The organism is Saccharothrix sp. ALI-22-I, from assembly GCF_001984175.1.
Classification (GTDB): domain Bacteria; phylum Actinomycetota; class Actinomycetes; order Mycobacteriales; family Pseudonocardiaceae; genus Actinosynnema.
Genome location: NZ_MTQP01000044.1, coordinates 57,104 through 103,766 on the forward strand (window position 1 = coordinate 57,104; position 46,663 = coordinate 103,766).

General features: G+C 70.4%; 32 protein-coding genes and 4 pseudogenes (1 of these 36 only partly in view). 21 read left to right on the plus strand and 15 right to left on the minus strand.

All coding sequences use genetic code 11. The features are described 5' to 3' along the window. On the plus strand, positions 1-464 hold the 3' portion of the coding sequence (locus ALI22I_RS07115) for a DUF2231 domain-containing protein (RefSeq protein ID WP_077004694.1). The gene continues 94 nt to the left of window position 1, outside the view; the window shows 464 of its 558 coding nt (coding positions 95-558); the start codon falls outside the window, past its left edge; its stop codon occupies positions 462-464. Here the strand turns inward: ALI22I_RS07115 and ALI22I_RS07120 are convergent. Continuing rightward, on the minus strand, positions 461-3,694 hold the full coding sequence (locus ALI22I_RS07120) for a GH92 family glycosyl hydrolase (RefSeq protein WP_077004695.1): 3,234 nt from the start codon (positions 3,692-3,694) through the stop codon (positions 461-463). The genes ALI22I_RS07115 and ALI22I_RS07120 overlap by 4 nt on opposite strands. 682 nt (positions 3,695-4,376) lie before the next feature. After that, positions 4,377-4,712, minus strand: coding sequence for a hypothetical protein (locus ALI22I_RS07125; RefSeq protein WP_338013471.1), 336 nt, complete (start codon positions 4,710-4,712; stop codon positions 4,377-4,379). Between the two features lie 423 nt (positions 4,713-5,135). On the opposite strand from ALI22I_RS07125, the gene ALI22I_RS07130 reads away from it, so the two are divergent. The 6 genes from ALI22I_RS07130 (at position 5,136) to ALI22I_RS07155 (ending at position 16,133) form a co-directional block, all read left to right on the plus strand. Continuing rightward, on the plus strand, positions 5,136-7,106 hold the full coding sequence (locus tag ALI22I_RS07130; RefSeq protein WP_077004696.1) for an ATP-dependent Clp protease ATP-binding subunit: 1,971 nt from the start codon (positions 5,136-5,138) through the stop codon (positions 7,104-7,106). A 379-nt stretch (positions 7,107-7,485) separates the two neighbouring features. Further along, positions 7,486-11,088, plus strand: a complete 3,603-nt coding sequence (locus ALI22I_RS07135) for a LamG-like jellyroll fold domain-containing protein (protein ID WP_202970829.1) — start codon at positions 7,486-7,488, stop codon at positions 11,086-11,088. A 261-nt stretch (positions 11,089-11,349) separates the two neighbouring features. Continuing rightward, complete coding sequence (locus ALI22I_RS07140; RefSeq protein WP_143532026.1) at positions 11,350-12,579, plus strand: sugar ABC transporter substrate-binding protein; 1,230 nt, start codon at positions 11,350-11,352, stop codon at positions 12,577-12,579. Between the two features lie 2 nt (positions 12,580-12,581). Continuing rightward, positions 12,582-13,544, plus strand: coding sequence for a carbohydrate ABC transporter permease (locus ALI22I_RS07145; protein WP_083751504.1), 963 nt, complete (start codon positions 12,582-12,584; stop codon positions 13,542-13,544). Continuing rightward, a complete protein-coding gene (locus ALI22I_RS07150; RefSeq protein WP_077004699.1) occupies positions 13,541-14,347 on the plus strand; it encodes a carbohydrate ABC transporter permease in 807 nt (268 codons plus the stop codon). The genes ALI22I_RS07145 and ALI22I_RS07150 overlap by 4 nt, the downstream gene beginning before the upstream one ends. Positions 14,348-14,414: 67 nt before the next feature. After that, on the plus strand, positions 14,415-16,133 hold the full coding sequence (locus ALI22I_RS07155; RefSeq protein ID WP_083751505.1) for an amylo-alpha-1,6-glucosidase: 1,719 nt from the start codon (positions 14,415-14,417) through the stop codon (positions 16,131-16,133). Between the two features lie 5 nt (positions 16,134-16,138). Here the strand turns inward: ALI22I_RS07155 and ALI22I_RS07160 are convergent, their stop codons facing one another. Next, entirely contained in the window at positions 16,139-17,149 is a 1,011-nt protein-coding gene (locus ALI22I_RS07160; protein ID WP_077004700.1) for a LacI family DNA-binding transcriptional regulator, read from the minus strand. A gap of 288 nt (positions 17,150-17,437) precedes the next feature. On the opposite strand from ALI22I_RS07160, the pseudogene ALI22I_RS55450 reads away from it, so the two are divergent. From ALI22I_RS55450 to ALI22I_RS07170, 3 genes and pseudogenes are all read left to right on the plus strand, one after another. Further along, a pseudogene (locus tag ALI22I_RS55450) lies at positions 17,438-17,635 on the plus strand (nSTAND1 domain-containing NTPase); the annotation flags it as partial. 13 nt (positions 17,636-17,648) lie between these two features. Then, positions 17,649-17,948: pseudogene (locus ALI22I_RS55455) on the plus strand (effector-associated constant component EACC1); the annotation flags it as partial. A gap of 307 nt (positions 17,949-18,255) precedes the next feature. After that, positions 18,256-19,083, plus strand: coding sequence for an alpha/beta fold hydrolase (locus ALI22I_RS07170; protein WP_077004702.1), 828 nt, complete (start codon positions 18,256-18,258; stop codon positions 19,081-19,083). 116 nt (positions 19,084-19,199) lie between these two features. On the opposite strand, the gene ALI22I_RS07175 is transcribed toward ALI22I_RS07170, so the two are convergent. Continuing rightward, positions 19,200-19,796, minus strand: a complete 597-nt coding sequence (locus ALI22I_RS07175; RefSeq protein WP_077004703.1) for a helix-turn-helix domain-containing protein — start codon at positions 19,794-19,796, stop codon at positions 19,200-19,202. A gap of 97 nt (positions 19,797-19,893) precedes the next feature. On the opposite strand from ALI22I_RS07175, the gene ALI22I_RS07180 reads away from it, so the two are divergent. Together ALI22I_RS07180 and ALI22I_RS07185 are read left to right on the plus strand one after the other, a co-directional pair. Continuing rightward, a complete protein-coding gene (locus ALI22I_RS07180; protein ID WP_238598172.1) occupies positions 19,894-20,571 on the plus strand; it encodes a class I SAM-dependent methyltransferase in 678 nt (225 codons plus the stop codon). A gap of 77 nt (positions 20,572-20,648) precedes the next feature. After that, positions 20,649-22,241, plus strand: a complete 1,593-nt coding sequence (locus tag ALI22I_RS07185; protein WP_077004705.1) for an MFS transporter — start codon at positions 20,649-20,651, stop codon at positions 22,239-22,241. Between the two features lie 277 nt (positions 22,242-22,518). Here the strand turns inward: ALI22I_RS07185 and ALI22I_RS07190 are convergent, their stop codons facing one another. Together ALI22I_RS07190 and ALI22I_RS07195 are read right to left on the minus strand one after the other, a co-directional pair. Beyond that, positions 22,519-23,214, minus strand: a complete 696-nt coding sequence (locus ALI22I_RS07190) for a TetR/AcrR family transcriptional regulator (protein ID WP_077004730.1) — start codon at positions 23,212-23,214, stop codon at positions 22,519-22,521. 112 nt (positions 23,215-23,326) lie between these two features. Continuing rightward, entirely contained in the window at positions 23,327-25,372 is a 2,046-nt protein-coding gene (locus ALI22I_RS07195) for a hypothetical protein (protein ID WP_083751506.1), read from the minus strand. A gap of 154 nt (positions 25,373-25,526) precedes the next feature. On the opposite strand from ALI22I_RS07195, the gene ALI22I_RS07200 reads away from it, so the two are divergent. The 7 genes from ALI22I_RS07200 to ALI22I_RS07230 all read left to right on the plus strand — a co-directional run bounded on the left by ALI22I_RS07200 (position 25,527) and on the right by ALI22I_RS07230 (position 38,160). Further along, complete coding sequence (locus tag ALI22I_RS07200; protein WP_077004706.1) at positions 25,527-26,642, plus strand: ROK family transcriptional regulator; 1,116 nt, start codon at positions 25,527-25,529, stop codon at positions 26,640-26,642. 155 nt (positions 26,643-26,797) lie between these two features. Next, the gene (locus ALI22I_RS07205) at positions 26,798-27,751 is read left to right on the plus strand and encodes a carbohydrate ABC transporter permease (RefSeq protein ID WP_083751510.1); all 954 of its coding nucleotides are present in this window, start codon (positions 26,798-26,800) and stop codon (positions 27,749-27,751) included. A gap of 13 nt (positions 27,752-27,764) precedes the next feature. Next, positions 27,765-28,616: a carbohydrate ABC transporter permease gene (locus tag ALI22I_RS07210; RefSeq protein ID WP_077004707.1), complete on the plus strand. Its 852-nt coding sequence runs from the start codon at positions 27,765-27,767 to the stop codon at positions 28,614-28,616. A gap of 32 nt (positions 28,617-28,648) precedes the next feature. Further along, a complete protein-coding gene (locus ALI22I_RS07215; RefSeq protein WP_077004708.1) occupies positions 28,649-29,959 on the plus strand; it encodes an ABC transporter substrate-binding protein in 1,311 nt (436 codons plus the stop codon). A gap of 3 nt (positions 29,960-29,962) precedes the next feature. Next, a complete protein-coding gene (locus ALI22I_RS07220) occupies positions 29,963-34,123 on the plus strand; it encodes a glycoside hydrolase family 38 C-terminal domain-containing protein (RefSeq protein ID WP_077004709.1) in 4,161 nt (1,386 codons plus the stop codon). Between the two features lie 319 nt (positions 34,124-34,442). Beyond that, positions 34,443-36,509: a HEAT repeat domain-containing protein gene (locus ALI22I_RS07225; protein WP_077004710.1), complete on the plus strand. Its 2,067-nt coding sequence runs from the start codon at positions 34,443-34,445 to the stop codon at positions 36,507-36,509. Positions 36,510-36,633: 124 nt separating this feature from the next. Further along, on the plus strand, positions 36,634-38,160 hold the full coding sequence (locus tag ALI22I_RS07230) for an outer membrane protein assembly factor BamB family protein (protein ID WP_077004711.1): 1,527 nt from the start codon (positions 36,634-36,636) through the stop codon (positions 38,158-38,160). A gap of 174 nt (positions 38,161-38,334) precedes the next feature. On the opposite strand, the gene ALI22I_RS52200 is transcribed toward ALI22I_RS07230, so the two are convergent. Then, positions 38,335-38,616 (minus strand): hypothetical protein, encoded by a 282-nt coding sequence (locus ALI22I_RS52200; RefSeq protein WP_077004712.1) that lies wholly within the window; start codon positions 38,614-38,616, stop codon positions 38,335-38,337. Positions 38,617-38,822: 206 nt separating this feature from the next. Between ALI22I_RS52200 and ALI22I_RS07240 the strand changes: the two genes are divergently transcribed. Beyond that, positions 38,823-40,247, plus strand: a complete 1,425-nt coding sequence (locus ALI22I_RS07240; RefSeq protein WP_202970834.1) for an alpha/beta hydrolase — start codon at positions 38,823-38,825, stop codon at positions 40,245-40,247. 551 nt (positions 40,248-40,798) lie between these two features. Here ALI22I_RS07240 and ALI22I_RS07250 read toward each other — a convergent pair. Both ALI22I_RS07250 and ALI22I_RS52205 read right to left on the minus strand, forming a co-directional pair. Further along, positions 40,799-41,659, minus strand: a complete 861-nt coding sequence (locus tag ALI22I_RS07250) for an oxygenase MpaB family protein (RefSeq protein ID WP_238598173.1) — start codon at positions 41,657-41,659, stop codon at positions 40,799-40,801. Positions 41,660-42,080: 421 nt separating this feature from the next. After that, positions 42,081-42,448: pseudogene (locus tag ALI22I_RS52205) on the minus strand (MmyB family transcriptional regulator). A gap of 417 nt (positions 42,449-42,865) precedes the next feature. On the opposite strand from ALI22I_RS52205, the gene ALI22I_RS07265 reads away from it, so the two are divergent. Further along, positions 42,866-43,672, plus strand: a complete 807-nt coding sequence (locus ALI22I_RS07265) for an aminoglycoside N(3)-acetyltransferase (RefSeq protein ID WP_077004716.1) — start codon at positions 42,866-42,868, stop codon at positions 43,670-43,672. 243 nt (positions 43,673-43,915) lie between these two features. On the opposite strand, the pseudogene ALI22I_RS55460 reads toward ALI22I_RS07265, so the two are convergent. The 6 genes and pseudogenes from ALI22I_RS55460 to ALI22I_RS55465 form a co-directional block, all read right to left on the minus strand. Continuing rightward, positions 43,916-44,113, minus strand: a pseudogene (locus ALI22I_RS55460) (winged helix-turn-helix domain-containing protein); the annotation flags it as partial. A 79-nt stretch (positions 44,114-44,192) separates the two neighbouring features. Next, complete coding sequence (locus ALI22I_RS07275; protein WP_077004717.1) at positions 44,193-44,513, minus strand: YbaY family lipoprotein; 321 nt, start codon at positions 44,511-44,513, stop codon at positions 44,193-44,195. Between the two features lie 4 nt (positions 44,514-44,517). Next, entirely contained in the window at positions 44,518-44,775 is a 258-nt protein-coding gene (locus tag ALI22I_RS07280; protein ID WP_077004718.1) for a hypothetical protein, read from the minus strand. Between the two features lie 14 nt (positions 44,776-44,789). Then, positions 44,790-44,978, minus strand: coding sequence for a hypothetical protein (locus tag ALI22I_RS07285; RefSeq protein ID WP_077004719.1), 189 nt, complete (start codon positions 44,976-44,978; stop codon positions 44,790-44,792). A gap of 12 nt (positions 44,979-44,990) precedes the next feature. Further along, complete coding sequence (locus ALI22I_RS50505; protein ID WP_179118135.1) at positions 44,991-45,953, minus strand: M12 family metallopeptidase; 963 nt, start codon at positions 45,951-45,953, stop codon at positions 44,991-44,993. 590 nt (positions 45,954-46,543) lie between these two features. Then, the gene (locus ALI22I_RS55465; protein WP_443216875.1) at positions 46,544-46,636 is read right to left on the minus strand and encodes a hypothetical protein; all 93 of its coding nucleotides are present in this window, start codon (positions 46,634-46,636) and stop codon (positions 46,544-46,546) included. Between the last annotated feature and the right edge of the window lie 27 nt (positions 46,637-46,663).

The window sequence follows — 46,663 nt, forward strand, 5'->3', positions numbered from 1 at the left end:
GCCGGGGCAAGGCGGACCGGTTGCTGCGCGGCGCGTGGCTCGGCCATCCCGTGCACCCGCTGCTGGTGACCGTGCCGATCGGCGCCTGGGTGTGCTCCGCCGTGCTCGACCTGGGGTTCGGCCAGCGCGCCGCCGCACGGCGGTTGGTGGCGATCGGGCTGGCCGCGACACCGCCGACCGTGCTGGTCGGCCTGGCGGACTTCTCTCACCTGGATGTCACACAACGGCGAGTGGGCATCCTGCACGCCGTCACCAACACCCTCGCGGCGAGCTGCTTCCTCGCGTCGACCCGGTGCCGCAGCGACCGATCCGCCCGGGCGTGGGGACTGGTCGGGCTGGTGGTGCTGAGCACGGGCGGCGCGCTCGGTGGTCACCTGTCCTACGCGCAAGGAGCCGGTGTCCACCGGTGGCCGGAAGACACGCCCGCCCCGACGGTGGACCCGGCCCCGGTGGAGCCCGTCTAGGCCAGGGTGATCGCGTACACCTCCACTCGCGGGTCGTCGGGCAGGGTCGCCGAGTGGACGGCCTTGGTCGGGTCGAGGGGGAGGGACAGGCCGAACAGCCGGACCGGCGGCCCGTCCACGCCCTGTCCCGCCTTGATGCGGTGTGGCATTTCCAGTACCACGGTGCCTCCGGAGCCCGCCCAATCGCCGACCGTCATCGGCACCTCGGCGGTACTGCCGTCGGCGTACCGGACGGTCACCGCCGTGTTCACGGGGCCGTTGTGCGATGCCGCCACGAGCCGCAGGGCACCGTACTTCCCGGCGGGCAGCAGCATCGCCTGGCCACGTGCCTCCACGAAGTTCGCGGCCGTCCCGGTTGCGTCCGGGGCCTGGTAGGTCACGCCAACCCACGTCACCGGGCCCGCGGCGGGGAGCAACGCGGCGTCGTAGCTCCAACCCTGACCGTCGAAGTTGCCTTGACCCGACGCCGCGACGGTCGCCGTGCCGTCGTGGTCGAGTTCCCGGGACAGGTCCACCGCGCACTGCGCTCCCGCCACCGCGCACGTCGCCGCCTGCCGGACCTCCACGACGGCCTCCCGCACGACCGTGTTCGGCCCGTTCACGGTGGCCTGAACCGGATAGCGGCCGATCGGCGTGCCGGCGGGCACCGTCACCACGACCTGGACCGACCGCTGGGCCGGCAGTCTGCCCGACTTGATCACCAGCGACCGCGGCGTCGTGACCGACCAGCCGGCCGGCGCGCTCGCCGACACCTCGACCGGCACCGTGCCCGGTGCCTGGGCGAGCACGTCCAGGGTCAGCGACACGGTCTGCGGTGCGTCCGCCGTCGGCACGACCGTCGAGGACGGCCGCAGTGACGCGTCGACGTGCCGCCGCCCGTCGGCCTGCGCGCGGTTGACCGACGGCGGCTCGGCGCCGGGATCGGTGCCCCACGACGACGGCTCGGTGCCGAGTCGGTGCGCCAACGTGCCGCCGCGGACGAGGGTGTCCCAGTCCAGCCACGTCTTGCGGACGTCACGGCCGTTGAACGACACCCGCTGGACGTACCGGTTGGTGTCACTGGCGCCCGGCGCGGTGATGGTCAGCGTGCTCTGTCCGGTTCGGACGGTCGCGGCCGGGAACTGGGGGCTGGACAGGGCCAGGAAGTCGCCCCCGCTCATCGTCGGGTACAGGCCGAGCGACGAGAACACGTACCAGGCCGACATCGTGCCCAGGTCGTCGTTGCCGGTCATGCCGTCCGGGCCGGTGGTGAACAGCGTCATCGCCGCCCGCACCACGGTCGCGGTCTTCGCGGGCGTGCCCGTCGACAGGTAGAAGTACGGCGCGAGGAGGTCGGGTTCGTTGTTCGGGTTGTAGGTGGGCTTGCCGTAGTAGTCGTAGGGCTGCGTGATCCAGTCCTCGCGCACGGTCCCGGCCGGGTCGGCGAGCAGCTTGTCGTAGGCGAAGAACGCGTCGAGCCGCTGCTCGGTCGCCCGCCGTCCGCCCATCAGCCCGACGAGCCCGTTCGGGTCCTGCGGCACCAGCCACTGGTACTGGAACGCGCCGCCCTCGTGGAACTGGTGGCCCGCGTCGACGGGGTTGTACGGCGTCACCCACGTGCCGTCGGCCGTGCGGGGGCGGAAGTGGCCGGTCGAGGCGTCCCACAGGTTGCGGTACCACTGCCCGCGGTCGGCGAACACGCGCGCGTCGTCGTGCTTGCCCAGGCCACGAGCCATCACCGCGAGTGCGGCGTCCGCCGCCGCGTACTCCAACGTCGCCGACGCGGGGTGCACGCAGTCGTTGTCACCGCCCTTGTGCGCGCAGTCCGTGCCGAGCTCCAGGCCGGACGGGATGTAACCGCGGTCGCGGTAGAACTCCACGCCGGAACGGCCGTTGTAGGGGGAGTCGGCGGGTGGAACCGTGGTGGCGTTGCGCTTGAGCAGCTCGTACGCTTCCTGCTCGTACCCGGCGAGCAGGCCCTTCGACCAGGCCTCGACCAGGAACGGCGTCACCGGGTCACCGGTCATGATGTTGGTCTCGCTGTTGGCCAGCGCCCAGCGCGGCAGCCACCCACCGTCCCGGCCGCTCGCCACGACCGACAGCGCGACGTCCCGGGCGACCTTCGGTTCCAGCAACTCCAACAGCTGGTTCTGCGGCCGGTAGGTGTCCCACAGCGACAGGTTCTGGTACGGCGTGAAGCCTTGCGCGGTGTGGGGTTGCCCGTCGAAACCCATGTACCGGCCGTCCACGTCGCCGGCCAGGTTCGGGTGCAGCAACGAGTGGTAGAGCGCGGTGTAGAACGCGGTCCGCCGCTCCGGTGCGCCGCCGTCGATCCGGATGGAGCCCAGCCGTTCCACCCATGCCCGGTGCGCTTCGGCTTTCGTGGCGTCGAAGTCGTAGGAGTCGCCGGTCTCCGCGGCGAGGTTCTTCCGGGCGCCTTCGACCCCGGTGTACGACAGGCCGACCTTGAGCACCACGTCCCGGTCGGCCGTCGCGTCGAAGCTCACCCACGCGCCGTTGCCGCCCTGGCCCGCCGCGTCCGGCACACCCGGCGCGCGGGTCGTGCCGCGCCACGTGCCGAAACTCGCGAACGGCCGGTCGAACGTGGCCGTGAAGTACACGGTGTGCTCGTCGCGGCCGGCGCAGAACCGCCCCGCCCGGACCCGTCCCTCGACGGTCCGGTCGCCCACGACGTGCACTTCGGAGTCGAGCACCTGCTGGTTCGCCTTGCCGGTGTTGAACAGGACGTTCGCCTGGGTGCCCGCCGGGAAGGTGTGCCGCTGCCAGCCGGTTCTGGGCGTGGCGGTCAGCTCCGCGTTCACGCCGTACCGGGACAGCCCGACGCGGTAGTAGCCGGGCCGGGCCTCCTCGTCGGCGTGCGAGTACTTCGACCGGTAACCGGTGATGTCGACGCTGTCCACGGGCCCGGTCGTCGGCATGACGGGCAACTCGCCCGCGACGCCGCAGCCCACGCCGGACAAGTGCGTCTGGCTGAAACCGTGGATCTCCTGCTGCTGGTAGTCGTAGCCGCCCTGGCCGCCGGTGTCCGGGCTGACCTGCACCATGCCGAACGGCATGCTGACGCCGGGGAACGTGTTGCCGAAGTTCTGCGTGCCGACGAACGGGTTCACCAGGGTGGTCGGGTCCACGGCGTCCAAGGCGTCGGGAGCGGCGGTCGCGTCGGTCGCCGGTGTTCCGACGAAGAGCAGTGCGGCGGCCAGCAGGAGTGTGTTGCCTCGTCGGAGCGGCATCGGCAGGCCCTCTCTGGGTGACAACGTTGTCAGGTGATCCACGTATCGATCACCGCACCGACTGTCGCGCACCACGACCCCGGTCGTCCAGTCCTGATCGGGATCCCGATTCGGTCGCAATCGGTGACGTGCACCGAAAACCGGACAACATCGGACATTGGACTAGGCCTTTCACGGCCCGGTGATACCTGCTAAGGCCGGGGGTGACAGCGCTTCCCGGCGAGTATTGACCTTGCCGAATTGAGTTCAATGCTGTTCGATCTTGATTGGTCGTCGTCGCCTGTCGTCGGAGTGAGTGGGTCAACCATGTCCCTGCACCGCCGTCACCCCGTCCCCCTGCTGCTGGCGGCCGTGGTTGCCGCCCTGGCTCCGGCCCTGCCCGCGAAATGGCGCGACGGTCAGGCCGGCGTTCGCCGTCGCCGGGTCGCGGCCACGTCCGGCCCGCAGCGGCTGCTATTCGATCGTCTCGGCGGTGACCCGGCCTGTTTCGAGACGGTCGAGTCGGTCCATGCCCGACTCGACCGTGCCGAGCCGCCGATGGCTTGGCTGTCGGCGAGTTCGAGGTTCGTGAAGGTTCGGCGGGGTAGGCGCAAGTCACTCGAACGGGCAGCCGGGATTCGGCGCGTCCACCGCCAGCGCACTGCCCACCGGATTCACGTACAGCACCTCCAGGACCAGTGGCTCAGGTCCCAGGTACCGTCCGATGTGGACATAGCCCGGCCCGCTCTCCTCGGAGATCAGCTGACCCGTCCCGGTACACCCCGTCCACCGAGCAGTCGGCGCGGTGGTGGGTCAACGTCCCCTTCTTGACGAGCCCGAACACCGAGCCGGGGTGGTAGTGCCATCCCGTCGCCCCGCCAGGCGCCGTGGTGATCTCCCGGACGACGTACTCCGTGTCACCGACGACACGCTGGAACAGCGTGACCCCGCTGACCCCGGTCCCCGGCGTAGCCCAAGCCGCCGGCGCCAAACCGACACCCAACACCACCGCCAAGCAGATCCGCACCACGTTGCGCATGTCCCCAGAATCGTCTCCGCAGCCGGGGGCCCTCACCGGATACCACCCATACGGACGAGCAGTCACGCCCACAAGGTCCAGGCGATGGCTCAGATCGAGGTGGCGGTGACGGCCGGGCGGACCGCGAACCAGATGAACGGCGACGCCGTCTGCGCGTCCGCACCGGCCGCCCGGACCAGCGTGACGAACCCCGCACCCGAACACGGCCCGGAACTTCGGCGCGATGCCCGACAGCCTGGCCGACCGGCTGCGGCAGTGGGAGGGACCGGACACCCACGGTCACCAAGCTGTCCCGGTACGAGGCGGGTTTCGTGCGCGGCGCCGTTCGCTGATCCGGCCGGCCACCCGGTACGGGTTGCGCGGGCGATCCAGGCGAGGAGCATGGGGAAGTACCGCGCTGTCACCGAGCGGAGGCGGCTTGCGATGGCGGACGATTTCTTCGGCTTCGGGTCCAACCCCTTCGAGGACCTCGTCGGCAGGCTGTTCGGCGGGCTCGGGCTGCCCGGCTCGGAGACCCGCCGGGCCGATCGCTTCGGGCGGGACCTGACCGCCGCGGCGCGCGCGGGGACGCTCGACCCCGTGGTCGGACGCGACGACGTGATCGACGAGATCGTCGAGGTGTTGTCGCGGCGCACCAAGAACAACCCGGTCCTGATCGGCGATCCGGGGGTCGGCAAGACGGCGATCGTCGAGGGCATCGCCGCGCGGATCGCCGGCGGGGACGTGCCGCCCACGTTGAGCGGCAGGCGGCTGATCTCCGTGGACCTCGCGGCCATGGTGGCCGGGTCGAAGTACCGCGGCGAGTTCGAGGAGCGGCTGCAGGGCGTCATCGACGAGGTCGCGGCGACCAACCGGATGGTGGTGCTGTTCATCGACGAGCTGCACACCGTGGTGGGCGCGGGCCGGGCCGAGGGGGCGGTGATGGACGCGGCGAGCATGCTCAAGCCCGCGTTGACCACCGGACGGCTCCAGGTCATCGGTGCCACCACGGTCGAGGACTACCGGCGGTACGTCGCGAAGGACGCCGCGCTGGAGCGGCGGTTCCAGCCCGTGCTGGTCGACGAGCCGTCCGCCGAGGAGGCCGTGGCGATCCTCAAGGGCCTGCGCGCGCGGTACGAACGGCACCACGCGGTGCGCATCACCGACGAGGCCGTCGTGGCGGCCGTGGAGCTGTCGGCCCGGTACGTCACCGACCGGTTCCTGCCGGACAAGGCCATCGACCTGGTGGACCGCGCGGGCGCACGGGTGCGGCTGCGGCAGAAGTCCGCGCCGCCCGACCTCGCCGCACTGGAGGACCGGGTGCGGCGGCTCGAAGACCAGGAGGACGACGAGCAACTGGCCAGGGCGGTCGCCGACCTGGAGGCCGCCCGCGCGGAGTTGGCGAACGCGCCGGAGGTGCACGCCAACGACGTCGCCGAGGTCGTGTCCCGCAGCACGGGCATCCCGGTCGCCCAGCTCACCGAGACCGAACGCCATCGGCTGCTGCACCTGGAGGAACAGCTCCACCGGCGGATCGTCGGGCAGGACGAGGCGGTCGAGGCGGTGGCCGACGCAGTGCGGCAGGGCCGCGCGGGCCTCAAGCACCCGCACCGCCCCATCGGGTCGTTCCTGTTCCTGGGCCCGACCGGGGTGGGCAAGACGGAGATCGCCCGGGCGCTCGCCGAGGCGCTGTACGGCTCGCCGGACCGGCTGATCCGGTTCGACATGAGCGAGTTCGCCCAGCAGCACGCGGTCACGCGGCTGACCGGTGTGCCGCCCGGCTACGTGGGCTACGAGGACGCGGGCCAGCTGACCGGCGCGGTTCGCCGCACCCCGTACTCGGTGCTGCTGCTGGACGAGATCGAGAAGGCGCACCCGGAGGTGTTCAACACCCTGTTGCAGGTGTTGGACGCCGGACGGCTCACCGACGCGCACGGACGCACCACCGACTTCGCCAACACCGTGATCATCATGACCAGCAACATCGGCGCCGACCAACTGCTGGCCGCCGCCACGTCCGGCGTCCCGGTCGAGCAGCTGCGCGAGCCGCTGATGACGACGGTGGGCCGCCACTTCCGGCCCGAGTTCCTCAACCGGCTCGACGAGATCATCCTGTTCCGCGGACTCGACGCGGACCAGCTGCGGCAGATCACCGCGTTGCTGCTGGAGGACACCAGGGCACGCCTGCGCGAACAGGGCATCACGCTGGAGGTGGACGAGCAGGCCGTGTCGTGGCTCGCCTCGCGCGGGTACGTGCCGGAGTACGGCGCCCGGCCACTGCGCCGCACCATCGCCAGGGAACTGGACCGGCGCCTGTCCCGCGTGTTGCTGTCGGGCGAGCTGCGCGCCGGCCGGCACGTAGTGGTCAGCGTGGCGGACTCCGAGCCCGTGCTGACCGTCACCGACCGGAGCTAGGCGCCACCCGCGAAGGCAGGTCGGAGTGATTCCGAGGAACCTAGCGCAACCGGTTCGATGAGGCAAGGCCTTGGGTTGCCGGCGCGCCTGGGTTGTCGTGGCGGTGTGGACGTCTGTCATCCGTGAGTGTCGTGGGCCGAACACTTCTTTGCTGTGAGAACACTTGATCGCAGTTGCTGTGTTCGACTGCCGAGATCGTCCCGCCGGGTGGAAGCGAGTGATCCGCAGGCTTGATATCACGCCTGCCGACACCCAGACTGGGCCATGAGCGAACCGGTTCGATAAGTGTCGCTTTCGGATGGGCGGGCGCGTCACCCCCGCACGCAACGACTCAGGAGCAGCAACGATGGTGCTATCGAGAGTGCGACACGGGAGCGTCGTGATCCCGTTGTTCGCGGCCGGCTGTCTGCTGGCCGGAGGTATACCGGCGTCGTCGGCCGTGGAGGACGTGCCGGGGCCCGTGCTCCACTACGCGTTCGACGACGCCCCGAGCACCGGGATCGTGACCGACACCTCGGGCAACGGCCTGCACGGCACGCTGGTCAACGGCGCGAGCGCGGCGTCGGTGCCGGGTGCCGCGGGTTCCGCGCTCGACCTGCCCGGCGGCGCCCGGGACTCCGCCGGGGCGTACGTCCAGCTGCCCAAGGCCGTGCTGGAAGGCGCCACCGACCTGACCGTCTCGGCCCGGGTCCGCTGGGACGGGACCACCGCGCCGTGGCAGTGGATCTACGCCTTGGGCAAGGACACCGGCCGGTACCTGTTCTCCACGCCCCACAGCGGCGAGGGGAAGCTGCGCACCGCGGTGACCACCGGCGGAGGTGACGCGGAGGCGCAGGTCACCGGCTCGACGGCACTGCCCGCGGGCACTTGGCGGACCGTCACGGTCACTCTCGACACGACCGCCGACCGGGTCACCACCTACCTCGACGGCGCGGCCGTGGGTTCGGCAGTCACGACCGTGACCGCCACCGACCTGATCGACGCCGCCACGACGTCCGCGGGGTTCATCGGCCGGTCCTTCTACCCCGATCCGCTGTTCGACGGCGCGGTGGACGACTTCCGCGTCTACCGGGCGGCCCTCACGCCCGCTCAGGTGGCCGAGGCCGTAGGCGGCGCCACCCCCACCCCGACCGACCTGGAGCAGACCACCTTCGCGGTCCGCACCCCGGTCGGCACGGCACCGGCACTGCCGGCGGTTGTCCGGGCCGATTTCACCGACGGCTACGACCGCGACGTCCCGATCCAGTGGGCGTCGATCGACCCGGGGCAGTACGCCAAGACCGGCACGTTCACCGCGACCGGCTCGGCCGCCGACCGCGCGGTCACGGCGACGGTGACCGTGATCCGCGACGGGCAGCTGCTCGTCGACCTGGGCAAGAACACCGGCGACTTCCACGGCGGCGCGTCCGGCACGCTCTACGGCGTCTACGGCGCGGGCGTGCCGACGAACAACCTGATCGAGGGCATGCACGTGCGCACGGTCTCCACGAAGGCGCAGGACGGCCCGCAGCACCCCGGCGCCGACGCGCTGGAGGTGGTCAAGCCGCTCGCGGACAGCTCCGACGGCGACGTCTACATCTACATGACCGACATCCACCGCGGCTTCCCCTACCAGTGGCCGGGCGCCACCCCCGAGGAGAAGCTCCGGCTCTACCAGGAGAAGATCGCCCGGCAGGTGGACCAGGTCCTCACCCTGGACCCGAAGTACCGGGACAACGTGGTCTTCGCGCCGTACAACGAGCCCGAAGGCAACATGTTCGGCACGGGGGAGTGGAGCTACAACCGGGTCAGCTGGCTGACCGACCCCAAGGACTACTTCGCCGCCTGGGACGCGAGCTACAAGCTGATCAAGGCCAAGATGCCGGCCGCACGCGTCACCGGTCCGAACACCAGCCTGCTCTACGACCAGGTCAAAGGCTTCCTGGAACACACGGTTCAGGCGGGCACCGTGCCGGACGTGATCACCTGGCACGAGCTCAGCCACCCGGAACAGGTGCGCACCAGCGTCGCCCGCTTCCGCGCCTGGGAACGGGAGCTGTTCGCCGGCACCGCGTACGCGGGCCGTCAGCTCCCGATCAACCTCAGCGAGTACGCGTTCAACTACCACACCTCGGTGCCCGGCCAGATGGTCCAGTGGATCTCCGCGATCGAGGAGTCCAAAGTGGACGGTGATATCGCGTACTGGAACATCGACGGCAACCTGTCCGACTCGGCCGTGCAGGCCAACCGGGGCAATGGCCAGTGGTGGCTGTACAACGCCTACGGCAGCATGTCCGGCCACACCGTGGCGGTCACCCCGCCCTCACCGGGGCGCAACTACACGCTCCAGGGCGTTGCCGCCCTGGACGAGGGCAAGCGCCGCGCCAAGGCGCTGTTCGGCGGCGCGAACGGCGCCGCGTGGGTGCAGTTCGACAACGTGCCGCGCGACCTGGGCACCGAGCTGCACGCGTGGGTCCGGGAGATCCCGTGGACCGGGCAGATCGGCGACTCGGCCCCGCCGCGGCTGATCGCCGAGCACGACGTGACCGTGCGGGACGGGTCGGTGGCCTTCGACTTCGGTGGCGCGCTGCCCTCGTTGAAGGAGTCGTCGGCCTACGAGATCGTGCTGACCCCGGCGGGTGGCGCCTCGCAGACCGCGGTCGCGCCGAAGCTGTGGGAGGGTGGTTACGAGGCCGAGGACGCCCGGTACACCGGCTCCGGCTACAGCCGCAACGGGCCGGAGGGCTCGCCTTCGCAGGTGTCCAAGTTCTACACCTCCGGCGGTTACAACGTCGGAGGCCTGCGCACCGGGTCCGACGGCGTGCTCGACTTCACCGTGGACGTCCCGCAGACGGGCCGTTACGACCTGAGCGTGTTCGCCAACTCGCTCAACACCTACCCCGCGGTGAGCGAGCAGGGACCGACCAACGTGTTCGTGCGCGTGGACGGCGCCGCGGAACAGGAGCTGTTCCTGCCTCTCGGCTACAAGTGGGTGGTCTGGGACCACGCCGACACCACGGTCGAGCTGACCGCGGGCCGGCACGTCATCTCGCTGGCCGCGCGCAGCCTCGACGGCTCGAAGGCGACCAAGGGCGACGCGATCGTCGACCGCCTCACGCTGTCCCTGCCCAACCCCCAAGCGGCCAAGGCGGTCTACGAAGCCGAACTGGCCGAGTTGACGGGCGCGCGCCCGGTCTACGACGCCGCGCACGCCCAACGCCGCGTTTCCGGATCCGGTGTCGTGGATATCGCCAAGAACGGCACGGCGACGTTCTGGGTCTACTCGCCCACCGACTCCGAATCCACCATCAAGGTGCACACCAGCGGCGGCGGACAAGCCGCACTGGCCGTGAACGGCCGCCAGGTGCTCACGGTCGACCCCGTCTCGTCGAAGGTCGCGGTGTCCCTGTCCGGTGGCGTCAACAAGATCACCGTCACCGGGAAGTCCCCCAGCACGCTGGTCGACCGGATCGAGGTCGAGCAGACCTCCGGCGTGCTGGCCACCGCGGTCTACGAAGCCGAGTCCGCCCAACTCGCGGGCACGGCGAAGGCCTCGCCGTTCACGCTGGCCGGCGGCGGTTCGGCGGTCGAGGGCGTGGGTGGCGAGCCGGGCAACGCCAACACCCTGACCTTCCAGGTCACGGCCACTGAAACGGGCCCGCACGCCATGCGCGTGCGGTACTCCAACCCCGAGCGGTCCGTGGCCACCCACTACAACCCCGACCCGCTGGCGCAGCACGCCGACATCTCCGTCAACGGCGCCGCAGCGCAGCGAGTGCTGTTCCCGCACACCTTCCACGGCAACAACTTCTGGGAGATCACCGTGCCCGTGCAGTTGACGAAGGGGGCGAACACGATCTCGTTCCGGTCGGAGGAACTGCCCAACTTCGACGGCACCACCTACGCCTCGGACACCTTCCCCGACGCCCTGCTGCGCTCCCGGTACGCCCCGATCGTCGACCGGATCTCGATCGCCCGGCTCCACAGCTCCCGGCTGAGGTGATCCCGGCGCGTCGACAGGTGCCGCACGTCGCTCCACACGCTGTCGAAACGGTTCGATCAACCGGGTGGCCGCACGACCGGGTCGCCTGACCGCCCCAACGCCCCGCCTCCGCCCATCACCGGGCGGAGGCGGGGCAGCACCCACCACCACCAGCCGAAATCAACTGTTTCGAATGGGTCCCAAGCCTTGTGTCGGACGGTCGGAGTTACTAGCTTCATCGGCACGACATTGCAGTCGAACCGGTTCGACAGGAGAACTACCTTGACCCGATCCCGCCTCACCGCCGGTCTGCTCGCCCTCGCTGTGACCGCGTCGTTGGCCGCCTGCTCCTCGAGCAGCCCGGAGCCCGGCGCGGCCGACGGCCCCCTCACCCTCTGGGACCCCTACCCGCAGCTGGCCGCCGACTCCGACTGGGCGAAGGCGATCGAGGCCTGCGGTTCGGCGTCCGGCGTCCGGATCGAGCGGACCAGCCACGACACCACCGACCTGACCAACAAGGTGCTGCTGGCCGCGCAGCAGGGCGCCGCGCCGCACGTGCTGGTCGTGGACAACCCCGTCGTGTCGACCCTGGCCGAGGGCGGGGTGCTCGCCACCACCGAGGACCTCGGCCTGGACACCGCCGCGGTCGAGCCCAACCTGCTCGACGCGGGCAAGCTCGACGGCAAGACCTACGGCGTGCCGATCGGCGCGAACACCCTCGCCCTGTACTACAACAAGGCCGTCCTGACCGGTGCCGGGGTGGACGTGGCCTCGATCCGCGACTGGGCTTCGCTCACCGCTGCGTTGGACAAGGTCAAGCAGTCCGGCAAGAAGGGCATCACCTTCTCCGCGGTGGGCACCGAGGAGGGCAGCTTCCAGTTCCTGCCCTGGTTCTGGGGCTCGGGCGCGCAGCTGACCGACGTGGCCTCCGCGGACGCGGTGTCGGCGTTGACGCTGTGGAAGGACTGGCTGGACCGGGGCTACGCGCCCAACTCGGTCATCGGCAACACCCAGACCACCAGCTGGCAGGAGTTCGCCACCGGCGAGTACGCCTTCGCCGAGAACGGCACCTGGCAGCTGGCCAACGCCGCCAAGTCCGGCCTGGACGTCGGTGTGCTGGCCATTCCCGGCAAGTCGGGCGGAACCGCGCCCGCACCCACCGGTGGTGAGTTCGTCACCGTGCCCGTGCAGGCCGACAAGTCCCGCGACGCGACCGCCAAGGCCGTCGTCACCTGCCTGACCAGCGCCGAGAACGCGCTGACCACCGACACCGCGCTGTCCTACGTCTCGGCGCTGCCCGAGGTGCAGGCCAAGCAGGTGGCCGCGAAGCCGGAACTGGAGGTGTGGGTGCAGGCGGTCAAGGCCGCCAAGGGCCGCACCGGCGACAACCTGGGCACCAAGTACCCGCGCGTCTCCGAGCCGCTGTGGAACGCCGTGCAGGCCGCGTTGGCCGGGACCAAGTCGCCGCAACAGGCGCTGACCGAGGCTCAGGCCGCGTCGGCGGCGAAGTGACCATGCACGCCCTGGAACGGGCTGCTCCGGCGCAGCCCGCGGACCACGACCTGCCGGGCGGCGCGAAGACCGCCCGGCGGTCGGGGCCGCCCCGGAACCTGACGGCGTGGGCGTTCCTCGCGCCGTTGGTGGTCTACCTGCTGCTGTTCTACGTCTACCCGCTCTACCGCAACGTGGACCTGAGCCTGCGCTTCTACACGGTGCGGTCGTTCATCCAGGGTGGGGCGGCGTTCGCGGGGCTGGACAACTACATCGCGGTGTTCGCCGACCCGACGTTCTTCCGGGCCCTGGGCAACACGCTGGTGTTCACGGTCGTGTCGCTGGTGTTCCAGTACGGGCTCGGGCTGGCGCTGGCGGTGTTCTTCGACCGCCACTTCCCGCTGTCGGCCACGCTGCGCGCCCTGTTCCTGGTGCCGTGGCTGCTGCCGCTGATCGTGTCCGCCTCGACCTGGGCGTGGATGCTCAACAGCGAGTCCGGGGTGGTCAACGCCCTGCTGGGCGCGGTCGGCATCGACCAGGTCAACTGGTTGACCTCACCGACCTGGGCGCTCACCTCGGTGATCATCGCCAACGTCTGGATCGGCGTGCCGTTCAACCTGGTGATCCTCTACAGCGGACTGCGCGCCATCCCGCCGGAGGTGCACGAGGCGGCGTCGCTGGACGGCGCGAGCGGCTGGCAGCGGTTCCGGTCGATCACCTTCCCGCTGCTGCGCCCGGTCTCGGCGATCACGCTGCTGCTCGGACTGGTCTACACGCTGAAGGTCTTCGACATCATCTGGATCATGACCAAGGGCGGGCCCAGCGGGGCGTCCACCACCCTGGCCACCTGGTCCTACCAGCTCGGGTTCGGCAGTCCCGTGCCCCGCTTCGGTCACGGCGCGGCGGTCGGCAACCTGCTCATCGTGCTGGCGCTGGTCGCCGGTCTGGTGCACATCCGGCTGCAGAGCAGGAGGGAAGCGCGATGACCCGGTGGAAGACCGGCGTGGGGATCGTGTTGACCGCGCTGATGCTGTTCCCGGTGTACTGGATGGTCAACATCTCGCTCACCCCGGCCGACCGGATGCGCACCGACCCACCGGACCTCGTGCCGTTGCACCCGACGTTCGACGGCTACCGCCGCGTGTTCGCCGAGCAGTTGCCCTACCTGGGCACCAGCCTGCTCGTGGGCCTGGCGACGGTGGCGCTCACCCTGGCCGTCGCCGCGCCCGCCGCGTTCGCGCTGGCCAAGCTGCGGCCACGCGGCACCCGCGTGGTGAACTTCGCGCTGCTGATCGCGCAGATGGTCCCCGGCATCATCATGGCCCTGGGGTTCTACGGCGTGTACGTCAACCTCGGCATCGTCAACCAGGTGTGGGGTCTGGTGATCGCGGACTCGACCATCGCGGTGCCGTTCGCGGTGCTCATCCTCACCGCCTTCATGTCCGGCATCCCCGACGAGCTGCTCCAGGCGGCGAAGATCGACGGCGCGGGGACGCTGCGGGCGTTCCGGTCCATCGTGCTGCCGGTCAGCCGCAACGGCCTGGTGACCGCCGCGCTGTTCACCTTCCTGTGGGCGTGGTCGGACTTCGTCTTCGCCTCCACATTGGACGGTGGCGGGACGCTGCGGCCCATCACCCTGGGCATCTACAAGTACATCGGCAACAACAACCAGGAGTGGAACGCCATCATGGCGACCGCGGTGGTGGCCTCGGTGCCCGCCGCGGTGCTGCTGATCATCGCTCAACGATTCGTCGCGGCGGGGGTCACGGCCGGTGCGGTCAAGGACTGAACAAGTCGAGGACCGAGCTGGTCGAGGCTGAGCTGGGCCACCGCTTCGCAGAGAGGAACTTTCGCACGTGTCAACCACGACCGACCTGTCCTTCCCGATCACCGAGGTGCCGTTCAGCTGCGCCGGGTCGTGGCTCGACGTCTCGCCCGTCGTCGCGGAGAACCGGGTGGAGCAGGACCTGCACCTGGTGTCCCACCACACCGGTATGCACGCGGTGCTCGCGCTCGTGCCCCTGCTCGCCGGTACACGCGCCGCAGTCGCGGTCGCCGCGACACCGTCCGTGCTGACGTGGACGCATGACGCGGGGCGCGTCGCCCTGGCGTTCGAGACACCGGACACCATCAGGATCACCGGCACCACCCTGGCCCTGTCGTTGACGGCCGCGCACGCAGTGCTCACCCCGTTCAGCGGCACGTACTTCTACCGCGACCCGGTGACCGACTCGTACGTCTTCACCTCCTACGAGACCGGTCGGCGCTACCGGGTCACGGTGCTCGCCGGGACCGTCGAGGCGATCGGCGACCAGGCGCTGGGCACGCACGAGCGCGGGGTCGTGGTGTCGGCCGAGGCCGGAGACTGGGAAGTGGTCGTCGAGACCTATCGGACGTCGCGGGCGCCGTTCCGGTCCGAGAAGCGGTTCGACGAGGTCGTGCGCGACCGGGCCGGGCAGTTCGACGCCTTCCTCGACGCGATAGCGCCGTGGCGCGACGAGTCCACCCCGGCCGCCGCGCTCGCCGCCTACCTCCTGTGGTCGGCCACCGTGGACCCCGAGGGGTTCGTGCGACGTCCCGCGGTGCTGATGTCCAAGCACTGGATGGACAAGGTGTGGAGCTGGGACCACTGCTTCAACGCCCTCGCCCTGGCCGGTGGCGAGCCGGAACTGGCCTGGGACCAGTTCCTGGCGCCGTTCGACCACCAGGACGAGAGTGGCGCGTTGCCCGACTCGGTGACCCATTCCGAGGTCCTGCACAACTTCGTCAAACCCCCGATCCACGGTTGGGCGCTCGGGCAGTTGCGCCGGCGGCTGAACCGGCCGCTGGACCGCTCGCAACTGGAAATCGCCTACCGCCGCCTCGACGCGTGGACCGGCTTCTGGCTGGACCACCGGAGGGCCCCAGGTCACAGCCTGGCCCACTACCAGCACGGCAACGACAGCGGCTGGGACAACGCCACCACCTTCGACGGTGGCGGGCTGGTCGAGAGCGCCGACCTCGCGGCGTTCCTGGTGCTCCAGATGCGCCAACTCGCCGCGCTGGCCGACGAGCTGGGACAGGGGGACGACGCGCGGAAGTGGGAAGCGCGTGCGGCCGACATGCTCGTCGCGCTGCTGGACGAGCTGTGGGACGGCGACCGGTTCACCTCCCGTGACCCGATCACCGGAGCCCACCGCACCACCGACAGCCTGCTGGAGCTGATGGCCGTCATCCTCGGCGAGCACCTGCCCGAGGAGCACCGCCGACGGCTCGGCGCACGCGTCGAACGCCACCTCGCCCACTCGGGTCTGGCCACCGAGCCGACCGACTCACCGCACTACGAGTCCGACGGCTACTGGCGCGGACCGGTGTGGGCGCCGTCGACCGTCCTGATCGAGGACGGCCTGCGGCGCGGGGGGTTCACCGAACTCGCGGACCTGGTCGGCACCCGGTTCCGCGCGGTGTGCGAGAAGTCCGGTTTCGCGGAGAACTTCGACGCCAAGACCGGGGGAGGGCTGCGCGACCGCGCCTACACCTGGACCGCCAGCGCCTACCTGCTGCTGGCCGGGGACGAGGTCCGGCGCCGTTCGTGAGGCGGTCAGGACCGCGGACGTGGTGAGGTGCTGCTGCGCAGCGAGATCGGCGGAGCGAACAGCTCGTGCCGCTCCGGAGCCTCCGGGGCGGCGATCCGCTCCAGCAGCAACTGCACCGCGTGCGTGCCCATTTCGATGGCCGGCACGTCGGCCGAGGTCAGCGGCGGGTTCAAGTCCTCGGCCAGGTGCCGGGCGACCACGCCGATGAGCGAGAAGTCCTGCGGCAACCGCAGCCCGGCCCGGTGCAGCCCGCGCTGCACGCCGGCCAACGCCGCCTCGTTGATCGTCACCGCGGCCGTCACGCCCGCCATGCGCAGCACGTCCTCCGCACACGCCTCACCGGCGGGCGCGTCGTCCGGACAGCACACCGTGCTCCCCTGGACGCCGCGCTCTTCGGCGGCGGAGGTGAACCCGGCCAGCGCCCGCATCGCCGGTCCATACCCGGAGGCCACCAGCTCCGCCGAACGGTTGATCAACACCACCCGCTCGTGGCCCAGGTCAGCCAAGTGGTGCACGCACCGTGAGATCAGGGTTTCGTAGTCGACATCCACCCACCACGACCCCTCCGGGTGCTCGACCCGGCCGATGGTGACGAACGGGAGTCCCGACTGGCGCAGCCGGTCCACCCGCGGGTCCTCGAAGCGGACCTCCATCAGGATCACGCCATCCACCCGCCGCCCACCCAGCAATCGCTCGAACGACCGGTCGTGGTCGCCGCCGCTGGGGGAGACCAGCACGTCCAGGTCGTGCACGGCCGCCGCCTCCACGACACTGGCCACGAAGTCGAGCTGGACCGCGGTCAACCGCCTACCCGCCGGCGGCACCACCAACCCCAGCGTCCGCGTGCGCCCCTCGGCCAACGCCCGCGCCGCCGCGTTCGGCTTGAAACCCAGCTCGGCGATCACGTCCTCGATCCGCCGCCGAGTCGCCTCGGACACCGTCCGCTTACCACTCAACGCGTACGACACCGTGCTGCGAGACACCCCCGCCCGCCGCGCGATCTCCCCGATGTTCATGCACCCTCCGCACCGGCACTCGCGTCCAACGGCAGGGCGCGCCTCGACGACGATTATGCCAACCGGTTCGACAGTCGACAGTCGAGAGACTTGACAGCGCCTCCCCGCTCGTCCGGAATGCGTCGACGCGTCGACGGCGTCGTCCCGGAACCCGAAGGGCTTTCGGTGGAACCGCTGCAAGGCCCTTCGGTGGTTCCTTATCCTGATGCGGGTTTTCCGGACGACAGGGGAGCCGTGCGGTGGAGGCCGACTTACTGGCCGCGAGGGGGCGCACGCTAACCGGAACTGCTGCCCGCGTTGGGGCAGCCGGTCGTGGTCGCGCCGATGAACCCGGACCAGCTGCGCGAGGTGATCGAGGAACCGGCGCGCAAGGCGGGGCTGGACCTGGAACCCGGCCTGGTGGAACGACTGCTGACCGACCTGGGTGATCTGACCGGCGCGCGCGGCTCGCTGCCGCTGCTGTCGCACGCACTGCTCAAGACCTGGGAGGAGCGGTCGGGTATCCCTCCGCCACTGCCCGCCCGAGCCGGGCCACTTGGGACCTGTCGTGGAGGCGGTGGAGGTCGCGTTGGCTCCCGGCGGCGCGCTGACGGTCGTGGCGGGCGCGGTCCTGGTGTGGCTGCGACACCGGCGCAGCACCGTGAAGATCAAGCTGACCAGGGGGCGACGACACGGTCGAACTGACCGCCCACCGCGTCCGGAACCTCGATCCGGCGGCGCTGAGCGAGCTGACCACCGAGCTGGTGACCGCCTTGGACCGCGAGCCCTGAGTGCTCGTTGTCCGAACTGCTCCGGCTGACCCCCTTTCCGCTCGTCCACGCCGTGCTGCACCGCCCGCCGCGGGATACCGTGGTCGCGACGGCGGTCGACGTCGTGCTGGTGCACGTGGGCGGCGTGACGTCCCGATCGCGGGGCCTGCTCCGGAGACAGCCGGGTCCCCGTGGAACGGCCACTCGCCACGGCGCCCGAGCACGTCCGGCGGGGTGTCCTGGCTGCTGCTGGGGTCACCCTTCGAGTGATCCGGACGGCGATGGAACGTGTCGGAACGTGACGGTCTGTGACGGACCGTGACCGCCTCCCGTCGACCATGAACAGGAACTCCACCGATGGGCTACTTCACCACCGCAGACGGTGCGCAGATCTTCTACAAGGACTGGGGCGCGGGCCGACCGGTCGTGCTCTGCCACGGCTGGCCGCTGAACTCCGACAGCTGGGAAGCGCAGATGCTCTTCCTGGCCGACAACGGCTACCGCGTCATCGCGCACGACCGGCGCGGCCACGGGCGGTCCACCCAGACGTGGCACGGCAACGAGATGGACACTTACGCCGACGACCTCGCCACCCTCGTCGACACCCTCGACCTGCGCGAGGCCACGCCGATCGGGTTCTCCACCGGCGGCGGCGAGGTCGCCCGCTACATCGGCCGGCACGGCACCGCCCGGCTGGCCCAGGCCGTGCTGGTCAGCGCCGTGCCGCCGTTGATGCTGCGCACCGACGACAATCCCGACGGCATGCCGGGTGAGGTGTTCGACGGCATCCGGGCCGGGTCGCTGGCCGACCGCGCCCAGCTCTACCGCGACCTGGCCGACGGCCCGTTCTTCGGCAACAACCGCCCCGGCGCGAACATCTCCCAGGGCGTCCGTGACTTCTTCTGGCTCCAGGGCATGCAGTCCGGCCACCGCAACGCCTACGAGTGCATCGCCGCCTTCTCCGCCACCGACTTCCGCCCCGACCTCGACGCCTTCGACATCCCCACCCTGGTCGTCCACGGCGACGACGACCAGATCGTGCCGTTCGAGGTCGGCGGCAAGGCCTCCGCCGCGCGGATCAAGGGCGCCGAGCTCAAGGTCTACCCCGGCGCCCCGCACGGCATCACCGACACGCACAAGGACCAGCTCAACGCCGACCTGCTCACGTTCCTCAACAGCGCCTGACCAACGGCGAAAGCGCACAAGCCGAACGATGCCTGGAACTCCTGCGCCACGGGGTCACATCCGGCGCGAACACTGGCTGCGAGGGCGCCGGGCGGCGTTCGGAGTGATGGCCCGCTTTACTCGGACTGACCTGCTTTCGGTGCCGCGCGGACGTGTGCGCGTTCGCCTTGTTTGCCGATGAGGCTGAGGAACTCGACCGGGCCGGAGCTGGTGGCTCCGAACCAGTGCGGGGTGCGGGTGTCGAACTCCGCGGCTTCGCCGGGCTTGAGGATGAGGTTGTGCTCGCCGAGGACCAGGCGCAGCGTGCCGTTGAGGACGTAGGCCCAGTCGTAGCCCTCGTGGGTGCGCAGGTCGGGTTCGCGGTCGTCGTCACCGGTCGGGAGGATGAACTTGTAGGCCTGGATGCCGCCGGGCCTGCGGGTCAGGGGCAGGATGGTCGATCCGTCGCTGCAGGCGATGGGGCGCAGGTTGATGCGGGGATCGCCGGTCGGTGGCGCGTCGACGAGTTCGTCGAGGGTGACGCCGTAGGCGCGGGCGAGCGGGAGGAGCTGTTCGAGCGTGGGGCGACGCAGGCCCGCTTCGAGCCTGGACAGCGTACTGGCGGAGATGCCGGTTTCCTCCCCGAGCTCGGTGAGCGTGATGTCGCGGCGGAGCCGGAGGTGCTTCAGCCTCGGCCCGACAGCATCGAGCGTGCGGTCCAGTTCGTCATCCATGCCCCCGATTTTGCCATTCGGCAAGAAGCTTTGCGTATCGCTTCGTCGCCGGTCACAGTCGTCGGTAGCACTCGAAGACGGCGAAGGGACAGGTCAGATGGCCGATCGGGCGGAGATTACGGCAAACGAAGGCGATCCGATGACGTACGGATTCGACAAGGACTACTGGGAACAGCACTGGCAACAGGCTCACCACCACAAGCCCGCGGCCACGGACAGGAGTGCCCCAAACCCTTATCTCGACCGCGAAACCGGCAGCCTGACGCCGGGCACGGCGTTGGACGCCGGGTGTGGCGCCGGCGCCGAGGCCATCTGGCTCGCCTCGCACGGCTGGCATGTCACCGCCGCCGACATCTCCCCGGAAGCCCTCGCCCGCGCCGCCGAGCGCGCGACGAACAGCGAGGTGTCCGAGCGCGTGCGGTGGATTGAAGCGGACCTGACCGTCTGGGACCCCGGCAAGCGGTTCGATCTGGTCACGACGCACTACGCGCACCCGGCGATGCCGCAACTGGCCTTCTACGACCGCATTTCCGCCTGGGTGGCGCCCGGCGGCACCCTGCTGATCGTCGGGCACCTGCACACCTCGGCAGCCACCGGGCACGGGCACCACCCACCCGCCGAGGCCTCGGTCACCCTCACCGACATCACCGCGGGCCTGGACAGCACCAGGTGGGACATCGTCACCGCCGAAGAGCACCTCCGCACGGTCGCCCGCCCAGGGGGCCAAGCGATCCCTCTGCACGACGTCGTCGTGCGCGCCACACGGCGCCCCTGATCCCACCACCTCCTCAGCGCCGTGACTTCCCCGCTCCGGCGCCGTACGACCATGCCCAATGCGAAAGGAACTCACGCGTGACTTCCCCGGATCTGTCTCCCCCGGTGGGTGCCGCCGACACGACGATCCATGATCCGCGCCGGCGTCGCGCGATCCTGATCGGGGTGTGCATCGCCCTCATGGCAGTCATCGCTTCGGTGTCCGGGTTGAACGTCGCCCAGCAGGAGATCGCCCTCGCGTTCGATGCCTCGCAGAGCACTGTCCTGTGGATCATCAACACCTACACCGTCACCCTGGCCGCGCTGCTCTTGCCGCTCGGCGCGATCGGCGATCGGTGGGGCCGGCGGCCAGTGCTGCTCACCGGCCTGATCCTCTTCGGCGTGGCGAGTGCCGCGGCGGGCGTTGCCACGTCGTCCGAGGTCATGATCGCGGCACGTCTCCTCAGCGGCGTGGGCGCCGCGATGATCATGCCGGTCACCCTGGCCGTCATCACCTCGACGTTCCCCGACGAGGAACGCTCCAAGGCGATCGGCGTGTGGACCGGCGTCGCCGGCGGAGGCGGCATCCTGGGGATGTACCTGTCGGCGATCCTGGTCGACCTGGCGAGTTGGCGATGGCTCTTCGTCCTGCCGGTCGCACTCGTCGCCGTGGCCATCGTCATGGCGCTGCGATCCGTTCCCAACTCACGCGAGGAGTCGCAGCACGGATTCGACACCGTCGGCTCGCTGGCGTCCGTGGTCGCCGTAGTGGGGCTCATCTTCGTCCTCCACGAGGGCCCGGTGCAGGGTTGGACCGCACCCGTGACGCTCCTGAGCCTCCTCGTCGGCGTTACCGGCGCCGTCGGCTTCGTGGCGTGGGAACTGCGCCGGCAAGCTCCACTGCTCGATGTCCGCCTTTTCCTCAAGCGAGGCCTGGCCAGCGGCTCCGTAGCGCTCCTGGCGGTCTTCGGCGTGCAGGCGGGAATCTTCGTCGTCCTCTTCCCGTACTTCCAGGCGGTGCTCGGCTGGTCCGGCCTTCGCTCCACCCTGGCGCTCATGCCCATGGCGCTGCTGATGATGCTCGCCTCCGGTCTCGCCCCACGAGCAGCCGCGCGAATCGGAGCCCGCTCGACGATGGCGTCAGGAATCGTCCTGGGAGGCACGGGACTGATCCTCATGGCCACCTCCGTCTCCGTTGACGGCGGCTACCTCTCGGTACTGCCCGGCATGCTCGCCATGGGACTCGGCATGGGCCTGACGATGACACCCTCCACCGAGGCCATCACCACCGCCTTGCCGCGTGCGCGCCAGGGCGTCGCCTCCGCGCTCAACGACGTCACCAGGGAGTTCGGCACCGCCCTCGGCGTCGCCCTGCTCGGAGCGGTCCTGTCCGCCGGCTACCGCAACGCCATCGACTCCCGCCTCGACGGAGTCCCCGACGCCGCCGCCGACACCGCCCGTGAAGGCATCGCCAACGCCATCGCCACCGCCGACGGAACCGGCACCCACGCGCAGACACTGATCCGAGCCGCCCAGGAGTCCTTCGTCGACGGCTGGCAACAGGCCATGTGGGCAGGAGTCGCCGTCATGACGATCCTGCTCGTCTACGTTCTCGCGCGAGGCCCCCAGCGCACCCCGCCCACCACACCTACGACCGAAGCAAACCCGACGAGCGACGCCATCGTCCGGTAACGCCCTGGCCAGAGTTCCAACCTGCGGCTGGGTGGCATCGGCCCGCTCGCAGCACCGGCCGACCACGGGCGCTCATCCGCTGCGCCCTCGACGGACTGCGCGAGATCGTGCTCAGGAGGCTGGGCGTCGAGGGTCTGCGTGTCCTGGCCGAGCACATGGACCGACTCAGCGGTGGCCTCTCCTGCGGCGACTGACGGGTCGGATGCCGCGTGTCCACTCTGCCGCCGCACGGCAGTGGTCGGGCGCGTAGTCGATCGGGTGCCCGTACCCGAGATCCTCAGGGTGTCTGTGGTGCGGGCCGTGCGAGTCGGATCATGGCGCGGTAGAGCGCGGTGTGGCTCGGGGCTTCCGGCATTGGCGGGAGAGGGGCGCCGGGGGTGGCGTAGGCGCGGAGGATGTGTCCGACCAGGCGGCGCCAGGCGTCGGGTGCGTCGTCGGCCGTTGCGGCGATGACGCCGGCGTTGGCCATGAGGAGGATGACCAGGTCTTCCGGGGTGAAGTCGTCCCGCAGGTGTCCGGTGGCCTGGGTGCGGGTGATGAGTTCGACGAAGCCGTCGTAGGACTGGGTGCGTCGGGCTTCGAGGGCTTTGGCGGCGGGGAAGGTCATGGTCAGGACGTCGGCGAAGCCGCGGTCGGCGGCCTGCATGGCGCAGACGGCTTCGATGTAGCGGGTGAAGCCGTGCCAGGGGTCGGGGTCGGCGAGGGCCTCGGTGGTGGCGGTGGCGTAGGCATCCATGCGGTCGGCGAAGACGGCGGTGATGAGGTCTTCGCGGGTGGCGAAGCGGCGGGACAGGGTGGCTTTGCCGACGCCGGCCTCGCGGGCCACCGAGGCCATCGAGACGCCCAGGCCTTCGGTGGCGTACAGCCGGCGGGCCGCCGCCAGGATGCGGTCGCGGTTGCGTCCGGCGTCCGCGCGCAGCCCCGGTTCGAGCTGCCGGCTCGGGGTTTCGGCGGTGGTGCCGGGCGGTGTCATGCCCACACTGTACCGAAGTGGAACAGCCTTCCCGTTTTGCGCTGACACTGGCGTCGCAAGGAAACGGGAAGGCCGTTCCACTTCGCTCGAAGGTCCCGCACCACCGGACAGCTCACCGACCAGGCCGCCGTCCGCTGGTCCGCCAGGGCGAGAGCACGTCGACCGCGGTCACCCGCAACACCGGTTCGCCGTGCGCGTCACCGGCTGGATGACCGACGAGCGCGGTGAACGCCGGCGTCCCGATCAGCACGCCCTGCTCTGCCTCCGCCACGGACACCGGCATCGGGGTTGCGTCCGGTCCGTAGCACAGCGCGAAGACAACGCGGCCGTGCGGCGTGTCGGAAACCGGTTCGGCCAGGACGTGGTTGGTCGCGACGACACGCTGCCAGCCGGCGTCCGGGTTGCCGTACCCCCTAGGGTCGTCGCCGAGCGCGAAGGCCACCTGTTCCTGGGTCAGCTCGACGGTCTGCGTGCTGTTGACGTACGCCAGGCCGTCCGGCGGGTTCACCACGCGCAGGGCCGCTCCCGCGCTGATCGCGAACCCGTCGGAGAGCAGAACGCCTTTCGTCGTCAGCACTTCGCCCGGCCGGCCCAGGTCGAACGGCACGCCACCGGGTTCGGCGACCGTCCGGATCCGGCGCTGCCGTTCCCCTTCCGCGGTCGCGTACGGCAGGCCGGCCAGGAACGTCAGCTCGACGTCGGCGGGCAGCGCGGCGCGGTCGAGCACCGCTGCCACGTACAGCCGCTCGCCGTCGGACACGTACAGCTGTTGCACGGCGAGCATGACCTGGTCCCTGGTGACCACGGCCTTGGTCACCAGTTTCGCGCCGAGCCCGCCGCCGGTCGTGTCGCGCACGCGTACGGGTCCGAGCGGGCGGGTGAGCAGCAGCGTTTTCCCGTCCGGGTACCGGACGAGCGGACCGATCCCGTGCTGGTGGTCCACCACCGACTCGATCACCGCGGTCGAGGCCGCGTCGACCAGGTACGGGGTGAGCTGCCCGGTCAGCGACACCGACACCCGCCCGTGCCGCAGCGAGTAGCGCGTGTGCACCGGTTCACCGGTGGTGTCGCGGTACCACTCGTGGTCGTCCTGCCAGAACCACACGGTGGTGAACGCGAAGTGGCCGCTCGCCACGCCGGGTGTGGTGGCGCAGTAGTAGGCACCGCGCCGGTCGCCGAGGTAGCGCCCGAGGTCTGCCCGGATGCGGCCGCTGAAGAACCGCAGCCCAAGCATCCCTTCGCACCCGCTGTGCTGCTCGCTGTACCTGGGACCGCCGAAGTCGAAGCCGCGGGCGGACAGCCGGCACTCCAGGTGCCGGGCGATCTCGTCGCCGTCGTCGAGGAAGCACTGCTCCCCGCTGACCTGGTGGGCGCGAGCCAGGAAGGTCAGCGAGATGGGCAGGTAGTTCTGGTCGTGGCCCGCGCCGTGCTCCACCGGCAGCCGCAACCCCCGGTCGGTGATCCGCTTCGACCTGACCTCGCTGTGGTACAACGCCATCGACTCGTCCACTATGGACGTGTCGGCGAGCAGTCGCCCCAGCGCCAGACCCGCCACCACGGCGCCGATCGCCTGGTTCGCCGTCTGCTGCGGGTTGAACACGCTCGCCTCGGTCAACCACCGCCAGAACCCGGTCGCCACCTCGGCGAGCTCGGTGTACCGCGCGTCGGTGAACAGCCCCCGGCCGAGTTCCAGCACGTTGACCGCGTGCAGCATGGCCCACACGGTGCTCGGCCAGTCCCCGAAGGGGTGTTCCCCGGCGCCCAGCACGTACCGGGCGTACGGCAGGCCGCTGTGCCGGACCCGGTGGAACAGCTCACCGGGGTTGTCGGTCCGGAAGACCCGTTCGGACAGCACGAAGTCCAGGCCACGCCGAGCCGCTCCGACCAGTTCGGCGTCACGTCGATCACCGCGGTGCCAGGCCAGGCACAGCAACGAGAGCACGCCGAGCGACATGTCACCGACGTCCTCATCGGCGGCCGGGTCCTCGAAGTTGCCGTCCGGGTGTTGGCGGGCGATCGCCGCGGCCACCGCGTCGGCCAGCACCGCGCGCAGCTGTTCGTCGTCGTCGGGCAGGTTGTGCACGCTGGCGTGCTGGCTCGGCAGGTACACCGCGGGGGTCATCGCGAACTCCAGGCCGGTGATCCGGGAACGGACCACTGTGGAACCGACACCGGTGGTGTGCGTGGGGTGGAGCGCTCCTTCCCGCTGTTCTCCTGGCGAAGCGGCTGGGACCCGCCGTGTTCGTTAAGCAGTAAACGTACGACCACGCTCCGCTGTCAAGGTATACGGTGCCAACCATGGTGGGCCGACCATGGTGGCGTTAGCGCTGTCCGACAGCGCTCGTGAGGTGTTCACCGCGCTGGCGGCGCTGCGGCGGGCCACCCGGCCGCAGCTGGCCGCCGCGTGCGAGCTGTCGAAACCGACAGTTTCCACGGCCGTCGCCGAACTCGAAGCGCTCGAACTCGTCGAGCGCGACGGCACCGCGCACGGCGCGGCCGGCCGGTCGCCGGCGCTCTACCGACTCGGCCCGGCCTCCGGGTACGTGCTGGCCGTGGACCGCGGCTCCACCCGGGTCGCCTACCGCGCGGCCGGCCTGGACGGGCGCCTGCTGGACCAGGACCACACCGACGAGCCCGACTCCGCGCGCGCCATGGTCCGCACCGCGCTGCGCAGGCGTGCCCGCAGCGGTCCGCTGAGGGCTGTGGTGGTCGCGGTCTCCGATGTGGTCACGCCGGCGGGCCGCCGCGCCGACCCCGTGGTCGACCAGCGGATTCGCGCCGCGATCGACGGGCTCGGTCTGCCGCGCCGGGCCAGGGTCAGCGCCGAGAACAACGTCAACTGCGCCGCCGTCGCCGAACTGCACGCGGGCACGGGCGGGAGCCGGGACACGTTCGTCTACCTCCAGGTCGGCGTGGGTATCGGCGCCGGTCTGGTGGTCGGCGGTCGGCTGCTGCGCGGCGTGAACGGGGCCGCTGGCGAGGTCGCCCGGCTCGCCTACCCGTGGGCGGACGACCAGGCCGCCCGCCCCGACGCGTTGGAGGCACGTCTCGGTTCCCCCGGCCTGCTGCGCCGCGTGCGGGCCAGGTGGTCGGCCGCGCACGGCCCGGTGCCGGACAGCGCGGCGGCCCTGTTCGAGCTGGCCGGGCGGGGACACCGGTTGGCGGGCGAGCTGGTGGCCGAGCACTCCGGTGAGGTGGGCAGGCTGGCCGCGTCGATCAGCGCGGTGCTCGACCCCGGCCTGATCGTGCTGGGCGGCGGTGTCGGCGGCAACCCGTTGCTCACCGAGGGCGTCGCGGCCACGCTCACGAGGTTGAGTTGGCCGACCGAGGTGACCGTGAGCAGGCTGGGGGAGCGGGCCACCGTGCTGGGGGCGACCCACCTGGCCAGGGAGCAAGGCGTTCTGGCGGTGACCTTGACAGCCGTGTGAGCGGTTCCTACAGTCTCGGCAAGCGCTTTCCTGTTCCCTGGGACGGACACTGGAACGGCGCCGTGCGTGGGGCTGGACGAAGTCGGACACCGACTCGCGTCCACCCGTGCCAACGGCAGTCCAGCAGCGACGATGACGTCCCAGGAGTGAAGCCCATGTCGGAGAACGCCGGCCTCGCCGTGCTCGAACCGCCCGCCACCGCGCCCGGCCCCCCGGTACCCGCGCGCAAGCGGAAGCGGCACAAGCACAACAAGGCGGGCTACGCCTTCCTGGCCCCGTGGCTGATCGGCATCTTCGGCCTCACCCTGATCCCGATGGTGTACTCGCTGTACCTGTCGTTGACCAGGTTCAACCTGCTCACCGATCCGCAGTGGACCGGGTTGGACAACTACGCCCGGCTGCTGTCCGACGAGCGCTACCTGCAGTCGATCAAGGTCACCCTGCTGTACGTGGTGACCTCGGTGCCGCTGAAGCTGATCGCGGCACTGCTGGTCGCGGTGGCGCTCAACCGCGGCCTGAAGGCGCTGGGGTTCTACCGCGCGACGTTCTACCTGCCGTCGCTGCTCGGCGCGAGTGTCGCGGTGTCGGTGATGTGGCGGCAGATCTTCTCCCGCGACGGCCTGCTCAACGATTTCCTCGCCCTGTTCGGCATCCGGGGCGCGGACTGGATCGGCGACCCCCGGTACGCGATGTGGACGCTGGTGCTGCTGGCCGCCTGGCAGTTCGGCACACCGATGCTGATCTTCCTGGCCGGGCTCAAGCAGTTGCCGCAGGACCTGTACGAGGCCGCGGAGCTGGACGGCGCGGGCCGGTTCCGGGTGTTCTTCTCGATCACCCTGCCGCTGCTGACGCCGATGGTCTTCTTCAACCTCGTGTTGGAGACGATCAACGCGTTCCAGACGTTCACGCCGGCCTACGTGGTCTCGGGCGGCCTGGGCGGTCCGATCGACTCGACCCTGCTGTACACGCTCTACCTGTACCTCAGGGGCTTCGGCAGCATGCAGATGGGTTACGCGTCGGCGATGGCGTGGGTGCTGTTCGCGGTGATCGGAGCGTTCACCGCGCTGTACTTCTGGTCCGCCCGCCGCTGGGTCAACTACACCGACTGAAAGGGGATTCGCGATGACCACGACCGCCAAGCCCCGCCGGCGCGTGAAGTACCACTGGCGCGCGCACACCCTGCTGCTCGTCATCCTGCTGGTGATGATCTACCCGATCGTGTGGTTGGTCGGCGCGTCGTTCAAGCCGGAGAACCAGATCTTCACCACGATCAACCCGCTCCCGTTCGGCTTCACCATCGCCAACTACGTCAACGGCTGGACCGCGACGGGCACTTCCTTCACCGTCTACCTGTCCAATTCGCTGACCATCTCGGCCTGCGTGGTGGTCGCGAACCTGGTGTCCTGCTCGCTGGCGGCGTACGCGTTCGCCCGGCTGGACTTCGCGTTGCGCCGCATGTGGTTCGCCCTGATGCTGGGCACGATGATGCTGCCGTTCCAGGCCACCCTGATCCCGCAGTACACCATCTTCTACGAGCTGAACTGGATCAACACGTTCCTGCCGCTGGTGGTGCCGCACCTGCTGGCCTACGACGCCTTCTTCATCTTCCTGATGGTCCAGTTCATCCGCGGCATCCCGAGGGAGCTGGACGAGGCCGCGGCCCTGGACGGCGCCGGTCACGTGCGGGTGTTCGTCAGCGTCATCCTGCCGCTGATGAAGCCCGCGCTGATCACCACCACCATCCTGACGTTCATCTGGACGTTCAACGACTTCCTGCGTCAGCTGGTGTACCTGTCGGACAACACCCGCTACACGGCGCCGCTGGGCCTGAACTCGTTCGTGGACAAGGCCAGCGGGTCCAGCTACGGCGGGATGCTGGCGATGTCGGTGGTCACCCTGGTGCCCACGGTCGCCGTCTTCCTCATCTCGCAGAAGCGCCTCGTCGAAGGCATGGCGAACACCGGTCTCAAGTAGTCCTTCCACCGCCAGACAAAAGGGAGCGGCACATGTCCGAAAACCTGTCCAGGAGGGGGTTCCTCGGCCTGACGGCCGGTGGACTCGCCGCGACCGCCCTCGCGGGCTGCGGCTTCGCCCCGCCCGACAACGCGGGCTCGTCCGCCAACTCGCTGGTGTTCCGCTGGTGGGGCGGTGAGGCCCGCAACAAGGCGTACCAGGAAGCGCTCAAGCTGTTCACCCAGAAGACCGGCGTCACGGTGGAAACCCAGTACTCCGGCTACGACGGCTACTTCAACAAGCTCAACACCGAGTTCGCGGGCGGCAACCCGCCGGACATCTTCCAGATGGACACCGCCTTGGTGAGCACTTACGCGGCCCAGGGCGTGCTGACGGATTTGTCCGGCTACGTCCCGGACACCATCCACCTGGACACGCTGTACTCGGCCGTGCGCACGGCCGGCACGGTGAACGGCGTGCCCTACGGCGTGCCGTCGGGCTCCGGTTTCGCTCCGATCCTCTTCGACAAGACCCTCTTCGAACAGGTGAAGATCGCCCCGCCGACCGACGACTGGACGTGGGACGACTTCGGCGTGATCGCGGGCGAGATGTCGAAGGCGCTGGGCGAGGGCAAGTACGGTGCGCTGGACGCCTCCAAGGACGACTCCGGGGCACTGCAACCGTGGCTGCGGCAGCGCGGCAAGGACCTCTACACCGCCGACGGCAAGATCGGCTTCGCCACCGACGACCTGACGGAGTGGTTCACCTTCTGGGCCGGGCTGCGCGCGTCCGGCGCGATCTGCCCGCCGGAGATGCTGTCCAGCACGGACTCCGCGACCGGCAACCACCCGCTGATCGCCGGGCAGATCGCGATGACCACCGGGTGGGGGCTCGCGCAGATGCAGCCGTTGACCCAGCACACCCTGGATGCCGTGATCGTCCCGCGCGGCGCCAACGGCAAGACCGGACAGGCGCCCAGCGGCGGCGTGCTGCTGTGCATCCCGGTCAAGAGCAAGAACCCCGACGCCGCGGCCAAGCTGATCGACTTCTTCGTCAGCGACACCGACGCCATCAAGACCATGGGCATGACGCGCGGCATCCCGCCGTCGGACAAGGCGTTGGAGATCCTGCTCCCGTCGTTGAGCGGGTGGGACAAGAAGGACGTCACCCACGGCCAGTACGTCGCCCAGGAGGTCGCGAAGGACGGCCTGGCGAGCGCACCCACCGCCCCGCCGGGCTACAGCGACGTCAAGACCGCGCTGGACGCCATGGCCAAGCAGGTCGCGTTCGGCCGGATGTCCATCGCGGACGCCGTGAGCCAGTTCTTCCGCGACGCCGAGGCCGCGCTGGCCGGCGCCAAGTAGCGCATGCGGATCACCAGCGTCCAGGACACCGACCTGTTCGTCGGGTCGACCTCGGCACCCCGCCAACTGGTCCGGGTGGGTATCGCTGGGCCGAGGTCGGGACCGGCGCGGGTCCGCGTCGTCGGCCCGATGGTGCGCACGCCCGAGCCCGCCGCTGTGGCGGCCGGTGCGGACGAGATCGTCGTCGAGGTCGGCGTGACCTTCGCCGCGCCGACGAGTGAAGGCGTCCCGTACCCGGCGACCGTGCTCGTGGAGCCGGCCGCCGGTGGCACGGCGGCAGCTCATGACACGACGGTCACCGTCGCGGAGACGGGGTGGACCATGTGGATGATCTCGCACTTCCACTACGACCCCGTGTGGTGGAACACCCAGGCCGGTTTCACCGAGACCTGGCTGGACCTGCCCGGCGCGCAGGAGAAGCGGATGCCGTTCCAGCTCTCCGCGTTCGACCTGGTGCGCGCTCACCTGGACGCCGCACGGCGGGACTCGGACTACCGGTTCGTGCTCGCCGAGGTGGACTACCTCAAACCCCACTGGGACGCCTTCCCGGAGGACCGGCACGACCTGCGCCGGTTCCTCCGGGACGGGCAGGTCGAGATCGTGGGCGGGAACTACAACGAGGCCAACACCAACCTCACCCACCCCGAGTCGACCATCCGCAACGCCGTCTACGGCATCGGCTACCAGCGGGACGTGTTGGGCGCCGAGCCGCGCACCGCCTGGATGCTCGACGTGTTCGGGCACGACCCGGCCTACCCCGGCCTGATGGCCGACGCCGGCCTCGATTCCAGCGCATGGGCACGCGGGCCGTGGCACCACGTCGGAGCCAAGCGGCACACCGGGGACATCACCCGGATGCAGTTCCCGTCGGAGTTCGAGTGGATCTCGCCGAGCGGCCGCGGAGTGCTCACCGCCTACATGGCCGACCACTACGTGGCGGGCTGGGACATCGAGCGCAAGGCCACGCTGGAAGAGGCGATGGCCGCGGCCTACCTGCAGTTCAGCTCGCTGCGCCGGGTCGCGGCCACGCGCAATGTGCTGCTGCCGGTAGGGCACGACCACAACGTCCCGTCCCGGTTCTGCACGGAGATCCACCGGGAGTGGAACGCGCGTTACGTGTGGCCGCGGTTCGTCGTCGGCCTGCCGCGCGACTTCTTCGCCGCGGTGCGCGGGGACGCCGTCGACCGCTCGGTGGTGTTCAGCCCGCAGACCAGGGACATGAACCCCGTCTACACCGGCAAGGACGTCTCCTACATCGACACCAAGCAGGCCCAGCGCGCCGCCGAGGTGTCCGTTCTGGACGCCGAGCGGATGTCCGTCCTGGCCGGGTTGATGGGCGCCCGCTACCCGGCCGAGGCGTTGGACAAGGCGTGGCGCCAGCTCGTCTACGGTGCTCATCACGACGCGATCACCGGCACCGAGTCCGACCAGGTCTACCTGGACCTGGTCAACGGGTGGCGGGAAGCGGACGAGCTGGGCCGCGAGGTGCTGGGCGGTGCGGTGGACCACCTGGCCGGGCACATCGACACCGCGGGCGCGGGCGTTGCCGTGATCGCCGTCAACACCCTGGCCTTCACGCGGGACGCGGTCACTTCGGTGACCGTCCGCCACCCCGTTCCGGGTCACCGCGGTGCCCGCGTCGAAGACCCGGACGGCCTCCCGGTCCCGGCCGTGACCGAGGCCGTGGTCTGGCACCCGGACGGCACCCTGGCTTCGCTCACGCTGAGCTTCCTGGCCCGTCAGGTACCCGCGACCGGCTACCGCGTGTACCGCGTGGTGGACGCCGACACGATCCCGCCCTCGTGGACCGAGCGACCAGGCCTTGCGATCTCGAACGAGTCCTTCGCGGTCGAGGCCGATCCCGCCCGGGGCGGGGCGTTGTCGACCGTGTACGACCGGCGGGCCGGACGCGCGCTGGTGCGGCACGGCGGCCTGGCGGGTGAACTGGTGGTGCAGGACGAACACCCCGTGCACCCGGTGTGGGGCGAAGGCCCGTGGCACCTGCTACCCACCGGCCCCGGTCAGGGCGTCGGCTCGGCCTCCGCCGAGGTGCGCGTCGAGACGAGTCCGATCGGCGAACGCATCGTCAGCCGAACGGCCCTCGGTGACCTGCGGATCACCCAGCAGACCACGCTGTGGCACGGGCTGCCCAGGGTCGACATCCGAGCCTTCGTGGACGGTTCAATCGGGCAGGACCGGCTGTTGCGCGCGAGGTTCGCGTTCGACGTCCCCGGTGCACTGCCCGTGGCCGAGGTCGGCTTCGCCGCCGTTGGCCGGTCGTTCGGCTTCCCGGACGTCGACGCCGCCGAAAACCTGTGGACGCTGGACAGCCCGGCGCACACGTGGGCCGGCTTGTCGAGCATGGTCCGGTTGCGGTTGCGGCACTCCGACGGCCAGGTCCAGCAGCACGCCATCGGCGTGGCCGAGCTGGTCACGGCGGAGGACGGTCGTGCCGTGATGGCCGCACTGGTCGCCAAGGGGGTCACCGCCACGTGCACGCCTCAGCGGGGACCGAGGTACGGCGCTCTCGACGCCGATTCGAACCTGCCCGATGTGCGCATCGTGCTGGGTGACAACGACTTCGCCGCCGACGTGCTGGACAGCGCCGACGCCGGCTACCGGGAGGCGTTGGCCGCCAACGGCCGGGTGTTCGTGCCCGCCGCACGCACCCGACTCGAACAGTGGGTGCCGGACGCGGACCTCCGCGGGCCGCGTGATCTGCCGGTGCTGATCGTCACCGACGTCGACGACCTGATCGACGACCTGGGCGACGCGTGCGTCGAAGTGGACGTGCCCGCCGGGCTGGCAGGCACGTCGGAACCCCTCGTGGACTACTCGGTGGCCGTGGTCAACCGGGGCACACCCGGGTTCGTCGTGGCACCGGACGGCACGCTGCACGTGTCCCTGATGCGGTCGTGCAGCGGTTGGCCGTCGGGTGTGTGGATCGAGGGAGAGCGCCGGACCGCGCCGGACGGGTCCAGTTTCGGCTGGCAGCACTGGTCGCACACGTTCGAGCTGAGCCTGGTCGCCGGGACCGGGGACTGGCGGCGGTCCGGCTTCGCCCGGTCCGGGCAGGACGTCAACCACCCGATCCGGACGCGCCAGGTCAGCTCAAGTCCCGGCCCTCTGCCGCGCGAACTCGGCCTGATGTCGGTATCACCGCCTGACGTGCTGCTCACCGCCGCCAAGGCCGCCGGCAACCCCCTCGCCTCCGGCGCTCCGGCGGACACCGGATCGGACATCACCGTCCGGCTGTACGAGACCACCGGAACGCCGGTGACCGCGTCCGTCTCCCTGTACGGCGGACTGGTGGCAGCTCATCGTGCAGACCTGTTGGAGGAACGCAACCTCTCGCCACTGACTGTCCAATCCGGACAAATCAGTGTGGACTTGACGGCCGCCGACGTCGCCACGCTCCACCTCGTACCCGCCGGCGCGCGGCCTCCCACCGGAGTCGAACTGGCCCGGTCCACCGAGCCGGTGCAACCGGTCTACACCCGCTACTGGCGGCACAACGCAGGCCCCGCGCCGATCGGCAACCTGCCGCTCAGCGTGCACGTGAACCCTTCCCGCCTCCAGCTCCAGCCCGGTGCCGCCGGTCAGGTCCGGATCACCGTCAGTTGCTCGGGCCGACCGGCTTCGGGGCGCGTCGAGTTCGCCGACCGGGAGCCGTTGTCCTACGGCCTCGCGGCCGGTGAGTTCGCCGAGTTCACGGTCCCGGTGGTGGCACCGGAGACGGTGGGTCGTCACCTGCTCGCCGCCCGCGTCCGGGATCACCTCGGCCAGGTCCTGGAGGACACGACCGAGATCGTCGTCGGTTCTCCGGCCGAGGTGGACTTGGTGGACGTGCGCCTCGATGCTGACGTTCTCGAACTCGTCCCCGGCGGCCGGAGCTCGTTGCCCGTGTCGTTGGCGAACCGTGCGCAGAGCGACGTTCGCGGCGAGGTCACCGTGATCAGCCCTTACGGCACATGGGGCGACGAGATGAGCATCGGCCCGAGGGCACAGGCGTTCGAGATCCCGCCCAACGGCAAGATCACCGTGCCGGTCCTGGCCACGGCCGCCGGCACGGCTCGCCCCGGTTCTCACTGGTGGGCCCTCGTCCGAGTCGCCGCCCACGGTCGTCTGCACTACACGCCCGCCGTCCGCGTCACCGTGCGATGACGCCGGGCGTTCGTGCCGGCGCGGTCGTCTCGACCGGCTGGCGCGGAAACGCCTGCTGTCGGTGGTGGCGAACGTTCGGCGGTGGCGAACGTTCGGCGTTGCCGACCTCCAGGCGCCGACGGCCGCCGTAGTGGTAGGTCTCGCCTGGCGTGAGAAGCAGGCGAGCAGAAACGCGTCCGCGACCAGCACGGGAGCCATGACGCGACCCGTCGTGTCCTCGACGCCGCCTGCTCGTGCTGCCGGAGACCTTCGCCGTGGGATTCCTCGCCCATGGTGATTCGCCGCATTTGTGGTCTCTCGGCATCGGTAGTCTCGCCCGGTGGTCCTCTTCACCGGGTTGGATGACATCGACTGGAGCGCGCTGGAGCACGCCTACGGGCCTGCGACCGAGGTGCCGGACCTGTTGCGGGGATTGGTGTCCGACGATCCGGCGGTCCGGGAGTGGGCGTTGGACGGCATGCACGGCGCCGTGCACCACCAGGAGTCCGTCTACGACAGCACCGTCGCCGCGATCCCGTTCCTGCTGGAGTTGGTGGGACACGCCGGACTGCCGGGGCGGGCCGACGTCGTGGAGTTGCTGGCGAGCATCGGAGATTTCGACGAGGAGGACGCGGAAGACGAGGCGCACGAGTTCGGGGACGTCGAGCGGCAGGCGGTCGAGGCGGTCACGGCGGCGTTTCCGCTGTTCCTGAACGTGCTGGGCGATCCGGACCCGGCGGTGCGGCGGGCGACGTGCGGGGCGTTGCTGGTGTGCCGCGCGGAGGCCGCACGCGTGGTTGACGCACTGAGCGAGCGGCTGCTGGTCGAGACCGACGCCGATGTGCAGACGGCGATCGTGAAGGCGTTCGGAACGCTCGGCGTGCGTGCCTCCTCGGGGCGGTTGTCCGAGCGGTACCTGGCCGCGCGGCTCACCGATCTGGTCGCCGACCACCCGGATTCGACGGTGCGGGTCGCCGCGCTCACCGAACTGGCCCGCTGCGCCCCGGACGCGCTTCCGAGTGACCTGGTCACCGTCGCGCTGGACGTACTCACCAAGGTCTACGTCGAGGGCACCCCCGGTCCGGAAGCCGCCGGCTTCTCCACTCCCACACTGCTCGGCGCCCTCCGGGAACGGGCCGAGCAGCAGGCGGCCGGTCGGCGCGCGCCCAAGGCGTTCCCGCTGCTGGCCGGGCTGAGTCGGGCGCTCGACGACCGGGTCGAGGACCGGACCACGCTGCTCGTCCGGCTGCTGGAGGCCGCGGACTGGGAACAGCGGCTCGACGCCGTCGGCGTCGCGCGCACGTTGGTCGAGAACTGGCGCGGCGACCACCGCGACTTGGTCCGGCTCATCGGGGACCAACTCCTCGCCCCGGAACCACGCCTGCCCTCGGCCGCCGCCACCGCGCTGCAACACCTCCACGGCGTGGCCGAGCCCGCCGCCGACGCACTCGCCCGCAGCATCGACGCCGCGCCACGGGAGGCCGCGCACACGAGCGAGGACGGACCACCGGCGTGGATCACGTTGTGGCCGTCCAGCCTGCCCAGCACCGGGCCGACTCTGCGCGCCTTGGCCGCTTTGGGTGACCCGAGGGCGTTGGCGCCGGTGCGGTGGGCGCTCGAACGCCCGGAACCGCCGTCCGACATCGGTCACGTCGTCCGCGCGCTCGGACCGTCGGCGGCCGAGTTCGTGCCGCTGATCCGCACGCGGCTGCGTGACCTGCCCGTCCCGGAGGGGCACGACTCCCGCCGCAGCGGGCTGATCACGGCACTCGGTGGTCTGGGCAAGGCGGCGGTCCCGGCCGTGCCGGACATCGTGGAGCGCCTGCCGGACTTCAGCGCCCTGCACGCGCTCGGCGCGCTCGGACCCCATGCCGCCGAGGCCGCCCCGGCGCTGCGCGCTCTTCTCGACCACGACGAATCGTCGGTGGCCATTCCCGCGGCGATGGCGTTGTGGCGAGTGGAAGGCGACGCGGACCGTGTGCTGTCCGTGCTGCTGCGCCACATCGACGACCGTGTCGAGGCCGTGGAGGCGATCGCCGAACTGGGCCAGGCAGCCGCCGCACACGTCCCCGCGCTGCGCGCGTTGTTGCACAAGCCGGACCCGAACGGTTGGCTGCGCCTGCACGTGGCGGAGGCGTTGTGGCGGGCGACCGGCGACGCCGACGCCGCGCTCCCGTTGTTGACGTCGGCGTGGGCGGACAACGTCTACGTCCGCCCGCCCGCCGCACGCTGCCTGGCCGACATGGGCCCGGCGGCCGAGCCGGCCGCACCGTTGTTGCGCGAGGAGTTGGCGCGACGCCGGCGGCACGGGTCGCAGGACGACAGGTGGAGCAGCGACCTGGTGCGTGCCGACGAAGAGCTGGTGCGCGTGTGCAAGGACGCCCTGGCCGCGATCGGTACCCGGTAACACCCGGACACCACGAGTCGTGCACCCGCCGGCCGGGAACCGTGGCCGGAAGCGACCGGCTCCTCATTGGTTACGTGGCACGGGGTATGGGGAACGGGTGGGGTTGTGGTCGCGTCGTAGTGCCGTGTTGCGGTACATGGTCCTCGCGGGTGCCGGGTGCGCCTTGGTGTCGTTGTTCGTGCCGCGTGAGCGCGCTCGGGTTGAGGTGATCGACTACCCGTACCTGCTGTTCGTCGTCGCCGTCGGGGTGGCCGCGTACCTGGTGATCTCCGGGCGGCGGTGGGTGGGTGTCGCGCTGGCGGGCGTGGTGTTCGTGCTCGCGGCGGTGGCGGTCGGGGTCGACGTCGCACACGGGCTGCCCGAGGCGGACTTGCCGCTGCTGGCCGTCGGGGCGTTGGCGGTCGCGTTCGGTGGGCTCTCGGCCGGATCGTGGCGGGTGCGTCCGCTCGGCGTGCTGGGTGTGGCCGCCGTGGTCGGTGCGGCGGTCGTCGCGCCGGATGCGGTCGAGGCCGCGGCCGTGCGGTCGGAGGTGCGCGGGGCGTGGGCCGAGCCGCCGCGTCCGGTCGTGGAGCTGGCCGCCACGAAGCGGTGGGAGTGGCAGTCCCCGGCACGGGTCGTGGGCCTTGCGGCGGCCGGGCACGGGGTTGCCGTCGGCACGGAGGACGGCGCGGTCGTCGGGCTCGACGGGACGGACGGTCGGCCGCAGTGGCGTTACGCGAGGTCGGGCGCGTTGCTGCTGTCGGTGTCCGCGTCACCGGACCGGCGGTCGGTGCTGGCGTTGTTCGACCGCGACCAGCAGCCACCGCGGCGCCTGCTGGTCGGGCTGGACGCCGACACCGGGACGCTGCGGTTCGAGCGGGCGATGGAGGGACGTGAGCTGGGCAAGAACCTGTTCGTGGGTGCCACCGCGGTGGTGACCGCGGACAGCGGCGGCGTCTCGGCCGATGACCAGGCGACCGGTGAGGAGCGCTGGCGTTGGTGGCAACCCGACGGGTGCCTGGCAGACGTGGCCGGCACGGGTCCGGCCGGGGTGAGCGTGGCGGTGTGGTGCGAGGACCGGCTCGCCGTGCTCGGGTTGGCCGAGGACACCGGGCGCGAGTTGTGGCGGCACACCGTCACCTTCGAGCCCGAGCGGCGGGCGAACCGCCAGGTGGAAGTGGTGACGACCACCGACGGCTCGGTGGCGCACGTGCGGATGTACGGCGACGAGTTGCCGCCGGACGCCCTGACCGACGCGCTGGTGGACGTCGCGTCCGGGCGCGTGACCCGGTTGGTCGACCCGCCGGCGGCGGTGGAGGTCGGGTACGGCCCGGCGCCGGTGCTGCGCGACCGCGAACGTGACGCGCCGGTGCACGCCGTCGATCCGGCCACCGGGCGAGCCGTGCCGCTCGACGAGGCGAACTGTCCGCTGACCCGTGCCGCCGTCACGACCGCCACCCGGTTCGTGCGGTTGTGCTCGACGCCCAAGGGCGAACTCTCCGTTTCCGCGCAGGGCTTGGACGGCAGCGCTCCCGTCACCGCGGCGCTTGCGCCGATCGACGGGTTGACCTTCGGGCTCAACGCGTACTTCGTGCCCGCGCCGGGTGCGTTGGTGATCGGTGCGCCGGGCAGCCGTGACCGGCCGGGGCTGGTCGTCGGCTTCGCGCCGTGACGGTCCAGAGGCGAGGCGACTGACCGGCTCCTGATCGTCAACCAGCGGGTGAGGCCCAGGTCGTTGACCAGTCGGTCCTGCAGCAGCCATTTCGCCTGGTCGGCCAAGCCGTTCAGTCTTTCCTCGGCGTTGCTCAGGGCGGTGAGGCGGTAGTCGGTGAACGGGGATTTGCCGTCATCGCCGCTCGATCCGCGTCGGGTGTGCCAGTTCGGTCGCGTCGCGCAGCGCGGCCTTCATCCGCTGCGCGCCCTCGGGGCCGTCGTTGAACTCGGGGGTGAGGCTTGCGGGGTCGGCCGTGGGCGGGGCACCGCCGGGGGTGGCGGCCGCGATCTCGTAGCCGGCACTGCTGTGGTCCGTCGGCGGGTGGACAGCCGTGACGATCGCCGGCGCCGGCCTGAGCTGCCTCGCGCTCGTGGTGTGGGCGATCGGACGTCGTGGCCCGCTCGTGGTCGCCACGTCACCCGCTCCTACCCGACGTGGAGACTAGTACCTTCCAGGTATCAAGCGTTTGACGCGCCTCACCGATCCCGGCGGTTTCGTCCAGGTCGGCGACGGGCCCTGGCGCAGGTGGGGCTTGCCCTACCAGCCGGCGTGGGGCTCACCGGATGGGCACCGTGCGCGGGGTTGGGAATCCTGACGTCATGCGAAGAACTCTCGGTGCGATGACGCTGGTGATGGTACTGACCGGACTCGTGACGCCGGTGGCGGCGGCCACCGAGTCCACTGTGGAATGGAGGTCGTGCCCGGCCGCGGCGGGGCCGCTGGACCCGCGGCAGGAGTGTGCGACCGTGTGGGTGCCGCTGGACTACCGAAAGCCCGGCGGGGAGTGGATCTCGCTCGCCGTGTCGCGTATCCGTACCGCCCGGCCGGAGTTGCGCCGTGGGGTGCTGCTGTTGATCCCGGGCGGCCCCGGCGGTTCTGGTCTGGCCCGGCCGAGCACGCACGGCTCGCGGCTGCCGCAGGAGGTGCTCGATCGGTACGACCTCGTCGGGTTCGACCCGCGTGGGGTCGGGCACAGCACGCCGGTCTCGTGCGATCTGGAGCCGCGTGACATCGAGCCGACGGCGTTCCTGCCGTGGCCGGGGCCCGGGGGTGACATCTCCGGCACCGTCGGGCGGGCCAATCGGGTCGCGGAGGCGTGTGCCCGCAACGGTGGTCCGGTGATCAGGACCATCACCACCCGCAACGAAGCCAGGGACATCGACCGGATTCGCCGGGCGCTCGGCGAGTCGCGGTTGTCCGCCTGGGGCACCTCATACGGGACCTACGTGGGCGCGGTGTACGCAACGATGTTCCCCCGGCGCACCGACCGGATCGTGCTCGACAGCAGCGGCGATCCCGATCCGCGCCGGGTGGCACGTGGCTGGCAGGCCAACTTCGCCGTCGGGGCGGAGGACCGCTTCCCCGACTTCGCCTCGTGGGCCGCCGCCCGTGACGCGAACTACGGTTTCGGCTCCACGCCTCAGGCCGTGCACGCCACCTACCGGCGTCTGGCCGGGGAACTCGACCGGAACGCGCGGCCCGGCCTCACCGGCGCCGTCCTGCGTGCCGTCATGTTCAACTCGCTCTACGCGGACGCCGCGTTCCCGCAGTTGGCCGCGTTCATGCAGGCAGCGTTGACCGGGGGACCGGTGCCGCCCATCCCGGTACCGCCGGCCGACCAGTTCCGGAACCTCGTCTCCGTGCAGGCCGCCACCGCGTGCAACGACGTGGCCTGGCCGGGGCCTGAGCACGACTACGCGGGGGACGTCGCGCGCAACCGGGCGGCCTACCCGCTGACCGACGGCATGCCGGTGAACGTTCAGCCCTGCGCTTTCTGGCCCTACCCACCGGCCGAGCACCCGACCCGGGTGACCGCCCACGGCCCGAAGAACATCCTCATGATCCAGAACCGCCGTGACCCCGCCACGCCGCTCGCCGGCGCCCTGCGCATGCGCAGCGCACTCGGCGACCGCGCGAGGATCGTCGTCGTCGAGTCCGGCGGCCACAACGCCTACGTGGCCAACGGCAACGCCTGCGGCGATCAGGTCGTCACCGACTTCCTCACCAACGCCACCAGACCGAGACACGACGTGACCTGTCCCTGATATCTGATCAGATGGTCATCTCGTCATCCGCACGCGGAAGCGGTGCACAACGATCTTCAACGCTGGAGGTGGTCATTCGGCGGCGTCACGGTCCCCCGGGTCATGTCGCTGCTGCCGGAGCGGATCCGGCACGTGGTGCTGCTTTCGGCGGTGGTGCCGGAGGACGGCACCCGGGTACTCGACCAGATCGACGCGGACGTGCGCACCTCGGTGGAGGCGGGCATCGCCGGCGGCGTCTACACCGTCGGCGTCGACGCCGCCAGGTTCATGCTGTGCAACGACGCCGACGAGGAGCAGTCCGACTTCATCCTCCGCCGAGTGGTCGACGATGCCGCCGCGTTGCTGACCGAAACCGTTGACCTGAGCGGTTACCGGCTGTCCATACCCCGGACGTATGTGCAACTCTCCCAGGACCAGTGTTACCCGCCCGACTTCCAGGCCAAATCGGCCCAGCGGACCCTCGCCGAGGTCACCACGCTCGACGCCGGCCACATGGCGGACCGGCCCGAGCTGGGTCCCGCTTCGTCTTCGGACGCGATCAGCGCCGCTGGTCAGCTCGCGCGGTGCTCTGCGGGTGGCAGGGCCCATCGGACGGCACTGGTGACGCCATGGCCCGCCAGTCGAACCGCGGTGTGCTCCAAGACCGGCAGGAACGGCAACCGCAACGGCAGACGCGTCCACACCGGCAACGACGCCATCGCGGCCGCGCCCACCGCCGCATAGGGCACCCGCACCGCCAACGGCAGGGGTGGCGTCACCAGGAGGAACCGGGCGGCTTCGCGTGCCTCCCGGGTTCCCCGCAGTTCGGGCCGGAACGCCGCGAGCCGCGAAGCCAGGGCCGCCACCGTGGTCGGCGGGTCGGGCACGCCCAACGCAGCCCCGATCCGCGCCACGTCGGCCACGTAGGCGTCGCACTCCTGCGGCGTCAGCCGCCGAATCCCGTAGCGCTGGTGGCAGCACAGGAAGCTGTCGACCTCGGCGACGTGCACCCACTCCAGCAGGTGCGGGTCGGCGGCGTGGTAGGGCACCCCGTCCCTGGTGGTGCCGCGGATGCGCTGGTGGATCGCGCGCACCCCGTCCACGGCACGCTGCGCGTCCTCGGCCGTGCCGAAGGTCGTGGTGGCCAGGAACAGGCTGGTGCGCTGCAACCTGCCCCACGGGTCGGTGCGGTAGTCGGAGTGCCCGGCGACGGCGGCCATGGCCACCGGGTGCAGGGACTGCAGCAGCAAAGCCCGCAGACCGCCGATGAACATGGCCGCGTCGCCGTGCACCCGCCGGATGGGCCGGTCCGGGCCGAACCAGCGGGGACCCGGCGCGTGGTGGATGCGGGCGCGGCGAGCCTCGCCCTCGGGCCCGGCCACGCGGCCGAACACGGCGTCGGCGACGTAGCGCCGCAGGGGTAGCAGATCCACCGTCGTCACCTCGGTGCGGAAGGGGATGCGACCAACGCGACCAACGTATGCGATCCGGCCCGTCATTGCGCGGCGCCCGTGCCGCCGACCCCCTGCTACAAGGGGGAATCCTGCCGATCGGCGCGGGAGCGGTCGACGGCCTGCTGTCACGTGGACGCGGTGTGTCATCGTCGGTGGCGCCGACAGCGCGATGGTTTCGGTGTCGCGCTGCTCCGCCGACCCCCGTGAACGCATGTCCGCCCGTCGCGGTAGGCGTGCCTACGCGAGGTGGCCGGGCGGGGTGCTAGTTGTTTTCCGTGGTAGGTCGAGTGCTGCCTGCGGCTTCCTGACTGTAGGCGGGGTCGGTATGAGGCCGGCGGGCGAACTCTTGGGTGGCCGCCCAGCTCGCGAGGAGGGCGAACTTGTCCGCAGAAGGAGAGCTTTACTCGACGCTGTAGGTGCAGATGGACAGGCCTGGTTCGCCGGGTAGTTCGAACACGTCGAAGGTGATGTCGATTTCGCCGACTTCGGGGTGGCGGTAGATCTTCTGGCCGGTGCGGTGCTCGTGCACGTCCTGCTCGGCCCAGTCCGTGCGGAACTGTGGACTGAGCGTGGAGAGCTCTCCGATGAGTGCGGTGAGGTCCTGGTTGAGCGGGTCGCGTCCGGCTGCGAATCGGAGCATTGCGGCGGTCATGCTGCGGGCAAGGGCCAGTCGACGTAGAAGTCCCGGGCGCGGGGGCAGAGGAAGATGAACCCGGCCAGGTTCGGCTTCTCCGCCTCGAAGTGCGGGGCGAACAGCGCGCGTCCCATGAGGTTGGACGAGATGAGGTCGTGCTGCGCACGCTGTCCGAGGCGCTGCGGAGGTTGCCGCGTTCGAGGTGGGTGTAGTAGTCCAGGCTGACGCCGGCGAGCATGGCGACCTCTTCGCGGCGCAGGCCGGGCACGCGCCGTTCACCGCCGAAGTCGGGCAGTCCCCATCACCTGCTCCTGACCCCCGCTCTTCCCACGACCACACGCCCTGCCAATGCGGCGCAATCCGTTCCGACAAAACAGTGGCCTAAAGTGCCCGTTTCCGAACCGAGGTGAGTGGAGGGTTCTTCCGACCGGTTGGCCGACCACCGGGCGACCTCGACGTCCCCCCATCGCGACGCGGCGGCGGTCGAGGGACGAGATCCGGGCACGAAAATGACGTGGCACGGGAACGGGGCCTCTCCCTACGATGTGCCGATGCCCAGGACACCCGCCGGCCCGTTGTGCACGCGGGAGTCGATCGCCACCGAACTCGGCCGGGCGGGTCTGCGCCCCGGTGAGACGGTTCTCGTGCACTCCTCGCTGAGTTCCCTCGGCTGGGTCTGCGGCGGGGCCGACGCCGTCGTCCTCGCCCTGCTCGACGCCCTCGGCGACGACGGGACGTTGGTGGTGCCCACACACTCTGGCGACAACTCCGACCCGGCCCGGTGGCAGTACCCGCCGGTGCCCGAGGCGTGGTGGGACGACATCCGCGCGTCGATGCCGCCGTACGACCCGCGCATCACACGTACGCGTGGCGTCGGTGTGATACCCGAGGTGGTGCGGAACTGGCCCGGGGCGGTCCGCAGTGCCCACCCGCAGACGTCGTTCGCGGCGATCGGGCCGCGCACCGCCGAGGTCGTGGCCGGTCACGACCTCGACTGTCAACTCGGTGAGCGGAGTCCGCTCGCCCGGCTGGAAGAGCTGGGGGCGCGGGTTCTCCTGCTGGGCGCGGGCTTCGGGTCCTGCACCGCGTTCCACCTGGCCGAGTACCGGATCCAGGCGCCGGAGGTCGACAACTCCTTCGCGATCAGGACCCCGCAGGGTCGTCGCTGGACCACGGTCCGTGACATCTCTCCCGACGACGACGGCTTCGAGGAGCTGGGCGCGGCTTTCTCCGAGGCACGCCCGGTGCGGCACGGCAGGGTGGGCGCGGCGGTGACCCGACTGTTCTCGCTGGCCGACGCCGTCGCGTACGCCGAGGTCTGGCTGGCGGCCCGCCGGCGGCACGTCGACCCGGCCTGACACGAGACCGCCCTCGACGACCGCGACGCGTCCTCGGCCGCCGCGCGGGCCTCGGCTTCGGCACGACCGCCGCGGCAGGCCGCGTCCGCCATCGTGGAGATCCACATCTCGGCGACCTTCGCCGCCTTCCGCCGCACCGCTTCCGGGCGCCGCTGAGCGGCAGGGTGTCCAGCACGCACGACAGGACGCCGCCGCCGTAGAACTCGCTGATCCGCTCGGCCATGCGGGTGATCCCGTGCGGTGCAACAGATACGACATCCCGCGCAGCGTGTAACGGGTGCGGAACATGCGGGCGATCAGATCGGAGACCCGGGCCAGGGTCCAGCGCTGGTCCTCGCCGAAACCGTGCGCCGCGGGGCCCTGTTCCAACGCCTCGGCGAGCCGGTCCAGGCGCGTCCCGTCCAAGCGGCAGAACGATTCGCCAGGTCCTTTCGAGGCCAACGCCGCACGGCCGCCGGCACGCCATCGCGGCGCCGCACGTACACCGCGTTGGGGTGTGCACGATACCGGTGTGCACCGTCTACACCGGTTCGACGGGAACGACCATGTGAGGTGACGGTGGCAAGGCGGTGGTGCTGATCAGGTCACCGGTGTGGACCCGGTTCTCACCGCGCAGGTCGACGTGGGCGGCCACGTTCAGCGTTCCTCCGACGTCGGGGACGTCGAGGTGGAACGGGAGGTGCTGCTCGCCGGTGTCATCGCGTAAGACCTCGCCGCTGTACTCGGCCTTCGTGACCGCAGGGGCGTCAGCGAGGGAAACGTCGTACAGGCGCACCCGCAGGACCGCCCGGCCGAACGCGGGCGTGCCCGCGGGAATCGCCACGACTCCGGTGATGCGCATCTGTCTAGTTCAGCACGGCGAACCGGGCTTCGAAGTCGACCGGGCCACCGGTGAGGTTGCGGACCACGATGAAGTACTTGATCAACCCGGCGGCCTGCCGGTCGACCTGTACCTTCCACTCGATCTGCTCGGCGCCGTCGACCATCGGCCATGTCGGCACGACCAGCCACACGACCCGCCAGTCCTCGGGCCAACTGTGGGTGGACCAGCGCTGCGACGTCCCGCCGGGCACCTGTCCTCGGAACTGCACACCAAGCCGCATCGGGATCTCCCCCTTCAGTTTGTCGGGGCGGGTGCGGGACCCGCGTCCTCGGCCTCCGCCAGGTTCGCCGGTACTCCGGTGACAGCGGTGTCGCCGCCCTGCGGCGCGACCCCGCCGTCCTGGGCCGGTGCGATGAGCGAGTCGATGACGATCAGCTCGTCCAGCGACGCGGGTGCGGCCCCGCCGTCGAGTTCAGCACTCATGTCGTACTCCTCTCAGAGTGCGTCCGGCGACCAGCCGAGCACGTCGAAACGAGCCTCGACGTCGACCTGCCCACCGGTCAGGTTCGTGATGACGAGGAAGTACTTGAGCAGGCCACCGGACTGACGGGTGACCTGCACGGTCCACTCGATCTGCTCCGGGCCGTCGACTGCGGGCGCGGTGGGCACCACTGTCCACACCACGTACCAGTGCGCGGGCCAGCTGTGGCTGAACCAGCGCTTGGTCGTGTTGGCGGGCACCGAGCCGGTGAACTGCACACCGCGGAACTCCGCAGCCGGTTCGAGGTCGCGGTACATGAGCCGCACCGCCGCACAGTCGCCAGGACTGAGGCCTTCCCGTTGGCCGATCTCGACGTTCTGCGCCGGGGTGATCGTGTCCCGCGTGGTGTCGATCGCGAATGCCCGGCGCGGGTAGTGCATGATCGAGTGGTAGTCGTACGGCCCGACGTCGTCGCCGTCGGTGATGTGCTGGTTGAAGTTGTGCGCGTTTTGCTGCTGGATGTTCGTCCAGTTGATCGTTACGAACGCGTTGCGATCCTCCCGGCTCTGCTCGTGCCACAGGCCGACACTGTGCGCGATTTCGTGAATCGTCGCCCCGGTCTCGCAGCCGGCGGTCAGCGTGATGTTCTGCTGGTTTCCGCGCATGCCGACTGGTGAACTGCAGTTGCCACCGGGCTGGAAGCGAATGAAATTTCGGTGGTCCGCATTGGCCGGGTTGCGGGGGATCAGTCGAATGCGGGTGTTGAGTTCCCAGTGCGCGACGGCGTTGTGCACGCGGGCCTGGTCCGGCAGGTTCTGGTCTATCTCGAAGGGCACCCGTCCACCCGGCCAGCGGAACTGCTGGCCAGGTATGATCACGCTTTCCGGGTGGACGTCGCCTTCCTGGACGAGGGTGAGCACGATGTCGCCTTCGATCATCGGTTCGCCGTCGACCATGGTGTACTGAACGGCTTTCACGCCTTCGGTCTGCGTTTGGACCAGGCCTGTTCTGGGTTCGGCGCCGACGCGAAACTGGCCGCTGCCGGTCACTTCGCCGCCGGGTTCGGTGGGTGGCGTCATCGTCCCCTCCCGTCGTAAATGGACGGACGAACAAGTCTGATCCCCGAATCGTCGGCATCGCTAGGGGCGAACGCCTCTACGCCGTAAGTTACTTCGTTTGGGTGACCCTTGATCGGTTGAACATCTGTGCCCAGATCTCTTCACCCGCCGTGGGCGAGTTCCGCGTGAGTGTGGCGAGCTGTTCTATGAGGATCGGATCAAGGCGTCCTACCCGATCCACCCGAACTCCCGACACCGACCACTGGCCCGGATCTTTCATGGGGACGCTGACCTGGACTGATGCGGTGGTGATGTCTGGTTTTGTGGGCTTTTTTCGTGTTCGGGGTGGGCGACATGACCCGGTGTCGGCTGGGAGTGCCGCCGGATTCCACTGCCCGGTTTGAGGGACACGATCACCTGAGCGTGCTCTCGAGCGGGTGTCTGCACTGTTCTACCAGCGACGATGTCTTTCGGGCGGCACCGGGCTTCTGGTTGTTTGTGTTGTCGGGTCAGGGGTTGTCAAGTGTGTAGATGCGGGTGGTGTTTTCGTTGGCGGCGGTGGCGAGGAGTTTGTGGTCTGGGCTGAACGCGACCGTGGTGATCTTCGCGGTGTGGCGGAGGCGTGCCTG

What these genes read in the sequence shown, in the direction of transcription:
- ALI22I_RS07120 (WP_077004695.1), bottom strand. Translation starts at nt 3,694, where the DNA reads ATGCCGCTCCGACGAGGCAACACACTCCTGCTGGCCGCCGCACTGCTC.
- ALI22I_RS07125 (WP_338013471.1), bottom strand. Translation starts at nt 4,712, where the DNA reads ATGCGCAACGTGGTGCGGATCTGCTTGGCGGTGGTGTTGGGTGTCGGT.
- ALI22I_RS07130 (WP_077004696.1), top strand. Translation starts at nt 5,136, where the DNA reads ATGGCGGACGATTTCTTCGGCTTCGGGTCCAACCCCTTCGAGGACCTC.
- ALI22I_RS07145 (WP_083751504.1), top strand. Translation starts at nt 12,582, where the DNA reads ATGCACGCCCTGGAACGGGCTGCTCCGGCGCAGCCCGCGGACCACGAC.
- ALI22I_RS07150 (WP_077004699.1), top strand. Translation starts at nt 13,541, where the DNA reads ATGACCCGGTGGAAGACCGGCGTGGGGATCGTGTTGACCGCGCTGATG.
- ALI22I_RS07160 (WP_077004700.1), bottom strand. Translation starts at nt 17,149, where the DNA reads ATGAACATCGGGGAGATCGCGCGGCGGGCGGGGGTGTCTCGCAGCACG.
- ALI22I_RS07170 (WP_077004702.1), top strand. Translation starts at nt 18,256, where the DNA reads ATGGGCTACTTCACCACCGCAGACGGTGCGCAGATCTTCTACAAGGAC.
- ALI22I_RS07175 (WP_077004703.1), bottom strand. Translation starts at nt 19,796, where the DNA reads ATGGATGACGAACTGGACCGCACGCTCGATGCTGTCGGGCCGAGGCTG.
- ALI22I_RS07180 (WP_238598172.1), top strand. Translation starts at nt 19,894, where the DNA reads ATGGCCGATCGGGCGGAGATTACGGCAAACGAAGGCGATCCGATGACG.
- ALI22I_RS07190 (WP_077004730.1), bottom strand. Translation starts at nt 23,214, where the DNA reads ATGACACCGCCCGGCACCACCGCCGAAACCCCGAGCCGGCAGCTCGAA.
- ALI22I_RS07200 (WP_077004706.1), top strand. Translation starts at nt 25,527, where the DNA reads ATGGTGGCGTTAGCGCTGTCCGACAGCGCTCGTGAGGTGTTCACCGCG.
- ALI22I_RS07205 (WP_083751510.1), top strand. Translation starts at nt 26,798, where the DNA reads ATGTCGGAGAACGCCGGCCTCGCCGTGCTCGAACCGCCCGCCACCGCG.
- ALI22I_RS07210 (WP_077004707.1), top strand. Translation starts at nt 27,765, where the DNA reads ATGACCACGACCGCCAAGCCCCGCCGGCGCGTGAAGTACCACTGGCGC.
- ALI22I_RS07215 (WP_077004708.1), top strand. Translation starts at nt 28,649, where the DNA reads ATGTCCGAAAACCTGTCCAGGAGGGGGTTCCTCGGCCTGACGGCCGGT.
- ALI22I_RS07220 (WP_077004709.1), top strand. Translation starts at nt 29,963, where the DNA reads ATGCGGATCACCAGCGTCCAGGACACCGACCTGTTCGTCGGGTCGACC.
- ALI22I_RS07240 (WP_202970834.1), top strand. Translation starts at nt 38,823, where the DNA reads ATGACGCTGGTGATGGTACTGACCGGACTCGTGACGCCGGTGGCGGCG.
- ALI22I_RS07265 (WP_077004716.1), top strand. Translation starts at nt 42,866, where the DNA reads ATGCCCAGGACACCCGCCGGCCCGTTGTGCACGCGGGAGTCGATCGCC.
- ALI22I_RS07275 (WP_077004717.1), bottom strand. Translation starts at nt 44,513, where the DNA reads ATGCGCATCACCGGAGTCGTGGCGATTCCCGCGGGCACGCCCGCGTTC.
- ALI22I_RS07280 (WP_077004718.1), bottom strand. Translation starts at nt 44,775, where the DNA reads ATGCGGCTTGGTGTGCAGTTCCGAGGACAGGTGCCCGGCGGGACGTCG.
- ALI22I_RS07285 (WP_077004719.1), bottom strand. Translation starts at nt 44,978, where the DNA reads ATGAGTGCTGAACTCGACGGCGGGGCCGCACCCGCGTCGCTGGACGAG.